The organism is Rhodococcus sp. NPDC058505 (genome assembly GCF_042720095.1).
Taxonomy (GTDB): Bacteria; Actinomycetota; Actinomycetes; order Mycobacteriales; family Mycobacteriaceae; genus Rhodococcus_G.
Window position 1 is genome coordinate 57,672 of sequence record NZ_JBHXNB010000008.1, and the last position, 56,553, is coordinate 114,224.

Annotated in this window: 52 protein-coding genes (2 of these 52 running past the window's edge); 18 read left to right on the top strand and 34 right to left on the bottom strand. The window is 69.8% G+C overall.

Going from position 1 to position 56,553, the window contains the following annotated elements:
• The 10 genes from dpdH to ACFWPA_RS08655 all read right to left on the bottom strand — a co-directional run.
• Positions 1-1,247, bottom strand: the start of a protein-coding gene (dpdH, locus tag ACFWPA_RS08610; protein ID WP_378506795.1) for a protein DpdH. The gene continues 1,759 nt to the left of window position 1, outside the view; only the first 1,247 of its 3,006 coding nucleotides appear in the window; it begins with the start codon at positions 1,245-1,247; its stop codon lies off the left edge, out of view.
• A complete protein-coding gene (locus ACFWPA_RS08615; protein WP_378506796.1) occupies positions 1,244-2,110 on the bottom strand; it encodes a hypothetical protein in 867 nt (288 codons plus the stop codon). The genes dpdH and ACFWPA_RS08615 overlap by 4 nt, the downstream gene beginning before the upstream one ends.
• The gene (dpdF, locus tag ACFWPA_RS08620; RefSeq protein ID WP_378506797.1) at positions 2,110-4,683 is read right to left on the bottom strand and encodes a protein DpdF; all 2,574 of its coding nucleotides are present in this window, start codon (positions 4,681-4,683) and stop codon (positions 2,110-2,112) included. Before dpdF ends, ACFWPA_RS08615 begins: the two co-directional genes overlap by 1 nt.
• Positions 4,673-7,912 (bottom strand): protein DpdE, encoded by a 3,240-nt coding sequence (dpdE, locus tag ACFWPA_RS08625; protein ID WP_378506798.1) that lies wholly within the window; start codon positions 7,910-7,912, stop codon positions 4,673-4,675. The genes dpdF and dpdE overlap by 11 nt, the downstream gene beginning before the upstream one ends.
• 443 nt (positions 7,913-8,355) lie before the next feature.
• The gene (locus ACFWPA_RS08630; RefSeq protein WP_378506799.1) at positions 8,356-9,126 is read right to left on the bottom strand and encodes a hypothetical protein; all 771 of its coding nucleotides are present in this window, start codon (positions 9,124-9,126) and stop codon (positions 8,356-8,358) included.
• Between the two features lie 51 nt (positions 9,127-9,177).
• Positions 9,178-9,864 (bottom strand): SIMPL domain-containing protein, encoded by a 687-nt coding sequence (locus ACFWPA_RS08635; RefSeq protein WP_378506800.1) that lies wholly within the window; start codon positions 9,862-9,864, stop codon positions 9,178-9,180.
• A gap of 20 nt (positions 9,865-9,884) precedes the next feature.
• On the bottom strand, positions 9,885-10,670 hold the full coding sequence (locus ACFWPA_RS08640) for an amino acid ABC transporter ATP-binding protein (protein WP_378506801.1): 786 nt from the start codon (positions 10,668-10,670) through the stop codon (positions 9,885-9,887).
• Positions 10,671-10,698: 28 nt separating this feature from the next.
• A complete protein-coding gene (gene ehuD, locus ACFWPA_RS08645; RefSeq protein WP_378506802.1) occupies positions 10,699-11,340 on the bottom strand; it encodes an ectoine/hydroxyectoine ABC transporter permease subunit EhuD in 642 nt (213 codons plus the stop codon).
• Entirely contained in the window at positions 11,337-12,107 is a 771-nt protein-coding gene (ehuC, locus tag ACFWPA_RS08650; RefSeq protein WP_378506803.1) for an ectoine/hydroxyectoine ABC transporter permease subunit EhuC, read from the bottom strand. Before ehuC ends, ehuD begins: the two co-directional genes overlap by 4 nt.
• A 4-nt stretch (positions 12,108-12,111) precedes the next feature.
• Positions 12,112-13,047, bottom strand: coding sequence for a transporter substrate-binding domain-containing protein (locus tag ACFWPA_RS08655; protein ID WP_378506804.1), 936 nt, complete (start codon positions 13,045-13,047; stop codon positions 12,112-12,114).
• A gap of 239 nt (positions 13,048-13,286) precedes the next feature.
• On the opposite strand from ACFWPA_RS08655, the gene ACFWPA_RS08660 reads away from it, so the two are divergent.
• Positions 13,287-14,048 carry a GntR family transcriptional regulator gene (locus tag ACFWPA_RS08660; protein ID WP_378506805.1) on the top strand — a complete coding sequence of 254 codons (762 nt, stop codon included), beginning with the start codon at positions 13,287-13,289 and terminating at the stop codon, positions 14,046-14,048.
• Between the two features lie 18 nt (positions 14,049-14,066).
• On the opposite strand, the gene ACFWPA_RS08665 is transcribed toward ACFWPA_RS08660, so the two are convergent.
• From ACFWPA_RS08665 to ACFWPA_RS08685, 5 genes are all read right to left on the bottom strand, one after another.
• Complete coding sequence (locus tag ACFWPA_RS08665) at positions 14,067-14,348, bottom strand: GNAT family N-acetyltransferase (RefSeq protein WP_378506806.1); 282 nt, start codon at positions 14,346-14,348, stop codon at positions 14,067-14,069.
• A gap of 160 nt (positions 14,349-14,508) precedes the next feature.
• Complete coding sequence (locus ACFWPA_RS08670; protein ID WP_378506807.1) at positions 14,509-14,640, bottom strand: hypothetical protein; 132 nt, start codon at positions 14,638-14,640, stop codon at positions 14,509-14,511.
• A 323-nt stretch (positions 14,641-14,963) separates the two neighbouring features.
• The gene (locus tag ACFWPA_RS08675; protein ID WP_378506808.1) at positions 14,964-18,194 is read right to left on the bottom strand and encodes an SNF2-related protein; all 3,231 of its coding nucleotides are present in this window, start codon (positions 18,192-18,194) and stop codon (positions 14,964-14,966) included.
• Positions 18,195-18,249: 55 nt separating this feature from the next.
• A complete protein-coding gene (locus ACFWPA_RS08680) occupies positions 18,250-19,188 on the bottom strand; it encodes a GTP pyrophosphokinase family protein (protein WP_378506809.1) in 939 nt (312 codons plus the stop codon).
• Positions 19,189-19,220: 32 nt separating this feature from the next.
• Positions 19,221-20,306: a hypothetical protein gene (locus tag ACFWPA_RS08685; protein WP_378506810.1), complete on the bottom strand. Its 1,086-nt coding sequence runs from the start codon at positions 20,304-20,306 to the stop codon at positions 19,221-19,223.
• Between the two features lie 177 nt (positions 20,307-20,483).
• On the opposite strand from ACFWPA_RS08685, the gene ACFWPA_RS08690 reads away from it, so the two are divergent.
• From ACFWPA_RS08690 to ACFWPA_RS08705, 4 genes are all read left to right on the top strand, one after another.
• The gene (locus tag ACFWPA_RS08690) at positions 20,484-21,020 is read left to right on the top strand and encodes a DUF3558 domain-containing protein (RefSeq protein ID WP_378506811.1); all 537 of its coding nucleotides are present in this window, start codon (positions 20,484-20,486) and stop codon (positions 21,018-21,020) included.
• 21 nt (positions 21,021-21,041) lie between these two features.
• Positions 21,042-21,416: a hypothetical protein gene (locus tag ACFWPA_RS08695; RefSeq protein ID WP_378506812.1), complete on the top strand. Its 375-nt coding sequence runs from the start codon at positions 21,042-21,044 to the stop codon at positions 21,414-21,416.
• A 27-nt stretch (positions 21,417-21,443) separates the two neighbouring features.
• On the top strand, positions 21,444-22,967 hold the full coding sequence (locus tag ACFWPA_RS08700) for a hypothetical protein (RefSeq protein ID WP_378570001.1): 1,524 nt from the start codon (positions 21,444-21,446) through the stop codon (positions 22,965-22,967).
• Between the two features lie 71 nt (positions 22,968-23,038).
• Positions 23,039-23,407, top strand: coding sequence for a hypothetical protein (locus ACFWPA_RS08705; RefSeq protein WP_378570002.1), 369 nt, complete (start codon positions 23,039-23,041; stop codon positions 23,405-23,407).
• Between the two features lie 13 nt (positions 23,408-23,420).
• Here the strand turns inward: ACFWPA_RS08705 and ACFWPA_RS08710 are convergent, their stop codons facing one another.
• On the bottom strand, positions 23,421-24,788 hold the full coding sequence (locus ACFWPA_RS08710) for an FAD-binding oxidoreductase (protein ID WP_378570003.1): 1,368 nt from the start codon (positions 24,786-24,788) through the stop codon (positions 23,421-23,423).
• A 328-nt stretch (positions 24,789-25,116) separates the two neighbouring features.
• On the opposite strand from ACFWPA_RS08710, the gene ACFWPA_RS08715 reads away from it, so the two are divergent.
• Together ACFWPA_RS08715 and ACFWPA_RS08720 are read left to right on the top strand one after the other, a co-directional pair.
• Positions 25,117-26,772 carry a hypothetical protein gene (locus tag ACFWPA_RS08715; RefSeq protein WP_378570004.1) on the top strand — a complete coding sequence of 552 codons (1,656 nt, stop codon included), beginning with the start codon at positions 25,117-25,119 and terminating at the stop codon, positions 26,770-26,772.
• 99 nt (positions 26,773-26,871) lie between these two features.
• Positions 26,872-27,522 (top strand): class F sortase, encoded by a 651-nt coding sequence (locus ACFWPA_RS08720; protein ID WP_378506817.1) that lies wholly within the window; start codon positions 26,872-26,874, stop codon positions 27,520-27,522.
• A 19-nt stretch (positions 27,523-27,541) separates the two neighbouring features.
• Here the strand turns inward: ACFWPA_RS08720 and ACFWPA_RS08725 are convergent, their stop codons facing one another.
• Genes ACFWPA_RS08725 through ACFWPA_RS08740 form a run of 4 tightly spaced genes read right to left on the bottom strand, consistent with a single transcriptional unit; the run spans position 27,542 to position 33,391 of the window.
• The gene (locus ACFWPA_RS08725; protein ID WP_378506818.1) at positions 27,542-28,159 is read right to left on the bottom strand and encodes a DUF4232 domain-containing protein; all 618 of its coding nucleotides are present in this window, start codon (positions 28,157-28,159) and stop codon (positions 27,542-27,544) included.
• Positions 28,156-29,589 (bottom strand): HAD-IB family hydrolase, encoded by a 1,434-nt coding sequence (locus ACFWPA_RS08730; protein ID WP_378570005.1) that lies wholly within the window; start codon positions 29,587-29,589, stop codon positions 28,156-28,158. The genes ACFWPA_RS08725 and ACFWPA_RS08730 overlap by 4 nt, the downstream gene beginning before the upstream one ends.
• Complete coding sequence (locus tag ACFWPA_RS08735; RefSeq protein WP_378506820.1) at positions 29,586-31,910, bottom strand: glycerol-3-phosphate 1-O-acyltransferase; 2,325 nt, start codon at positions 31,908-31,910, stop codon at positions 29,586-29,588. The genes ACFWPA_RS08730 and ACFWPA_RS08735 overlap by 4 nt, the downstream gene beginning before the upstream one ends.
• Positions 31,907-33,391, bottom strand: coding sequence for a wax ester/triacylglycerol synthase domain-containing protein (locus ACFWPA_RS08740; RefSeq protein ID WP_378570006.1), 1,485 nt, complete (start codon positions 33,389-33,391; stop codon positions 31,907-31,909). Before ACFWPA_RS08740 ends, ACFWPA_RS08735 begins: the two co-directional genes overlap by 4 nt.
• Positions 33,392-33,822: 431 nt before the next feature.
• On the opposite strand from ACFWPA_RS08740, the gene ACFWPA_RS08745 reads away from it, so the two are divergent.
• Both ACFWPA_RS08745 and ACFWPA_RS08750 read left to right on the top strand, forming a co-directional pair.
• Complete coding sequence (locus ACFWPA_RS08745; protein WP_378570007.1) at positions 33,823-34,137, top strand: hypothetical protein; 315 nt, start codon at positions 33,823-33,825, stop codon at positions 34,135-34,137.
• A 179-nt stretch (positions 34,138-34,316) separates the two neighbouring features.
• On the top strand, positions 34,317-34,637 hold the full coding sequence (locus tag ACFWPA_RS08750; RefSeq protein WP_378506823.1) for a hypothetical protein: 321 nt from the start codon (positions 34,317-34,319) through the stop codon (positions 34,635-34,637).
• Between the two features lie 23 nt (positions 34,638-34,660).
• Here the strand turns inward: ACFWPA_RS08750 and ACFWPA_RS08755 are convergent, their stop codons facing one another.
• A complete protein-coding gene (locus tag ACFWPA_RS08755) occupies positions 34,661-35,068 on the bottom strand; it encodes a RidA family protein (protein ID WP_378570008.1) in 408 nt (135 codons plus the stop codon).
• A 70-nt stretch (positions 35,069-35,138) separates the two neighbouring features.
• Between ACFWPA_RS08755 and ACFWPA_RS08760 the strand changes: the two genes are divergently transcribed.
• Complete coding sequence (locus ACFWPA_RS08760) at positions 35,139-35,768, top strand: TetR/AcrR family transcriptional regulator (protein WP_378570009.1); 630 nt, start codon at positions 35,139-35,141, stop codon at positions 35,766-35,768.
• Between the two features lie 6 nt (positions 35,769-35,774).
• Here ACFWPA_RS08760 and ACFWPA_RS08765 read toward each other — a convergent pair whose 3' ends face one another.
• The 4 genes from ACFWPA_RS08765 to ACFWPA_RS08780 are packed head-to-tail and all read right to left on the bottom strand — an operon-like array spanning position 35,775 to position 37,827.
• Entirely contained in the window at positions 35,775-36,407 is a 633-nt protein-coding gene (locus ACFWPA_RS08765; protein WP_378570010.1) for a Type 1 glutamine amidotransferase-like domain-containing protein, read from the bottom strand.
• A complete protein-coding gene (locus ACFWPA_RS08770) occupies positions 36,407-37,261 on the bottom strand; it encodes a maleylpyruvate isomerase family mycothiol-dependent enzyme (RefSeq protein WP_378570011.1) in 855 nt (284 codons plus the stop codon). Before ACFWPA_RS08770 ends, ACFWPA_RS08765 begins: the two co-directional genes overlap by 1 nt.
• Positions 37,262-37,289: 28 nt before the next feature.
• Positions 37,290-37,442 carry a hypothetical protein gene (locus tag ACFWPA_RS08775; protein WP_378506828.1) on the bottom strand — a complete coding sequence of 51 codons (153 nt, stop codon included), beginning with the start codon at positions 37,440-37,442 and terminating at the stop codon, positions 37,290-37,292.
• A 7-nt stretch (positions 37,443-37,449) separates the two neighbouring features.
• A complete protein-coding gene (locus ACFWPA_RS08780; RefSeq protein ID WP_378506829.1) occupies positions 37,450-37,827 on the bottom strand; it encodes a DUF488 domain-containing protein in 378 nt (125 codons plus the stop codon).
• Between the two features lie 275 nt (positions 37,828-38,102).
• Between ACFWPA_RS08780 and ACFWPA_RS08785 the strand changes: the two genes are divergently transcribed.
• The 3 genes from ACFWPA_RS08785 to ACFWPA_RS08795 are packed head-to-tail and all read left to right on the top strand — an operon-like array spanning position 38,103 to position 40,968.
• Complete coding sequence (locus tag ACFWPA_RS08785) at positions 38,103-39,218, top strand: Re/Si-specific NAD(P)(+) transhydrogenase subunit alpha (RefSeq protein ID WP_378570012.1); 1,116 nt, start codon at positions 38,103-38,105, stop codon at positions 39,216-39,218.
• Positions 39,218-39,544: an NAD(P) transhydrogenase subunit alpha gene (locus ACFWPA_RS08790; RefSeq protein ID WP_378506831.1), complete on the top strand. Its 327-nt coding sequence runs from the start codon at positions 39,218-39,220 to the stop codon at positions 39,542-39,544. Before ACFWPA_RS08785 ends, ACFWPA_RS08790 begins: the two co-directional genes overlap by 1 nt.
• On the top strand, positions 39,544-40,968 hold the full coding sequence (locus ACFWPA_RS08795) for an NAD(P)(+) transhydrogenase (Re/Si-specific) subunit beta (protein WP_378570013.1): 1,425 nt from the start codon (positions 39,544-39,546) through the stop codon (positions 40,966-40,968). The genes ACFWPA_RS08790 and ACFWPA_RS08795 overlap by 1 nt, the downstream gene beginning before the upstream one ends.
• A gap of 74 nt (positions 40,969-41,042) precedes the next feature.
• On the opposite strand, the gene ACFWPA_RS08800 is transcribed toward ACFWPA_RS08795, so the two are convergent.
• Together ACFWPA_RS08800 and ACFWPA_RS08805 are read right to left on the bottom strand one after the other, a co-directional pair.
• Positions 41,043-41,180, bottom strand: coding sequence for a hypothetical protein (locus ACFWPA_RS08800; protein WP_378570014.1), 138 nt, complete (start codon positions 41,178-41,180; stop codon positions 41,043-41,045).
• A gap of 31 nt (positions 41,181-41,211) precedes the next feature.
• Positions 41,212-42,405 carry an MFS transporter gene (locus ACFWPA_RS08805; protein ID WP_378570015.1) on the bottom strand — a complete coding sequence of 398 codons (1,194 nt, stop codon included), beginning with the start codon at positions 42,403-42,405 and terminating at the stop codon, positions 41,212-41,214.
• Between the two features lie 143 nt (positions 42,406-42,548).
• Here ACFWPA_RS08805 and ACFWPA_RS08810 point away from each other — a divergent pair, with 143 nt between their 5' ends.
• Together ACFWPA_RS08810 and ACFWPA_RS08815 are read left to right on the top strand one after the other, a co-directional pair.
• Positions 42,549-43,955, top strand: coding sequence for a PLP-dependent aminotransferase family protein (locus ACFWPA_RS08810; RefSeq protein ID WP_378570016.1), 1,407 nt, complete (start codon positions 42,549-42,551; stop codon positions 43,953-43,955).
• A 49-nt stretch (positions 43,956-44,004) separates the two neighbouring features.
• Entirely contained in the window at positions 44,005-44,979 is a 975-nt protein-coding gene (locus ACFWPA_RS08815) for a DMT family transporter (RefSeq protein ID WP_378570017.1), read from the top strand.
• 169 nt (positions 44,980-45,148) lie between these two features.
• Here ACFWPA_RS08815 and ACFWPA_RS08820 read toward each other — a convergent pair whose 3' ends face one another.
• The 4 genes from ACFWPA_RS08820 to ACFWPA_RS08835 all read right to left on the bottom strand — a co-directional run bounded on the left by ACFWPA_RS08820 (position 45,149) and on the right by ACFWPA_RS08835 (position 49,839).
• Positions 45,149-46,276 (bottom strand): dihydrolipoamide acetyltransferase family protein, encoded by a 1,128-nt coding sequence (locus tag ACFWPA_RS08820; RefSeq protein ID WP_378506837.1) that lies wholly within the window; start codon positions 46,274-46,276, stop codon positions 45,149-45,151.
• Positions 46,277-46,285: 9 nt separating this feature from the next.
• Positions 46,286-47,266 carry an alpha-ketoacid dehydrogenase subunit beta gene (locus ACFWPA_RS08825; protein WP_378506838.1) on the bottom strand — a complete coding sequence of 327 codons (981 nt, stop codon included), beginning with the start codon at positions 47,264-47,266 and terminating at the stop codon, positions 46,286-46,288.
• A complete protein-coding gene (locus tag ACFWPA_RS08830) occupies positions 47,263-48,348 on the bottom strand; it encodes a thiamine pyrophosphate-dependent enzyme (RefSeq protein ID WP_378570018.1) in 1,086 nt (361 codons plus the stop codon). The genes ACFWPA_RS08825 and ACFWPA_RS08830 overlap by 4 nt, the downstream gene beginning before the upstream one ends.
• Positions 48,349-48,453: 105 nt before the next feature.
• Positions 48,454-49,839, bottom strand: coding sequence for a cytochrome P450 (locus tag ACFWPA_RS08835; RefSeq protein ID WP_378570019.1), 1,386 nt, complete (start codon positions 49,837-49,839; stop codon positions 48,454-48,456).
• Positions 49,840-50,075: 236 nt separating this feature from the next.
• On the opposite strand from ACFWPA_RS08835, the gene ACFWPA_RS08840 reads away from it, so the two are divergent.
• Positions 50,076-51,107, top strand: a complete 1,032-nt coding sequence (locus ACFWPA_RS08840) for a phosphotransferase family protein (RefSeq protein ID WP_378506841.1) — start codon at positions 50,076-50,078, stop codon at positions 51,105-51,107.
• Between the two features lie 187 nt (positions 51,108-51,294).
• On the opposite strand, the gene ACFWPA_RS08845 is transcribed toward ACFWPA_RS08840, so the two are convergent.
• From ACFWPA_RS08845 to ACFWPA_RS08855, 3 genes are all read right to left on the bottom strand, one after another.
• Positions 51,295-51,921 (bottom strand): PIN domain-containing protein, encoded by a 627-nt coding sequence (locus tag ACFWPA_RS08845; RefSeq protein WP_378506842.1) that lies wholly within the window; start codon positions 51,919-51,921, stop codon positions 51,295-51,297.
• Positions 51,922-51,979: 58 nt separating this feature from the next.
• Positions 51,980-52,390 (bottom strand): helix-turn-helix domain-containing protein, encoded by a 411-nt coding sequence (locus ACFWPA_RS08850; RefSeq protein ID WP_378506843.1) that lies wholly within the window; start codon positions 52,388-52,390, stop codon positions 51,980-51,982.
• A 492-nt stretch (positions 52,391-52,882) separates the two neighbouring features.
• Complete coding sequence (locus ACFWPA_RS08855; RefSeq protein ID WP_378570020.1) at positions 52,883-53,716, bottom strand: shikimate 5-dehydrogenase; 834 nt, start codon at positions 53,714-53,716, stop codon at positions 52,883-52,885.
• 358 nt (positions 53,717-54,074) lie between these two features.
• On the opposite strand from ACFWPA_RS08855, the gene ACFWPA_RS08860 reads away from it, so the two are divergent.
• Positions 54,075-55,298 (top strand): NADP-dependent isocitrate dehydrogenase, encoded by a 1,224-nt coding sequence (locus ACFWPA_RS08860; protein ID WP_378506845.1) that lies wholly within the window; start codon positions 54,075-54,077, stop codon positions 55,296-55,298.
• Positions 55,299-55,405: 107 nt separating this feature from the next.
• A protein-coding gene (locus ACFWPA_RS08865; protein WP_378506846.1) for a molybdopterin-dependent oxidoreductase crosses the window boundary here: on the top strand, positions 55,406-56,553 show its 5' portion. The gene runs 616 nt beyond the window's last position; 1,148 of the gene's 1,764 nt are visible here — the first part of the coding sequence; it begins with the start codon at positions 55,406-55,408; its stop codon lies off the right edge, out of view.

Consider the following 56,553-nt stretch of genomic DNA (forward strand, 5'->3'; position numbering starts at 1 on the left):
CTGCACGCGTTGGGCACGCTGGGTGCTGACTTCTCGAGTTCCGTCCTGCCTACTCGGGCTGCATTCAGGTACCGACCGAAGAAGTCGACAAAGTCCTGCTCTTCTACTCCATTGGCGTCGAGGTCGACCTCGACGCGATACGTAGGGGACGATCCCTCGGCGCGGGTTCGGAATGTGTCCGGCAGTTTTTGATAGTAGCCCGGCGTGACCGCCATCATCGTGCGGACGGTCGCGTACTTCTCGACGCCCTGGACAACGCCCACTTCGACGATGGCATCCAGGAGATCTCGGCGGACGCCTTGGATGAGTGCGACATCCTCGATCAGTAGTACGATCTCGTGGCCGACGAACTTCTCGCGGATGCGCTTGAACGCCTGGCTGACATCGCCGACGTTGAGGCTGGCTGCCTTCGTCACTGCAGTGTCAAGGACCTTGTTGAGGAGGCGGACGGCCTCCGTCTGCAAGGTTGGATTTGAGAGTCGGCCGAAGATCTTCCGAGTGGCCGCCGCGGCATCTCCGATGTTGGCGTAGTCGCCGATATCGGTCGGCAACTCGGCTGTCGTGAATTCGAGTGGCACGTCGGGTTCGGATTCGTCGCGGCCATACAGCGAATACCGCGCCCGCCGCTTGATGAACGAATCGGGACGAAGCAAGTGATCGCGAAAGAGCGGGTCGAGAAAGAACAATCGCAACCCGTTGTCGCCCACGAGTGTCCTCGCTAGCGGCGTATCGGCTTCCAGCGTACGCAACACTTCTGCGAGCTCCAGAAGGATCCGTTGCTCCATTTCCTCCTGTGTCATGCCAGCTCCGAGGCTGGAGAGTTTGCCGCGGATTTCGTCGAATTCAGGGTCCGTTTGGTTGAGAAGGAGCTTCTCGATAACGTCCTTCAGGCTTGTCTCGGTCTTCTGTAGGTAGATCACATGGCGGTGGGGCGTTTCCGTGATGTTGGCGTCCATCCAGCGAACCAGGTGCGATTTGCCGGCCCCGGATTCTCCTAGCACAGTTGCAATGAGCACGCCGTTGGTTGGTGAGGAATTGAGAAACTCGTCGAGGATCTGCTCCTCGGTCACGTACTCGGACGTCCTATGGCCGCTGATATCACCACGTTGCCGGGTGACACGCAGCGGTGAGTGAGTCGCGAGCAGCACAGCTTCGGACTGAGTCGCGGCCTCGGTGGGAATCGTCGCGGTGACGGTGTCAGCAGACCAGCATACGTAGTTGATTTGCTCACTCATCGTGGTCGTCATCCTCCGATTGTCACAGCCGAGACGTAGCGGTCGCGCCCGTGGTCGCGCGCGTCAGGTAGAGCCACCACCCCGGATGGGTCGGACTGATAGGTCATCGACAGGACGCCGCGCTCTTCCGCGCACGACAACGCCAGTCCGAGTGCGCGCATGCCGGTGTCGACGTCCTCCTCGAGTCCGTCATAGGTGGCGTGTGGATGCCCTGGTAGAACTGGTAGTTCACTGCGTAGAAAATCGAGAAACTGCTGGACGGGGATCTGTTCACCGATCGGTAGTGGCGGACCTACGGGATGGGAGATCACGTCGACGACCGCGTCGGTCGGGTCAGCCACGATCCTTCCCGTTGCATTCTGCTTGGCTGGAACCATGATTTTCAGTGCGGGCCGACTGAAGCCGAGTGCCTGGCTCCACCAACTGAACCCGTTCCACCGCGTGTCGTTTGTGAACAAACCTGCTGGCATCGAGGTTTGGGTGTCTCTCCAGTGCAGTGGTTGGGTGGGAATCTGTCGCATGAGCCACACGAGGCCGCGACGGAGGTCTGGTGCCCCTTCTGCTTCCTGGCCAATCGTCTCGGGTGGAACCACGAGGCGGTGCCGGAGGCGGCGCATGAAGTCGGCTACATCCCTCACTGTTTCGGCGCTGTGAAGGTCGTCGGAGTCCCGGTGTACGAGGCCGAACTCCCGCAGTCCATGCAGTGCGCGGTCGGCATGCGCACCGCTCTGTGGTATCGCACTTCGCATCGAGGTCGGAGTCACCAGGTTGAGTACTTGGTCCTTGCTCAGGTCGGGGTTGTCCATGATCGTTCGATGGATGATCCACATTGCCTGAGGAAGGCACAGGGCTGGGCTGGGGTTCAGAACGTCCATTACATACTTTCCAGTAGTGCGTCGGCGGAGACGCTGGTGGTCACCCCGGTGACGTCCCGAAGCAGGTTTCCCGGTCGATCAGGATCGGGTGTCGAGTCGGGTCCCAGGATGTAGCTGACCAGTCCAAGGTCGAGTCGCTCACGTACCGCGGGGTCGAGATTGCCATTTGGTAGGACAAAGACCATCGGCCCCGGGTAGTGCTCCGACAGGCGCAGGTGCGAATCCGCCTCATCGAGAATGATCGGTGTATGTGGCACCGCGGACTGCAGTCTGTCGGCATCGGCAGGCGTCAGGCCAGAGAACACGTTGATTTTTTTCTGGGCCAGGCGGACGAGCAACGGTTCGGTATCTTGCCCTTCGCTGAATCGGATGAAAAGTCCGGGGCAGTTTCCACGCCACGTGCTCAAGGGATCGGCGAGAGCGTGTGAGGCCGGCAAGAAGGGGTTGGGTTCCTGAGGGTCGGTGCCTGGTGATGATGCGGGATCACGTCGGCAGGCGGGGCATCCCCTGCACGCCGGCGATGTCAGAAGGGTGCCGCCGTCGTGGTGCACTCGATAGTGGCGCGCGATCACGCGTCCGACGCATTCCTCGCCGGTCATGAGAGTGGCCGAAGCATCCAGTGCTGCTGCTTGTGCTGTATTTACCCTCTCGCGCACCTCTTTCAGGGCCCGAATCCATCCGGTCTCGCCCTGTAAGTCTCCGCGGAGCAGCTCAAACTCGATGAAGTCATCGATGTTGGCGTAGAACGCCTCACGCGCTTGCGTGTCGGCATCAGCAGTCGCTCCTTCTGTTGGAACCCATTGCGGCGGTCGGAGGCGGACGATCCCTGCTTGTGCCATCAACGTCAGTGTGCGCACGTTCCAACTGGCGCTGCGGCCGTACCCCTCGGTCATGTACTCCGGCAGGGTGCTCTTCTGCACTCGGTATCGCAGCGTACGGACCTCGGTGCCTGAGCTGAGGAGTCTTCGCCAGCGGTCCCATCCCTTGTCGTCGCCGATCATGGTTACCCTGCTCAGTCGCTCCGCGATCTGCTTGCCGCCGGGGCCGCTGCAGAGGTACGCAACCGCCGGTCGCCCGTCTCGTCCCGCACGACCGACCTCCTGGTAGAAGCGGTCGACTGTTTCGGGCAGGCAGGCATGCACCACGGTGCGTACGTTCGGCATGTCGAGTCCCAGGCCGAATGCAGATGTTCCGACAATGACATCGAGGCTCGTCGCTCCACTCTGCCCCGAGGGGGCGAGTCCGCGCCAGCGGGCCATGACTGAATTACGTTCAGCCTCGGTAGATTTGCCGGTCACGCAGCCGACGCGGGCGAGGCCCCTCTCGTGAAGTCGGGTGGTCCAACTCTCTGCGTCGTCGACTTTGGACGTGTAGAGGATCAGCGGACGGGGAAGTGTGGTCACGGCTTTCAGAATTGCTTGGTTGCGTTCTTCTTCGTCGCCGAGGGCGTCGAAGAAGAACGCCGGTTCTGTGCGAAGTTCTGATCCCCAGACCAGGTCCGCCTTCTCGTCGTCGACTGCGAACAGGCTGGTGAGCAGGTCGAGCGGCTTCTGCGACAACGTCGCACTGAGGAGCAGCACCGAAGGCTTCTTTCCCACTGGTGCTCTCTCGTGCGCTTCACGGATCAGTCCGGGCATCGTCTGGAATTCCGGCCTGAAGTCGGCGCCCCACTGGTCGACCAGGTGTGCCTCGTCGATGACGACCTGCTGCAAGAATCCGGCATCGGCACAGTCGAGCACGGCGGCAGCGAGGCCTGTTACGAACGCCTCCGGTGAGGTGTACAGCAGGCGCTGTGTACCGGATCGAATCTGTTCGCGGAGGTCCTTCTTTGTCTGGCCATCGAGTGAGCCAACGTAGGCGTACCGATTCAGTGGGCTGAGTGGTTGTCCTCGGTGCTGCGCAGCCTCTCGTGTCCGTCGTTCCATGTCGAGAGCGAGGACGATGGTTGGGACGACGACAATCGTGACTCCGTGAACGGAGAGTAGCGTCTTCGACCAGGCGACGGCAGTCTTACCGCGTCCTGTCGGAAGCGCGATGACCAGTGCCCCGTTCTCGTTCAGTACTGCAGCCCGAGCAGCCTGACGTTGGGTCTCCCCGCGGTAGGAGTTGTACTGATGCGCCTGCCTCCAAAACGGGTCGGCAGGTAGCTGTGTTGCGTTCTCTGAATCCACATCTCGGTACACGGCACGGACTTGGTCGCGTGCGAGTTCCTCGGCTGCGGGAGTGCTATTCCGGCTTGGGGGATGCCAATCGAGCGCCCGAATTGCCAGGCGCCCGTCGGTCAGCGGGTTTGAGGAGCACTCCGCTTCTCGCCACTGCTCCGCCGTTGGCCATGATGGATCCGATGGAACCGCCAACACGGGAACTCCGCCATACGTGGTGTGGGACGTCAGCAAGACTTGCCGAATCAAGCCGGCGGCATCACGCCAGTGCGCCGCGCCACTGCCCAGGCCATCCATCGCGTCGAGAAGTCGGAGGCACGCGTCACTGCAATCCCAATCCGGGTCCACCACTATGGGGTGGGGCCAGGCTGCCAGTGCGGATTGAGTTACTGAAAGGTCGTTACGCGACATAGTCCGACCAAGGCTGCGTAGACAGGACTACACAACTGACCGTTGTCAGCCTGATTGTTGGGTTCGTGACGGCCTTTTCGATTGCATGACCGATTGCCACCTCGGCGTCCAATGCGCGTGGGTCGCTGACCAGGCCGGCCGCTTGAGTTCGAGCGCGACTCTGGGCGAGGACTCGTCCCGTTTCGGTTCGTACGTTGTCTGCGGCCTTGCCACACACGTCGAGGAGGTCTGCTGCTGCCTGCAGGTGATCGAGTGCGATCTGGTAGCAGGATTTCGCGACAACCTCGAAGTTCTTCTCGCCTCCGATGACGGTGTGGAGAGCGGAAATTCGCTCGGGGTTGAGGTTGGTGTCGCGGCCGCCGTCCTTCATGGGCAGGGACAGGTAGGCGGCCAGTTGGGAATTGTCCAGGACGTCACTCGAGGTCGCCGGCACCCAGATTCGGTGTTGTTGGGGTCGCAACACGTTGTCTGCTCGGCGTCGCGCAATTGGTTCGATCGTACGATCGTCGCCAATTGTGCCGACAATTGGTCCCGTATCGGCCTCGATAATGAAATCGAAGCCGAAGAACGCATGCGGTTCTTCGTATCCTGGGCACCGTCGCCACATCGCGGCAGCCTGTCCACGATCGTCGAATGCCAGTAGCTTCTCGACCCCATCGATGAAGGGGTTGCCGCGCCGGAACAGGCGCCGTGTTGGCTTCAGTTTCCAACGGTCGAAGAAGCCACTGCGGACTGCCTCGACCGTCATGAGTTTGGTGAGTAGTCGGACGCTGACGAGAGGATCTGCCTTTGGATGGCGTTCGAAGGTGATACTGCCATCGCTGTTCTCTCGACCGTGGAGTCGAATGCCTTCGGCTCCTTCGATGAGTTGGCGGTAGGGGCGTTCGATTTGGTCGGGCTTCTCCTCGTACAGGGCGATGGCCAGCGCCATCGCCGCGCCGTCGGCGTGGGTGCCGTAACTCGACTCGAGCGCATCGATCTCGTTGATCCGCCGCTTCTCCCGAAGGAGTTCACTCTGGATTGAGTCGGAACTCGCGAGAAAGCCCTCAATGCCGTCCGTGAGCATCGTGCTCCAGACATCGCGGGCCAGATCGTCGACCACTTCTTGCATCGCCGAGATTGATTCGGTGAATATTCCGAAGCCGTTGGCGAGTACCTTCATCCAGGCGGTTGGAACGCCCTCGGCGTCGGCATCTGCAATCACGAATTGCGCCGCCGGCGGTTTGTTGCTGTAGCGGTCCACACGTCCGATACGTTGCTCGAGTGAGTTGGCGTTCCAGGGCATCCTGACGTGAACAACCAGTGTTGCATCCTGGAAGTTGTGGCCCACGTCGCCGCTGTCGTCGGTGATCAGGATTCCACCGGTCGAGCGCCAGCGGTCGACTTCCTCCTTCCCAGTTTGTTCAGGCTTCCCGTTCAACAGCTCATGAACCCGCACTGCAGGGGCGTCGCTTCGCAGGCGGGCGGCAAGTTCGGCGGCGAGCGTGCCACGGCCGCAGAAAACGATGGCCTGTCCGGGCACTTTGCACGCCGCGTTGACCCGTGCGGCGAGAGCGACGACACCGCCCATTCCTATCGAGTCGCGCAGAACCTCGGTGAGGCTGGACTCGAATGGCAGCGCCGGTGCGGCGTCCAATATTGCCTTCTCCGTGACCTGGAGAACGTCGGTGTCGACTCCGTGGACCCGATAGTCGAGTGCTGCGAGCAAATCGCTTGCAGGGCCGCCGGTTCGTGATACAAGCACTCCCAGGGCGAGGCCGTATGGCGCGGGATCGAGTTCGTCATCGAGTACAGCGGCCGCGACACCGGTGGTCCACTGGGCAACGAGACTCGCTGCGGCATCGGTCTCGGGTGCATCCAGGCGCAACACCGCAGGGCGCTTGCGCCCAGCGAGTTCGAACGGTGCGAGCAGGCCGTCGTCGTCGAGTCGCTCCATCTCGATGTTGTGTCTGCGGTTGCGAATGACGCGATGGTGGAGGCGGTAGGTCTCTGAGACGTGTGTTCGCACGGTTGCGACACTTCGCCTGAGGGCGTCGATGTCGACGGTTTCGGGATCGGTTCCAGGCGGTCCGAACAATTGCATCGCGTCGTCGACGGCGGCACTGAGCGTGACGTCGTGGGGGACCAGGTTCAAGATCTCGTCGAATTGCAACTGGAGCAACTCGGGGTTGTCGGCATCGGGTTCTTCGTCGAGGCCGAAGATCGCCACCGCCAACTCTCGGCGTGCCTCGAGCAGATGCTCGAACTCTTCCCGGGCTTCCCAGCGGAACAACTGAGGGTCGAGCAAATTCAGCAGCGCCAGGTGGGTCGAACTGCTGCGGGAGAACGGTGTTGCAGACAACAACAACAGGCGTGGCGCCCGATGAGCGAGCATCGCCAGTTCCCGGTACGGGGAGTCCATCGGGCCCGTCGTCCGGGCGAGCAGATGGGCCTCGTCGATGACGAGCATGTCGACGCCCAAGAGATCGACCCATCGGTCGGGTTCGCTGTGCGGGACGATCTGGAACGGCAGCCTGCCATTCGAGAGGGGGAAGTCGTCGAGATAGAACTTGTCGAGCAGTTCGGAACGCCATTGTCCCACGAGCGCATCCGGCACGATGATGCCGATCCGCCTTCCGGGGGCGTCGAGCAGGAGTTGACGCATGACGAATCCAGCCTGGATTGTCTTGCCCATCCCCACTTCATCGGCAAGGAGGTAGCGCTGCACAGGATCGCGGATGATCCGCAGTGCTGCGCTTATCTGGTGTGCATGGAGACGTACGCCAGCCGACATGATGCCAGTTGCCGACGCTGTTGCCCTTCTCTCTGCCAGCAGCAGGCGCCGCACAGGTTCACGAGCGTCACGATAGCGCGGTGTCTCGTTGGCCTGCGACAGGAGGACTTGCAGGGGGTCGTGGGTCGGGCGTTCCCAACGCACCCGAAGCAAGTTTTCTGGCACCTGCAGATCCACTTCCACGTTTGGAAGTCGAACGTAGTAGATGTCTGGTCCGCCACCGATGACACGCCCCGCCCGCCACCGGTGCTGTGCATCTTGGAAGAACACGCGGGACTGCGTTCCTAGGCGGACTCGTTGGACGTCAGCGAGTGGCACCCAGCGAGCCTCAACTACGGGTTGGGCGGGGGATTCAAACTGCTCGAGTCGGACTTGCCCGTCTGTGATCTCGCCAATCCGTGCGATATCGGACGTGCCGCGCTGAACGACGAGTTTGCCCACGTCTGAGTTCGTCATCGCACCTCGCCGATCATTACGAGGCGTCCCGAAACAGATTTGACGGCCGCGGTGTGGTGCGCAATTAACAGTTGAGCAGCATGCCGAACCGTTGGCTTCTGAGTGAACCAGCAAGTTGCGCCGCCCAAGGTTGCTCTCCTGTCTGGGGATCTCATGACAATCTGTTTGGTTGCGGATCACTGTTTCGCGCGAACCATACCCGTGTGCGCCAGAAGGGCAGCCTTCGAGGTTGCCGCGGTTCGTCGCTCGCTACTGCGCAACCAATACCGCAGCGTTGGGTGCGCCGTGTGTCGACCTTGGATTCACGAGGCTGGCGCGCCGCCTCCGTCCTCACTGTCGAGTCGAATACGGGAACGGTCACAGCGGAAGCCCGAGAATGCTGAGGGGTGGTTCACGAATTGCACTCTATGGCGGCTGCAGATCACCGGATGTCGTGCGTTCGTTCAGAACAGCGTCGGTTCCGCCCGCTGCCCGGTCCGCGCCTCATGCACCCGTGCCGTCCACCGCTCGACGAGCCAGCGCTCGACGAGTTCCGGGCAGGTCTCCGCCTGCTCGGCCCAGGCGTTCAGCACGCCGAGGTACCGGTTGTACCGGCGCACGGTGAAGCCGGTGACGGCGGGGTTCTCGATCCAGCCCTGGTGGAGCAGGGTGGAGATGCCGTGCTGATCGATGAGTTGGGCGGGGCCGGCGGCGGTGCGGGCGCCGACGGCCCACAGGTACGTCGACAGCAGCACCACGCCGACGCCGGGGGTGTCGGGCCAGCCGGACCAGGAGCTGTCCGGCGCGTCGGGTATTCGTTTCTGCTTCGCGCAGAAGTCGAGGACCGCCTCGATGGTGGCGAGCGGGTCGACGTCCTTGGGGAGGCGTCCGTTTCGCACATCCGGGAACCGGCGTCGCGCCTGCCGGCTGTGGTGGGAGCCCTGCCACGCCGCGCACAGGAACAGCAGTCCGAGGTTCGGGTGGCCGCCGATGGCGAGCTCGCTGCCCGGCCGCAGGTCGTTGCGCAGGATGGTGGTCTTGCCGCCGTCGACGACCCGGCCGTCCAGGTCCCGTCCGCGCAGCCGGATCTCGTGCCCGCCGGCCTTGAGGTGCGTGTTCCACCAGTCCAGGTCGACGAGGGCGCCGTCGTCGAGGACGTGCAGATCGTGGGTGCGGTTCCGGCACCACAGCACGCAGTCCTCGGGCGGCTCGAAACCCTCGTCGAACGGATGCATCGGCCCATCATGGCAGCGGACGCCGCCGAAACTGGGGAGGCGCGGCGCCGGTTACGACGCCTCGAACCGGGCCTCCACGTCGGCGCTGATCGTCACCTGCCCGGGTTCGAGGACCAGGGCGGGTCCGCCCGCGTCGGTGGCCATCGCGGCCATCGGCGCGGCGGCTCGCATCGCCCCGCGGGCGAGCGGGCCGGGCGGGGTCGGAACGCCCAGCATGCCGGTGTCGGCGATCGCGGCGGCGTGGAAGGCGCCGAGCCCGAGGCTCTCCGTGTAGATCTGCGCCTTCTCGATCGCGTCGGCGACGGCGAGGCGGCGCACCGCCGCCACCCGCTTCGCCTCCTTCCCGCGGCTCATCCACCACCGCAGGTGCTCGACGCTCGCCGCGTCGACCTCCGCGGCACGGGTGACGAACGGCCCGACGGCGCGGAAGTCGGTGAACGTCACCGTGATCGGCGCCGACGACTGGTACAGCCACGGCTGCTGCGTGCCCTCCGGGTGGTAGGGCCGGGTCCGGGTGTGCTGCACCTGGTCGAGGCTCCACCGCCGGACCGGGCCGCCGTCGTCGCGGAGCGCGGTGATCAGGTCGGTGACCGCGGCGATCGCGGCCGCGGCCTGCCCGGCCGCCGCCTCGCGGGTGGCGCCGTCGGCGTGCACCCGCAGCGTCACCGTGCACCGGTTCGGGGTGAACCGTCGCTCGGCGTGGCCGGTGACGGTGATGGACACGGTGGGGGAACTCATGTCCGCCAGTGTGCCAGCGTTCAGTGGTCGAGGACGGCCTTGAGGAACTCGCGGGTGCGGGTGTGCGCGGGCCGGGTGAACATCGTCTCCGGGTCCGCCTCCTCGACGATCCGGCCGCGGTCGAACATCAGCACCCGGTTCGACACCTCCCTCGCGAACCGCATCTCGTGGGTGACCAGCAGCATCGTGATGTCGGTGTGCTCGGCGATGTCCCGCAGCACCGCGAGCACGTCGGCGACGGTCTCCGGGTCCAGCGCGGAGGTCACCTCGTCGAGCAGCAGGATCTCCGGGTCCATCGCCAGCGCCCGCGCGATCGCGACCCGCTGCTGCTGGCCGCCGGAGAGTTGGGTGGTGCGGAAGTCCCGCTTCTCCAGCATCCCCACCTGGGTGAGCAGTTCCTCGGCGCGGGTGACGGCCTCGGCGCGGCCACGGCCGAGCACGTGCATCGGCCCCTCGATGATGTTCTCCAGCACCGTCATGTTCGGGAACAGGTTGAATTGCTGGAACACCATCCCCACCCGGCGCCGCACCTGGCGGCGCCGCTTCTCCGGGATCGCGACCCACCGGTCGCCGCGGTACTCGTGCGTGTAGGGGTCGCCGTCGATGAGCAGCAGCCCGCCGTCGGCCTCCTCCAGCGTCATCAGCAGCCGCAGGATGGTGGTCTTGCCGGAGCCGGACGGCCCGATCAGGGTGACCCGGTCGCCGGGCGCGACCGTGAAGTTCAACCCGTCGAGCACGACGTTGTCGCCGAAACGCTTGACGACGTTGCGGAATTCGATGGCGGGGGTGGCGGCGTCGGCGGTCATGTGGTGGCTCCCAACGGGGGTGTTCAGGTCAGGCAAGGCGGCGCTCCATCCGCCGCACCAGCAGCGACGTCGGGTAGCTGAGGATCAGGAACATCAGGCCAGCCAGGGTCAGCGGCTCGGTGTACGAGAAGGTGTTGCCGCCGTAGGTTTGTGCGGCGGTGAACATTTCGACGACGGAGATGACGAACAGGTACGGCGTCTCCTTGAACATCGAGATCGCGTAGTTGCCGAGGCCGGGCAGCGTGTTGCGGATCGCCTGCGGCAGCACCACCGCCCGCCAGGTGCGGGCCCGCGACAGGTTCAGCGCGGTCGCCGCCTCCCACTGCCCGGCCGGGACGGCGTCGATCCCGGCCCGGTACACCTCGGACATGTACGTCGCGTAGTGCACCCCGAGCACCCCGCAGCCGACGACCAGCGCGGGCACGCTCGGCAGCAGCAGATACACGAACAGCAGCTGCGTCAGCAGCGGCGTGGACCGGATGAACTCGACAACGATCCGCAGCGGCAGCGTCACCCAGCGCCGCGGCGAGCGCCGGACCAGCGCGATCGCCAGGCCGAGGATCGACGCGATCACCATCCCGATCACGGTCGCGAGGACGGTGATCTTCAGGCCGTCGAGCATCTGCGGGAGCACATCCCACGCCGTCTCCCAGCTCCACACGTCGTTCACGCGGCCCCCTCCTTCACGCCGTCGGGCGCGGCGGCCGCGGCGGTGGGCGTCGGCCCGGTCCGGGGCGCGAGCCGCAGCACCTCCCGCAGCGTCGGCCGCGGCGGGCCCTGCCCGAGGCGGCGTTTCGCGCGCGCCTCAAGCACATTCATCAGCAGCGTCAGCAGGTAGGCGATCGCGAAGTACACCAGCAGCCCCACCCCGAAGCTGAAGAACGTGTCCTGCGTCGCCTGCCGCAGCTGCCCCGTCCAGAACTGGACGTCGTGCAGGAAGATCGTCGACGCCAACGCCGACCCCTTGAGCAGCTGGATCAGCAGGTTGGCCAGCATCGGGACCATCTGCGCCCACGCCTGCGGAAAGATCACCCGCCGAATCCGGTGCAGCCGACCCAGATTCAGCGCGGTTGCCGCCTCCCACTGGCCGCGGGGGACGGCGTCCACCGAGCAGCGCACCACCTCGGCGCCGTAGGCACCGAAGTTCAGCCCGAGCGCGACGATCCCCACCGCGATCGAGTCGAGCTTGATCCCGAATTCGGGGAGCACGAAGAACAGCCAGAAGAACTGGACGACGAGGGAGGTGCCGCGGAAGAACTCGACCACCACCCGGGACGGTCCCCGCACCCACAGGGTGCCCGCGCGGGACCCGAAGCCGAGCAGCACGGCGACGAGCAGGGCCAGCAGGGCGCCGCCGACGGTCAGCTCGAGGGTGACGAGGACCGCCTCCCCGAGGGCGGGGAGCCGGGCGATCAGCGTCGAGACGTCATCGGACATGCGGTCAGGAACCCAGGCCGAGCTCCGGGCCGAGCTCGGTGGCGATCTTCTCGAGGTCGCCCTCGCAGAGCATGGCGGCGGTCAGGCCGGGGACGGGCCGCTCCGCCTCGGTGAACCCGAACGGCCCGAGGATTTCCTGGTACTTCTGCGGGTCGGAGACGATGGCGGCGAGCTTGTCGTTGTAGGCGTCGAGCAGCGCGGTGTCGCCGCTGCGGAAGACGGTGCCGCCCGCGCCGACCTGCGGGACGCCGTCGATCACCGCGACGAACGAGTCGGTCGCCTCGACCGCGGCGTCGGACCGGTCGGCGAGGGCGCGCACCGAGATGCCGGTCAGCGCGAACGCGTCGGCTCGGCCGGCGACGACGGCGTCGAGCCCGTCCTGCGGGCTGCCGACCTGGATCGTCTCGACACCGGTCCGGTCCGCGTAGCCGGCCTCGATGGCGCCGTTCATCACCGCGAGCTTGACGCCGGCGTCGACGGCCGACTGCCAGTCGCCGAGCCGGTCCGGGTTGCCGGTCGGGACGAGAAACGCCGTCGTGTACATGATCTCGGGTTCGCTGAAGGCGGCGTTCGCGCAGCGGTTCGGGAGGATCGACATGCCGGCGCTGATCGAGTCGAACCGGTCGGCGGTCAGCCCGGGGATCAGGTTGTTCCACTCGGTGAGGACGCCGTCGACCCGGTCGATGCCGAGCTGCCCGTAAATCTCCCGGTTCAGGGCGACGGCGGCGCCGGTGAGCTGGCCGCCGTCGTCGGTGAAGCTGTACGGCTCCTCCCCGGCGAAGCCGACGCTGATCGCCCCCGCGCCCTGCAGTTCGGCGAGCAGGTCGCCGGGGTTGCCGCCGGAGCCGGTGCTCGAGCACGCGGTGAGCGCGGTCAGGGCGAGGGCGGAGCCTGCGGCGATGGCGGCGCGGCGGCCGCTGCTGGTCCTGGTGGACGACACGGATGTCTCCCTTCCGTGGCTCGGCGCGGGCGGTTCCGACGCGTGAGCCGGGGGTGCGTGAACGATCGGCAACGAACGAAGATGATGACGATGCGACAATCTACGTGTCGGTGTGTCGGATTGTCTACAATCTGCGTGCCGGGGTCGGCGGGTGTCGGCGCCGGCCGTCAACGCCGCGGGTCAGGCGGGGTGCGTCAAGCGATTAGGATTGCCGAGTCAGGCTGGATGAAGGAGAGCGGATGACCTCGTCGCCCCGCGGGATCGCACCGTCGCTGTCGCCGGTGACCCGCCCGTCGACCGTGGACCTCATCACCACCGAACTGCGCAACGCCGTCTACTCCGGCGCGCTCCCGGTGGGGTCGCCGATCCGCGAGGTCGAGATGTCCGGTCAGCTGGGCGTCAGCCGCGGCCCGTTCCGGGAGGCGGCCCAACGCCTGGTGCAGGAGGGCCTGCTGCGCGCGACCCCCGGCCGCGGGCTGAGCGTCGCCCGGATCGGCAGGGACCGGGTCCGCGCCCTGTACGAGGCGCGGCTGGCGGTGGAGACCAGCGCTGCCCCGCTCGCCGTCGCGCGCGCCACCGCCGCGCAGGTCGCGGCCGTGCGGGCCGCGCACGACGAGCTGATCGCCGCCGAACGTTCCGAGGACGCGCTGCGGGTCGGGGACGCCGACCTCAACGTGCACTGGACGCTGGTCGCCGCCAGCGGGAACCCGTGGCTGGTGCGGTGGATGACGACGCTGATCGTCGAGGTCCGGATCGCGAGCTTCAGCCTCAGCGAGGAGTACGCGGTCCGCAAGGACACCGCCGACTCGCACCTCGGGATCGTCGAACGGTTCGAGGCCCGTGACGCCGACGGGCTGGTCGCGGCGATCCGCGCCTGCCTGGACGGTGCGGTGACCCGGCTGCTCGCCCCGGGCAGCGTCGAGGTCGAGACGTTCGACGAGCCGCGCCCGTCGTCGGCGCCGCGGCTCGATCCGATCACCCCGATTCTCCCCGAGGCCTGAGCGGCCGGGGCGGGGGCGTCAGGCGAGCAGGTCCTGGTATTCCGGGTGCCGCGCGACGTACGCCTGCACGTACGAGCAGGAGGTGGCGATCGTGATGCCGTCGGCGCGGGTCGCGTCGAGGGCGGCGGCGACGAGTTTGCCTGCCAGGCCCTGACCCTGGAACTCGGGATCGGTGACGGTGTGGTCGAAGTCGCGGACGCCGCCGTCGATGACGGTGTAGTCGGCGTGCCCGGCGACGGTCCCGTCGACGAGGATCTCGAAACGGTTCTGCTCCGGCTTGTGCTCGATGGTGTGCGCCACGGCCCTGGTCCCTTCGTCGTCGGTGAACGCCCCGCACGCTACCCGGCGGCGGCGCCGTCTCCCTCAACGCGACGACCGGCGGCCGCATTCCATTTCCGAACTGTGCGTGAGTTTTACCCCAGTCGGGGTAAAACTCACGCACGGGCGCGTCAGCGCACGATCAGCTCAGGCCGCTCTCGCCGACGAGCTTGACCACACCGTTGATGGTGTTGGTGATCGAGTCGACGATGCCGGCACCGACGATGTCGACGCTGCCGAGCGGGATCAGGGCGATGGTCTCGAGGGAACCCATGTGTACCTCCGGGGGTGGGGCGGGACCGCGACGGCGGGCCGCCGGACTGTGGTCACCCGGCGACGCGCGCCGGGCGGGATGTCAGGGGTCGGTTCAGCTCTCGGCGAGGCCGGACAGGACCGTGAACAGGTGCGTGACCGCGGCAACGGTCTGGCTCTCGGCGAGCAGATCCTCGATCGAACCCATGAACTTCTCCTTCGCATGACAAGCTACCGCCCAGCGCGGACTGCGCTGGGCGGCAAGACTTTCGGGGTGCCCTCGGGCGGGGTGCCCGGGAACTTAGGGGATGCTAACAGGTGCGGCGGGCGGGTGGGGACGCCAGGTCAGTTCAGCAACTCGCGGATGTCCTCGGCGGTCAGCGCCGCGGTGAACGCGCCGCCGTCGTCGACAACCGACGAGAACAGTTCCGACTTGCGGGCCTTGAGCGCCATCACCTTCTCCTCGATGGTGCCGCGCGCGATCAGCCGGTACACCATCACGTGCCGGGTCTGCCCGATCCGGTGCGTGCGGTCCACCGCCTGCGCCTCCGTCGCCGGATTCCACCACGGGTCGAGCAGGAAGCAGTAGTCCGCCTCGGTCAGGTTCAGGCCGAATCCGCCCGCCTTCAGGCTGATCAGGAACACCGGCGCGTCCCCGTTCTTGAACCCGTCGAGGACCTTCGCCCGGCCCCGCGTCTTGCCGTCCAGGTAGGCGTGCGCGATGCCCTCCGCGTCCAGCCGCTGCCGCACCCGGTCCAGGAACCCGGTGAACTGGCTGAACACCAACGCCCGGTGCCCGCCCGCGACGACGTCCCCGAGCTGCTCGAGCAGCGCGTCGACCTTCGCCGACCCGACCGCGCCGTGCCCGTCGTCGACCAGCGCCGGGTCGAGGCTGAGCTGGCGCAGCACCGTCAGCGACCGCAGGATCGTGAACCGGTTCGAGTCGAGGTCGTCGACGAGGCCGAGGATCTTCTGCCGCTCCCGCTGCAGCCGGGTGTCGTACAGCTTCCGGTGCCGCGGCGACAACTCCACCTCGAGCACCTGCTCCTGCTTCTCCGGCAGGTCCGCCGCGACCTGTTCCTTGGTGCGCCGCAACATGAGTGGACGGATCCGGCGCCGCAGCTGCGCGAGCAGTTCGGTGTCGCCGCCCTTCTCGATCGGGGTGCGGTAGTACTCCTGGAATCGGGTCGGGTTGGGAAACAGGCCGGGCGCGGTGATCGACAGCAGCGACCACAGCTCCATCAGGGTGTTCTCCATCGGGGTGCCGGAGATCGCGATCTTCGTCGGCGCCTCGATCCGCCGCATCGCCTGATACGCCTTGGAGCGGTGGTTCTTCACGAACTGCGCCTCGTCGAGCAGCAGCATCGACCAGCGATGCGCCTGGTACTCGTCGGCATCCAGCCGGGCGAGCGTGTACGAGGTGACCACGATGTCCGCGCCGTCGATCGACTCGGTCAGCGCCGCACCCCGTTTCGCGGCCGTCTCCGACACCGCCACCACCCGCAGGTGCGGCGCGAACCGGGCCGCCTCCGACGCCCAGTTCGGCACCACCGACGTCGGCGCCACGATCAGCACCGGCGGATCGCTCGGCTGCCGCTGCCGGGCATGGCAGATCAGCGCGAGGGACTGCACGGTCTTGCCGAGGCCCATGTCGTCGGCGAGGATGCCGCCGAGCCGATTCGACCACAGGAACGCCAGCCAGCGGAACCCGTCCAGCTGGTAGGGGCGCAGGGTCGCGTCGAGGCTCGCCGGCGGGTCGAGGTCCGCCGTCTCGGCCAGGTCGAGCAGCCCCTGCACCTGCTCGCGCCACTGCGCTGCCTGCCGTTCCACCACCCCGAGCGCCGCCAGCTCCTCCCACAGCCCGGCCTGGAAGCGGCTCAGCCGCAACCGGTTCGGGTCCTGGTCGTGCAGGTCCCGCGCCTCCGCGATCAGGCCCCGCAGGCGCTGCAGTTCCGGCTTATCCAGCGACAGGTACGCCCCGTCCGGCAGCAGCAGGTGGGTGTCGCCCGCGCTGAGCGCGGTGAACAGGTCCTTGAACGGCACCGGCGCGTCCTCGACCCGGACGGTGATCGACAGGTCGAACCAGTCGCCGTCGTCGGTGGCGTCGGTGCCGACCCCGATCCGCAGCGACTCGCCCGCGTCCCGATAGTCGGCGGGGGTGCCGGACACCCGGACCTCGACGTCGTCGCGGCCGCGCAGCAGCGGCAGCAGCTCCCCGGTCAGCCGGGCGGTGTCGAGGCCGTGCAGCGTCACCCGCGGATGCGGGCGGCCGTCCGGCCCGGACCGCAACCCGTACTCCTCGAGCGGCGCGTCGAGCCCGGCGACCAGCGCGTCCTCCCGGTCGGGGTCGCGGATCGCGGACCGGGACGGCTCACCCAGCGGGATGAGCCGCTCGGCGCCGTCGACGCGGTAGCGCAGCGACCACGCCACGTCGGCGCGGTGGCCGGCCGCGTAGGCAACGTCGAGGATCAGCTCGGGGCCCTCGACGGTCGGCGGGGTGAAGTCGTCCCCGGTGGAGCGGACCGTCGCCGCGCGCTGCAGGCGCGGGTAGTACTCGGCGGCGAACCGGTCGGTGTCCTCGGCGGGGACGGTCAGCGACGCGTTCCCGATCACCAGGTCCTGCATCGCGCGGGGCGCCCGCCCGGTCAGCCGCGCCATCCGGAACGGCCACCGGTCCGGGTCCGGCCCGGTCGGGTCTCCGGGACGCAGGTACAGCACGCCGTGCGGGTCCGGCCCGAGGAATCCGAGCACGATCACCGGGAGGTCGGTGTCGGCGGCGTGCACGGTCGGCGTCAGCTCGAGGCCCCGCGGGGTGCGGTCGAGGTCGACCACCAGCTCCGCCCGCGACGGCCGCGGCACCGTCCCGAGCGCCTTGCGGGCGTACACGAATTCGATTCCCGCGTCCCGCATCTCGTCGAGCAGCGGCCACAGCCGGGACGGGACGATCGTGCTGAGGTCGATGTCCTTGTCGTTGCCGTACCCGTAGAAGCTGCGCCTGCCGACGTGATAGGTCGAGAGCAGCTCCGACGCCAGCGCCACGTGCCGCGGGTCGGCGTCCGGGAGGTGCCCGAGGTTCGACCAGCTCAGGTTGCCGTTGACCCAGCCGGTCTTGCCGGGACGCACCAGCCGGGCGCTGACCGCCCACCGATCCGACCGCGACCCGCGCAGCAGCGACAGCTGCACCCCCAGCGGCGTCGACTCGGCCGCGTCGGTGTCGTCGCGCAGGGCCGCATCGAGGACCGACTCCCAGTTCGGCGGGGCCGTCGCCGCGTCCCCGGCCGCGGACTCGATCAGCACCACCGTCAACGCCACCACGTGCTTGCAGTTCATCCGCACCGGGCAGGTGCACTGCCCGAACCGGAACTCGAGTTCCCCGCCGACCTCCTCGAAGTGCGCGATCGACTGGTAGGACTCGGTGCCGTCGACGGTCCCGACCGCGGTGAGGTCGTCCTCATACCAGTCGATGCCCGCGACCGCCCCGGACCGGGCGTACCGGGAGCCGCGCCCGTACGCGGCCTGCCCGACCACCCGGGCCAGCGAGGCGAGGGTGTGCGCGGAATGGGCGTCGGAGGTCATGCGTCGACGGTACCGGGACCGCGGACGGTCACCGATCGCCGCCGGTCGCGGCGGCTCACCCGAGATTCACCGGATGGAAGTACAGCGCGCTGTCGGTCTCCTCGATCCGCACGTCGACGGTGTCCCCGACCCGCAGGTGGTCGTCGACGTTGATGCGGCTGCTCGACTCGAGCGCCGCCCGCACCGACCGCGCCGGGATCAGGCCCTGCCGCCCGTCCGGGGCGATCGCCAGCGCGTACCGCCTGCCCGTCCGGGTGACCCGCGCGAACACCGTCGACTCGTCCGGGATCGGGCCGCGGTCGTCGTCGGGCGCGGTCTGCCGGTCGAGTTCCGCGGCGAGCAGATCCGCCATCGTGTCGACGTTGTCGAGCAGCTCGGCCATCCGCCGCGCCACGTCCCGGTGGAACTCGTTCGGCTTGAGCGCCTTACCCGGCTTGTACATGTCCTCGTGGGTCAGCTCGCTCCACGCGTCCTGCAGCCGCGTCTTGACCTGCACCTCCACCTTCACCGGCAGATCACCCTCGTGGGTGGGGACGGTGACCAGCAGCACCGCGTGGAACGCGCGGTACCCGCTGTCCTTCGGGTCGGCGACATAGTCCGTCGGCGGATGCGCGAGCCGCACCGAGCAGGCCGCGGACGTGCACGCCTCCTGCAGCTTCTCGGTGAACGCCGTCAGGTCCCGCGGCGTCTTGCACAGCACCTTCACCCCGAGCAGGTCGTGGAGGGTGTCGGCGACCTCCTCCGGGGTGGTCGGCCTGGCGAACTGCCCGGACGCCACCTTCCGCAGGATCTTGTCGACCGCCCGCGCCCGATCCTTGATCCGCGCCGACTCGGCGTTCAACCGGTCCCGATCCTGGCCCTCAAGCACCGCGTCGGCGAGGGTCTCCAGGAACGTCTGCGTCGTCACCAACGCCGCAGCCCACGCCCGCTCCCGCTGGTCATACAGCCGATCCACCAGGGACTCGACCGCATCCGCCCGCTTCGATCGCCGCATGACTGCTCGACTACGCCCGGTCGACGCGCCGGTCAGCTCGGGTCGTCGAACAGGGGCTGCTCGCCCGGGTCGGTGAACAGCTCCAACGGCAGCCGCGGCTGGGTCGGCGGGGTCGGCGGCATCAGCTCACCGCGCTCGACCTCGACGGCCTCCGGATCGTCGTCGGCCAGCCCGTCGAGGTGGCCACCGAACCGGGTCGCGAACCGCGGATCGACCGTCTTCGTGAACGCGAACAGCTGCTGCAGCGTGTCGATCAGGTGCTGCGGAACGTACGGGTTCGCCAGCACCGCCGCCCACACGTCCACCCGGTCCGCGGCGAGCACGAACTTCAGGTGCGGCCACCGACGGTTCAGGTCGCCGAGCAGTTCACTGGCCCGGGTCCGGTCGCTGATGTCCCGCAGCAGCGGCATCCGGACCTGCACCTCACCGCCGTCCAGGTGCGGCCCGACGAACCCGACGAGCGGACCGATCGCCAGCATGAAGTCGTCGTCGTCCGGGTCCCCGTCGTCGTCGCGGTCGTCGCCGCCGGGCGGCTCGTCGAACAGTTCCGACAGCGTCGACGCCACCAGGTCGTGCAGGTGCGCCTCGTCGCGCGGCGTCACCGCGCGCTGCAGGTCCAGCCCGTCCGGGTCCTCGGGGTCGGGCTCGTCGGAGGTGAGGGTGCGGTGGGTGTCGGCCTCGGTCGCGTCGATCCGCAGGAACGTCGGATGCGGCACCGACCAGACCTCCCGGAACACGGTCACCGCCATCGACGCCAGCTGATCCGCCCAGTTCGACGGCTTGTCGACGAAGAACGCGGGCGACCCCGAATCCGGCTCGTCGTCGGGGCGCCGGGTGGGACGGTGCCAGCCGAGGTCGACGAGCCGGGACTCGTCGTCCGCGGTCAGCCGGTACCGCGGGTCGAGGTAGTCGTTCGACGGCACCTCGCATCGGATCTGACCGTCACCCCAGGCCAGGAACTGCACGCACGGCACGAAGCCGTCGACCCGGGACTCCTCGCCGAGCTCCAGGGCAAGCAGATCGTCCTCGCGCATCGCGGCGATGACGTCCGCCAACCGCTGCTGGTGCTCGGACCAGGCGCGATCCACGCCGGAGTCGAAGTCCTCGAACTCGGACATGATCCCCCAATCCGTCGCAGCATTGTCGAGTCCACGCTAGCGCGCGCAAGCCCGTTCGGCTGGGAGCCGGGCGGGGTGTTCGGGTCACGTTTTCGGCGGCGGTTTCGGTGACGACGGAACCGGACGAGGGCAGGATGCGTCCAAGCCAGGGTGAGCCGGTCGACGGTAGGGGGAGGCATGCGCGCAGCGGTCGCCGCGGCAGTCGCGAGCGGGACGGTGATTGCCGCGGCGTTGCTCGCCGGGTGCGGACCCGGCCCGGTGTCGGGGGACGCCGAGGCAGCCGGTGTTGCTGCCGGGGAGCCGGTGTTCAGCCCGTGCGACGACATACCGGACGAGGTGCTGCGGGGGATCGGGGTGGATCCGGCGACGGAGTCGCGCGACATTCTCGGGGTGAAGCAGCCGGGGTGGAACATCTGCAAGTGGATGGGGGGCGGCCCCGCATTGAGCGTGTTCGCCACCACCTACACCCTTGACGACATCAGGGCCAAGGACGGCAACGGCGAGTTCGCCGATATTGAGATCGGTGGCCGACCGGCGTTCACCTACCGGGTTGATTCCGATCTGGACAGGCGGGACTGTGACGTCGCAGTTGAATCCGCGGAGGGGGCTGTACTGGTGTCGGTTGCGAATGTTGGGGTTGATCCGGTGGCCGAGGATCCATGCGCCACCGCAGTCCGGCGGGCAACGGGCCTGATGGCGTACATCCCGGAGTAGGTATCTGTAGTGGGGGCACAGATGATCGATCAGGGCACGTCGTGGTCGCAGATTGCGCAGCTTGTCGAGGAGGGCGGTGTCCGCCTCGATCCCGGTGTTGCGCAACGGTGCGCGCAGCATTGTTCGGACTTCGTGGCTCTCCTGGAGGCGCTCCAGGCGGAGGTTCGCGGATTGACACGAGTAGAGGGGATGGGGACGTTCCCGTCCGGGATCGCCCTGGCGCGAAAGTTCTCGTTGAAGGCCTCGGGCGGCTCCTATTCGATGGATCAGGCGCTCGCCGATCACATCGCCGAGGTGCAGCGGATGCGGCAGGTGTTTGAGCGGATCGAGGCGATGTACGCCGCCACGGATGATGCTGCGGCGCGGGGGATCACGGGCGTCGGCTCGGGGTCGTGACGGGCGGGAACCGGCAGGGGGGATGAGATGGGGATCAGCATGAACGAGATCGCCGACGCGTTGGGTCGGTTCGCGGACGGGGTGGGGGAACTCGTCGTGGACGGCGGGAACGCGGCGATCGACCTGGCCACCGGCTACAACCTCGCCGAACGCGGTCGGGTCCGGGATGCGCAGGCGGCGGGCAATGAGGAACGCGACGGGATCTACGGAACGCAGGCCGAGCTGCGCGGCAGGTTCACCGGCGACTGGGACGCCCGGCAGTTCGTGGAGGAGAGCTTCGACTCGATGTCGCATCGGCAGATCATGGACTCGGTGAACCGGATGGATCCGGCGGCCGTCACCGCGAGCGCGCACGGCTGGACCGCGATCGGAACGGCGCTCGCCGACGGTCTGCACGGCTTCACGACGGCGATCCTCGGCGAGATCAAGGACGGCTGGGAGGGCGCCGCCGCGGACCGTGCGCTCGACGCGACCGCACGCTATGTCCGGGTCTCCGACGAACTCGCCACGGCGGGAAGCCTCGTCGGCACCAAGGTGGCCGAGGCGGCGACCGGGATCACGCAGGTGAAGGCGACGGTTCCGCCGCCCGCGCAGACGTCGGTCGCCGAGGTGCTGGTCCACCAGTTCAGTCCGGGAACCGCCCTGATCAAAAGCCTGCTGCACGACCGCAACGAGGCCCACGAGCAGGCCATCCAGATCATGAAGACGGTCTACAGCCCGGTCATGCGGCAGGCGGATTCCCAGGTGCCGGTGCTGCCCGCGCCGCCGACTGTCGCGCAACCGGAGGTCGCGGGCCCGACCGGAGCGGGCGGCGGCTCCGCGAACCCGACCGCGGCGGACTCCGCCGTTTCCGCCGGATTCGGCCCGCCAGGTCGGGACGCCCCGTCCGGGCCGGGTGCGGTGCCGGGGGCCGATGCGGGGGACACCGGCCCGTCCGGGGGGCCCGGCCCCGCGGGCGCCGAACGGGGGTCGGGACGGGACGGTTCCGCGGAGTCCGTTCCCGCACAGTCCGATCCGTCGTCGCCGTGGACCCGACCGGCCGGGGTGGACGCCGCGGGCGGGGCGGGCGTCCCCGGCAACCCGGCCGCGTCGGGTGCGGGCGCGATGTCCGGCGCAGGCGGACCGTCGGGGTCCGGGCCGGGCGGGCTCGGATCCGGTGGGCTCGGATCCGGTGGGCTCGGAACCGGTGGGCTCGGATCCGGTGGGCTCGGAACCGGTGCCGTCGCTGCCGGCGGCAACGGAGTGTCCGGTGGCGCAGCCGGATCGGGGTCCGGCGGGTACGGCGGCGGGGCAGGCCTGGTGGGAATTCCTGGTGGTGCCGTGGGCACCACAGCGGGCGCCGCTGGGGGAGGCGGCGGTGCGGCGGGTGCCGGTGCGGGCGCCCCCGGCAGGCCGGGCATGCCCGGCGCCGGGATGATCCCCGCCGCGGCCCGCGGCAGGGGCGAGGACGACACCGAACACGCCACCCCCGGCTATCTCGTCACCGTCGACAACGGCAACGACCTCGTCGGTTCCCTCCCGCTGGTTGCGCCGCCGGTGCTTGGCGGGTAGCGCAGGCGGTCCGGGGCCGTCTCGCGGTCCTCCCCGATGTGCGGGACGCCGAATCGTGGTGAGCTGTGGTCATGATGGTCCTTGCGGCGGAGGCCGCCGCCGACCCGCCCCGCGCCATCGGGATCGCCGTGTTCGTCGTGCTCGTTGCGCTCGGTGTGCTGCTGATCGGCTCCGTGTTCAGTCGGACCCTGCGGTCCCGGGTCCTCGCACCGGCGGGTTACGCCGTCGTCGGCATCGTCTGCGGGTACCTCGTTGCCCGCGGCATCGTGGAGGTCGTCACGATCGACGTCGCCGACCCGGCGAGCTACCGCGACGACTGGGGAGGCCCGAGCCTGCTCGGGGTGCTCGCCGTGCACTGCGGCCCCGGGGTGGCCGTGCTGATCGCCGCGGGACTCCTGATCCGCCGACGCCGAGCCAACCGCGTGCCCGTGGCCGACTGAGCAGGCGCGCGCGTCAGTCGAGGACGGCGCCCGGATTGAGGATTCCGTCCGGGTCGAGCGCGGTCTTGATCCGGCGGGTCAGGTCCATCACGTCGGGGCCGAGTTGGTTCGGCAGCCAGTCCCGCTTCAGTCGGCCGACGCCGTGTTCGCCGGTGATGGTGCCGCCCAATGCGATCGCGAGATCCATCACCTCTCCGAACGCGCGGTGGGCTCGCTCCGTTTCGTCGGGGTCGTCCCGGTCGAACACGATCAGCGGATGGGTGTTGCCGTCCCCGGCGTGGGCGACGACGCAGATCCGGACGCCGCAGTCCGCGGCGATCGCCGCGACGCCCGACACCAGCGTCGGCAGGGCCTGCATCGGCACCCCGACATCCTCGAGCAGCAGCGACCCCAGTGCCTGCACCGCGGGGAACACCGCCCGCCGCGCCGCCGTGAACGCCTCGCCCTCGGCCGGGTCGTCGGTGGCGAATACCTCGGTGGCGCCGCACGATTCGCATGCCGCGACCATCGCGGCGATCTCCAGGCCCGCGGCAGCGCCGGGCGCATCGGACTGCGCGAGCAGCAGCGCGTTGGCGTCGCGGTCCAGCCCCATCCGCAGCGAGTCCTCGACCGCGCAGATCGACGCCTGATCCATGAACTCGAGCATCGCCGGTCGCAGCGTCGCGGTGATCGCCAGCACCGCGTCCGCCGCCGCCTCCACCGTGCCGAACGAGGCGACCATCGTCGACGTGGGAGGCTGCGCCGGAATGAGTTTCAGGGTGATCTCGGTGATCACGCCGAGGATTCCCTCGCTGCCGACGAACAGCTTCGTCAGCGACAACCCGGCGACGTCCTTCAGTCGCGGTCCGCCGAGTCGCACCGCGGTGCCGTCCGCCAGCACCACCTGCAGCCCGAGGACGTAGTCGGTGGTGACGCCGTACTTGACGCAGCACAGCCCGCCCGCGTTGGTGGCGGCGTTGCCGCCGATCGAGCAGATCTCGAACGACGACGGGTCCGGCGGGTACCAGAGTCCGTGCTCGGCGACGGCCCGTTTGACCTCGGCGTTCAGCAGTCCGGGTTGCACGACCGCGGTCCGGGTCACCGGGTCGACGACGATCGACCGCATCCGCTCGGTGGACAGCACGATCCCGCCGTCGACCGCGGACGATCCACCGGACAGCCCGGATCCGGCGCCGCGGGGGACCACCGGAACGCGGTGCGCGCTCGCCCAGCGCAGCACCGCCTGCACGTCCTCGGTGCCGGTGGCGCGGACCACCGCGAGCGGGGTGCCCGCGTTCGGGTCGGCCGCCCAGTCCTGGCGGTAGCCGACGAGCAGGTCGGGGTCGGTGAGCAGGGCGCCCTCGGGGAGGTCGGCGGCGAGTGCGGCGAGGTCGGCGGGCATGAGACCATCCTTCGCCGATCCGGCGGGGCGGGCCATGTCGACGCGCCGAGGGTGAGCTGGGTTACGAGACGTAATCGTGATCGGAACGTTACTGGCAACTGTGTAGTTCTCGAGGACCCCTGCTCAGGGGCCCGAGGAGGTGTCGAATTGGACACGGTGGCCTCGGGATTTGGCCGTCGGGGCCCGGTGGGGAGGTTCGTTCTCAATGCTTGCGAACGCTACAGTTACCGCGCCGCAACCCAAGGCGGTAGCAATCCGGGGCTCCGACCGTGTCTACGTCGGCGGGCTCCGCCGGGGTCGACCGACCCAGTGACTTCAGGACGGAAAAGTGAATCTTCACTCGAAACGACCGTGGCTCCCGCGCGTCCGCGCCACGGTCGCCGTGGCAGGCGCGATGGCCCTGATTGGTGCGGGCGGGGCGGGCATTGCCGCGGCCGATCCCGCAGACCCGAGCTTCACCGCGCCGACATGCGAGGCGACGGAATGGACCCCGCTCGACGGGCAGCTGACCCTCACTGGGGCGCGCCTGGACAGCCTCAACGCCGGCAACGTGGTGCCGCTGTACGGCAACCTGCCCGAGGACGACATCACCATCCAGTACCCGCCGATCTGTGGTGTCCGACTGGTGAACGGCGCCCCGGTCGCGGAGTGGATGTACTGCACCGACGCCGACAACGGCACCTGTGCAGGCGTCGCCCCGGAGGGCTGGGTGGATCCCTTCACCAAGGAGCCCATCCCGGAGGGGACGCAGCTCAACGACTACGGCGAGGCCGTCGGCCCGACGCTGCCGCAGACCGGCAACCCGAGGCTCACCGCCGACCAGGAGAAGGTCATCAGCTACCTCCTGCTGAACGGCGTCGAATGGCAGACCACCAATCCCGAGCATGGCGGCACCTCCACCTGGACCGACAACACGTCGGAGGCCAACCGGAACGCGCTGCAGGACGCGATCTGGTGCGTCTCGGACTACGGCGCCGGCGACACCGCGCTGTGCGACCGGTTCATCGGCAAGGAGAAGCAGGCCGAGATCCTCGCCTCGATTCCGGATCACGAGGAGTCGGTGCTCGACCTCGAGCGGGTCGACCCGACCCCGGGCGACGAGCTGCCGGTCGGTGACACCGCCCGGTTCACCCTGACCACCAACCTGTACAACCAGGACCTGGACCTGGTCCTGCCGCCCAACGCGACCGTGACCGTCTGCGAGGGCGACGCCACCATCACCGACGGCAAGCTCGTCGTGACCGGCACCGCCGCGGCGGGCACCACGATCACCCTGTGCGTCACCTCGGACACCGAGGGTCGGGTGGACCTCGCCGTGCGGGGCACCGAATCGCCGGAGAAGCACATCAAGTGGAACCAGGCGAGCTCCACCGACGCCGACCCGGCCGAGCACGCCGGCTGGCCGCGGCACGAGTGCCAGGTCTTCGCCACCTTCGACACCACCGCAGAGAAGCTGCGCGACGCCGACCACGCGGTGTTCGTCGACGACGAGGGCAACGGTTCGCTCGGTAGCGCGGGCAGCGTCGGAAGCCTCGGCAGCCTGGGCGGCAGCACCGGCAGCCTCGGCAGCGCGGGCAGTGCCGGTGCCGGTAGCGCCGGACTCGGCAGCGCGGGCCTGGGCAGTGCCGCCCTCGGCAGCGCGGCACTGGGCAGCGCCGCGCTCGGCAGCAGCGACCTGGGCAGCAACGGCGGCTCGCTCGGCACCACAACGCCGCAGCCCGCGCCGACCACGACGCAGCCCGCGCCGACCACCACCCCGGCGCCGACGACCACCGCCCCGACGACGGCTGCGCCGACGACCACGGTGGCTCCGACCACCGCGGCTCCGGCCACGACCGCGCCGCAGGGCGAGCGCCCGCACGCCATCGACGGTGGCGCGGCGGAGGAGGGCTTCACCGCGACGACCGGTCTCGGTCTTGCCCTTGCCCTGCTCGCCGTGGGCGGCGTCGGTGTGGCCATCGCGGTCCGCAGGCTGCGTGGCTAGCCTGAGCTGACGGACGGCGCCCGCCCCGGTCGAACGCGACCGGGCCGGGCGCCTCGTCGTCGCCGGACACCCGGCCGACGGACACGACGAGGACGGACCATGACACGAACTGGACGGCATCGGCGGCGGCCGAGCGTGATCGGGACGCTCGCGGTGCTGGTGGTGGCGCTGCTCGCGGTCGTCGTCGGCGTCGGCATGCTCACCGCCGACGGCGAGGAACCCGCCGTCGCCGACCCGAATCCGCCCGGTGTCGCCGCGCCGGTTCCCGCCCCGACATCGCCGCAGCCCGACATCGGAACATTGCCGCCGCGCACCCTTGCCCTGCCCCGGGTGGGGGTGGCCGCGCCGATCGGCGTCGCCACCGTGCCCGGCGGGGTGCTCACCCCGCCGAACGACGTGTCGACGGTGGGGATCTGGCAGGACGGGGCGCCGCTCGCCGCGGACGCGGGCACCACCCTGCTCGCCGGGCACGTCAACATGGTCGGCCAGGGCAACGGTGCCCTGTTCTCCCTCGCGTTGATGCAGCCGGGGGACGTCATCCACACCTCCGACGATGCGGGCCGGTCCACGGCGTGGCGGGTCACCCGGGTGGTGGAGCGCCCGAAGGCGGACGGCGTCGAGGAGAGCGTGCTCGACGGTCCGACCGGTCCCCGCCGCCTCGCGGTCGTCACCTGCGGCGGCGACCTCACCTACACCGACGGCGTCGGCGACTACACCGACAACGTGTACCTGTACGCGGACGCCGTCTGACGCGCGTCACCCCTCCCGCTCACCGGGCCGCGACCGCGGTCACCTGCAGTTGGTTCACGTCGTAGGTGGCGCATCCGGTGCCCGCGTGGCCGACGAACAGGGTTGCGGTGTCGTTCGGGGGATAGACCCGCAGACCCGCGACGGGGGTCGGGACGCACTCCTGCGCGGGGTAGTCGAGCACCTGCACCGCGCGCACCATCGCGGTGGCCCGCGCGCCCGGCGCCAGCACCACCGGTGCGCCGCCCTCGCCGGACCGGGTCGCCGCCCGGCCGACCTCCCTCCCGTCCTCGCCGTCGACGTAGGAGACCCCGGGGAACCCGTCCAGTGTGCAGGTGCGTCCGCCGGTGTTCGTGAACACCAGCGGAATCGTCACCGAGCCCGCGGATCCCTGCGACTTGCCGTCGTTCACCGACAGTTCCCGCGTCGTGCAGCGGTCCGTGTCCGCCACCGGTGCGGCGGCAGCGGTCTCCGCCGCGGCGACCTCCGGTGGGGTGGCCGCGGTGGTGCCCGGGTCCGCCACGGCGGCCGCCGGGCGCGGTGTCGCCCCGGACGGGTCGGACGCGCACCCGGCGACGATCCCGGCGCCGATCAGCAGTGCTCCCGCGGCCGCGCCTGCCCGGGTGGCTGCGGCGGTCATCGCGGCCCCCGCCGCAGGCATTCGTCGAACATCTCCCGCACCTCCCGCACGTGTTCGTCGAGCGTCTCCACGGTCCAGTCGTCGGTCGGCACCGGCGCGAGCACGTCGACGTGCACCGTCCCCGGATGCGCGACAAGGGAATTGCGCCACATCAGTTCGCCGGCGTCGTGAATGACGATCGGCACGATCGGGACCCGCCCCTGCATCGCGACGTGGAATCCGCCCTTCTTGAACCGCCCCAGCCGCGGTGTCGGGGACCGGGTGCCCTCCGGCGCGATCGCCAGCGACGTCCCCGACCGGAGCTTCGCGACCGCGGGGGCCAACGCAGCCTTCGCCGCGGTGGTATCCGACCGGTCGAGGTAGGCCACGTCGAGCAGCGCCCCGACGGGGAGGAAGCGGGGATCGCGGGCGGCCTCCTGCTTCGCGACACCGGTCACGTCGCAGCGGATCACGGTGCCCAACACCAGCACGTCGAGGGAACTCTGGTGGTTGAACATGAACACCGCGGGCCTGCTGCTCCACGCGTTCTCCCGGCCCCGCACCGTCACGGTGATGCCGCAGATCGTCAACGCCAGGTCCGGGCCGACCGCGCCGACCAGGTTCGCCGCGGTCTGCCGGTTCCGGGTGAGCAGGCCGACCCCGACCGCGGCAGCGGTCGTCGTCATCAGCGCGCCGATCGCGGTCGCGGTGCGGACGGTGGACAGTGGTGTCGCGCCGCGCTGCGGCCTCGGCAGCCGCACGATCGGCCATCCGCCGTGCCGCGCCCGCCGGGACAGTTCCCGATCCGGGTTCAGCGCGACCGGGTGGCCCACCGACTCCAGCATCGGAACATCCTCGCCGCCATTGGAATACGCGAACGCGACCGCCAGGTCGATGCCCCGCTCGTCCGCGTACCCGGCGAGCGCCTTCGCCTTCGCGGGGCCCCACAACGGGGGCGACGCCAGCCGCCCGGTGAGCATGCCGTCGCGCACCTCCGGTTCGGTGCACAGCAGGTCGGGGAGGTCGAGGTCCTCCGCCACGTACCGGGCCTGGTACGGCGTCGCGGACGTCGCCAGCACCACGGTATGCCCGGCCCGGCGGTGCGCCGCGACGATGGTGCGGGCGTCGCGGTAGATCATGCCCGCGATCTGCTGCCGGAACAGTCGCAGGCCCCACTCGAGCAGGTCATCCTCCTGCCTGCCCGCGAGCGCGTGCACCGCGACGTCCATCAGGCCGCCGACGTCGGCGCCACGGAACTGGGTGTCGAGCACCGCGCCCGTCGTGCGGAGCAACTCGCCGACGCTGATGTCCCTGGTGCGCAGTCGATCCCGATACACCACCGTCGCGGAGTAGCCAGCGATCAGGGTGCCGTCGAGGTCGAACGCGGCGAGCGTCCCCGGCCCCGGCGGCGCCTCCTCAATGGCCCGCAGGACGGTGGCGAGGGCACTCACGACGCGGACCCGTCCGGCTCGGGTGCGCCCCCGTCGGTGTCCGGGCCGGGTACGGGCGCGGGGACCGGCTCGGACAGGCTGTCCAGGCGGGCGTGGGCCAACTCCCGGATCCGCTGCACCCGGCGAACCAGCACCCCGATCTCCGCGGCGAACTGGGCCCGCCGGTGCGCGGTGTCGGCCCCGGTCGCCTCCACCAGCCCCCGGTTGCGCGCCAACGCCAACGCGGTGCCGAACAGTTCACCCGAGATCGATTCGCTGCTCGCGATCTGCTGACGCAACCGCCGCTGCTTCGCGATCGCCAGACACTGCTCCACGAACGCCGGCTCGTCGAGGGCGGGGGACGCCGGCGCGAGCACCAACTGGTCGGCCACCACCGCGTACGCCTCGAGGAACGGCTGCAGCACCCGGTGCGCGAGATACGGCCGCACCGCGCCGAGAATGTTCTCCGCGTAGTGCGGGTTGGTCAGCTCGTCCTCCCAGGTGGGGCGGATCAGGTCCAACTCGTCGCGCAGCTGCCGCTCGAAGGTGTCCTTGTCGGGGAAGAAGAATTCGAACTTGAGCAGGTCCCGGATGCGTTTCGCCTCGGTCCAGCCGTCCCGGATCGGGTCGGTGAACCGTTCCTCGACCGCCGCCTGCAGGACCAGTTCCGCGATGGCCCGCACGACAAGGAAGTGAATCGAGTTGTTGCGGTAGAACGCCGCAACGAGATGCTGATCGGAGCCGAGGAAGTAGACGCGCTCGTCGCCCTTGTCGAAGCGGCGCAGCACGCCGGAGTCCAGATGGGTCTGCAGCGCCGTGCGGAACACCAGCGGGTTGGTCAGGTCGAAGTCGCCCGCGGTCGGGAGGCGGCGCGCCCGGATGTAGTCGATCAGCGGGTCGAGGATGAAGTCGAGTTCGGGCACCGTCAGCGCCCGGTCCTCGATGCCGAGGAACGCGAGCAGCAGCAGCGACGACGCGGTGACCGGGGTGACCTCGTTGATTCGATGGCACACCTCGAACGCGGTCTTCTGGATCGCGAGGCGCTGGTCGGGTTCCTGCGCGAGGGACCGCGCCAGCGACAGCGGACGCCCGATCGTCACGTGCGCGACACCGCGCCGGTTGCCTTGCGCGCGAACGTATCCGACCATCCAACGGAAGCCCTCCTTCTGCTTCACCTCACCGTGGGCCTCCGCGGCCATCGCCTTCACCTCGTACAGCTGGTCGTACGTCAGCGCCACCGGCACCAGGTACACGTCCGAGGCGACGGACGTCCGGAACGCCTGTGCGAGGTAGGTCAGCAGCCCGAATCGTGGCGGCCGCAGCTTCCCGGTGCGGGTGCGTCCGCCCTCGATGTACCACTCCAGGTTGAACCGCTTCGTCACCAGATACCGCATGTACTCGCGCAGGGTCCACTTGTAGACGTCGTCGTCGCCGAACTTGCGGCGGATGAACACGGTGCCGCTGCGCTTGCCGATCGGACCGATCGGCCAGAAGTTGATGTTGAGGCCGCCCATCACGTGATTGAGCGGAAGATCGTTGGCCAACAGCGCCGGCCGCAGCACCAGCGGATCCAGGTACGACCGGTGGCTGGGCAGGAACACCAGCGAATGCTGCCGGTTCAGCTCCCGCAGTTCGTCGAACCGCGCGGTGTCGACGTCGAGGCGGTAGGCGCGGGAGAAGTAGCGGCCCAGCCGATCCCACACCGCGATCGCCCGCCTGCTCTGGGTGGCGACCAGCTCGTCGAGCGCCTCCCTGGCCCGCCCGTCCACCTCGCCGAGCGGGACGCGAAGGTCGGCCGCCAGCTGCCGGGTGCCGTCCCGGTAGCGGCGGCTGTCGGTGATCTCGTCGACCACGAACCGGGACACCTTGTACTGGTCGCCGAGCAGGGTCCGCTCGGCGCGCTCGAGGGCGAGGGCGGCCTGGCGGCGGATGAACTCCGGCAGCGATCCGCCGCCGTCCTCGGTGAGGCGGCGTTCGAGGTCGCTCAGGGGTGCCGGTTCGCCCTCGATGACCCGGCAGCGGTCCGGGTCGGTGCGCAGCATCCGGCGTTGCGCGCCGCGCCCCGGGTGCAGCGGGTCCCGCGGGGACAGCGCCTCCCGAAGGCGCTGGGCGCCGGGCTCGTCCGGGTCGCGGGGCAGCCACACCACCCGGACCGGCGTCAGCAGCGGATCGTCGTCGCGGGCGGTCAGCTCGGCCAGCGCCCGATCACTGATCGTCACCGCGGTTGCCGGGGTCGCCGAACCGCTCACCTGCTCGCCGAGCCAGGTGTGCAGGACACCGGATTCGGTTTCGGTCATCGGTTCGGTCAGGTACACCCGGGGATGCTGCCCGTTCGTCCTCATCGCGGGGATCCTTCCGTCGCGCCGAGCGCGACCACCTCGTCGAAGCCCTCCTGCAGGCATTCCATGAACGCGGCCGGTGCGGTGACGGCCGCGGTGTCGAGATTGACGCCGACGCAGCAGATCCCGTTGTGGGAGACCAGCGTCGCCATCACCGCGCAGCCCGGCGCCGGGCCGAACGGGAACATCCGCTCGATCCGGGCTCCGGCGAGGTACACCGGAACCGGAACCCCGGCGACGTTGCTCGCCTGCAGGTCCAGCCCGGTGGACTGGGCGAGGTACCAGTTCGCCAGCAGCCATGTCGGCAACCGCGACAGCACCGGGGCCGCGAGGTCGAGCGCGTCCAGTGCCGGTTCCTCGCGCAGGCCGAGCACGATCGCGCGGACCGCCGCGATCCGGGCCGCGGGGTCGCGTTCGGCGGCCGGGCCTGCGAACCGCACCGCGGTGAAGCGGTTGCCGCCGGATGGATCCGACGCGGTGCGCAGGTTTACCGGCATGCCCATCGGGACCGCCCCGACCCGTCGACCGTGCCGGTCGTGGTAGCGCGCGACGCCGCCGAGCAGCGCAGCGACGTAGGCGTCGTTGACGGACCCGCCCGCCGCCTTCGCGCCCGCCTTCAGTTCGGGCAGGCCCACCTCGAGGGCACCGAACCAGCGCCCAAGACCCCGGTCGCGGAGCAGTGCCGACCCGGTCGCCGGTGGGGGAGTGACCACCCGGCGCAGCGAATTGGCGTACTCGAACGCCTCGGTGACCGCCCCGATCGGGTCCGCGACGGCGGCCGTTGCCGTGCGCACCGCCCCGCCGACCAGTCCGGCGATCCGGCCGGGGGCCCGCCGCGCCAGGGTCACCACCTCCTCGCCGAGCGCGGTGACCGTGTTCAGGTTCTCCGGCGGGGCGGGCAGCCGGTCGGGCTTGTCGGGGGTCGGTTCCCGGCGGCGGCTGTGCAGCAGGGTCATCAGCCCGATCCCGCCCATCCCGTCGGTCATGCTGTGGTGCGTCTTCACCACGTACACGGCGCGGCCGTCGTCGAGGCCCTCGATCAGCATCGCCGTCCACGGCGGGCGGGCCTTGTCGAACGGTTCCGTCGCCAGGTGCCTGCAGATCCGGAGGGCGTGGTCGAAGGTCGCCGGGTCGGGCATCCGGACCCGCCGCAGGTGGTAGTCGAGGTCGAACTCGGGGTCGACCGACCACACCGGATTGCCAAGGCCGAACACCGGTTCCACCGCCCGCATCCGGATCCGGGGGACGATGTGCGAGGCCCACTCGTGCGCCCGGACCAGCCGATCCCAGTCCGGCGGGCCGTCGAGGACATCGACCGCGACGATCGGGGAGCGGAGCTTCGGCTGGGCCTCCTCCATCCGCCACATGCCCGCCTCGAGGTCGGACATCGTCCGGTCCCAGCCCCGAGCGAGTCCGGACAGGTCGACGTCGACGGCGCTCGGCGGGACGAGGGGCGGGCCGCTGGCGTCGCCGACTGTTCCCATCTCGCACTCCTACGGTTGTCCACTGCCCGCGCGGTGCCGGTGCCGCAACGCGGCGCCGCCTCCAGTCTGTACCCGAGTCCCGGCCCGCGCGCGTTATCCGGGGGACGGTGCGGTCCGGGACCGCCGCGTCCCGCTCACCGGGACCGGGCGTCGCCCGGTGCGCGACACGCCCGGCCGCTGCGGGTACCCGGCGCAGGCGCTGGTAGTGACGCAGATTACATTTCTCGGCAGGTCACTGTGGGGCACCCCACATGCCGTGTTACCTGAAATTTCCGAGCTGGCTATACACAACTGCCCGGTAAGGGGCTAGATTCGCGTCCATCGCTCGACGTCACTTCGGTGTTACAGGTCGGGTGTGCATGTCCTTCGAGTGAGGGACACGGTTCTACCGCCGCGCGTGCGCGCGTGGCAGGCGTGATGGGAGTGACGAGATGGGCGATCGGACGGTCACGGACGGCATGGTCCGCGCGATTCTCGCGTACGAGTTCGAGGAACTCGACACCGACGGCGCCGCCGCCGTCACCGCGGTCCGCGCGGGCCTGCTCGGCGACTGGGTTCGGGCCGTCGCCGACTCCGGGATGATGTCCGTCGGCGCGGTGCGGGACCTGGAGGCGCAGTGGCGGGCCGACCCGGAGCTGCTGGTGGATGCGCTCCTCGACGGCGTGGATGAGATCACCCGCCGACGGCTGACCGGGTCCCGCGTTGCGGTGCTGCCGGTTGCCGCGGAGCGGGTCACCGCGGGCTGACCGCCGCACCCGCCGCCTCGTTTGCCCCAAGAATCACAATTGTCACTCTGTTACCGGATTGTGGTGATTGGTTCTCGCCAGGGCCCGCGAGACCGGCTAGGTTTGCACCAATCGCTCGAGCGCACCGAAGTGTTACGCCCATACGGACGGACATCGCAGCCGACGAAGGGACCGCACCCATGAACCCTCTGGCATCCCCGACGAAAGACCTGGTCACGGCCGTTCTGTTCAGTGAATGGGACGGCGGCGAGATCGACGTCCATGCCATCGACCTGGTGCGGGACGGCGAGATGTCGGAGTGGCGGGAGGCGCTCTCGGACAGCGGCCTGTTCACCGACGAGGCGCTCGTTGAGATCGTCGCGGCCTGGCGCCGCGACCCCGAACTGCTCGTCGACGCCCTGCTCGCCGGGGCGGACGAGGTGTCCCGGCGCAGGCTCAAGGTGCCGCGCAGGCTCTCGCTGCTGCCCGCGGTGCCCGACCGGGTTGCCGTTTTCGGCTGACCCGGTCGGCCGCCCGGTTGCCGTCAGGGGAGAACGGCGGTCGCCTCGACCTCGACCATCAGGTCCGGCTCACCCAGGGCCGCGACCCCGAGCAGCGTGATCGGCTTGACCGGATCGACACCCAGTTTCTCGGCCGCCCGGCTGACGCCCTCCCCGAGGAGGGGCATCTTGTCCGGGGTCCAGTCCACGATGTAGATGGTCAGCTTCGCCACGTCGTCGAAGGATCCGCCGATCGCGGCGAGCGCCGTTCCGACATTGAGGTAGGCCTGCTCGACCTGCGCGGCGAGGTCGCCCTCGCCGACCCGGTTGCCGTCGGCATCGCGGGCCACCTGACCGGCAAGAAACACCAGCCTCGATCCCGTTGCGACGGAGAGTTGTCGGTAGACGTCGGGTTTCGGTAGGCCTTCGGGGTTGAGCAGTGTCACGGGCATGGCGGTCTCGTCTCGGTTGGGTGGCGAGCGGTCACGGCAAAATGTAGCAGCTGTTATGTATTGTCGGGTGGTGGTGCGAACGAAGGACCCGGCGGTCCGTGGGCTGCTGGTCGAACGGGCGGCGCGGATGCTCCGCGCCAGGGAGCCGATCACCCTCCGGTCGCTCGTCGCCGGGACCGGCGTCTCGACGATGGCGGTCTACACCTACTTCGGTGGCGTGGACGGACTGTGGCGGGCGGTGCGGCAGGAAGGCTTCACGCGGCTTGCGGCCACGCTGCGGGAGGTCGCGGTGTCCGAGGATCCGGTGCGGGACTTCGTCGCCCTCGGGTCGGCCTACGTATCAAACGCCTTGGCCAACCCCGACCTGTACCGGGTGATGTTCGACGACACCATCGAACTCGACGATCCGCGGGCCGCGGACGACACCCTGAACTACCTCGTTCGCGCCGTGCAGCGAGCACAACGCGCCGGACGCTTCGCCGACACCGTCGTCGCCGCCGACCTCGCAACGCGGTGTTGGGTCATCGGCCATGGGCTGGTCTCGCTCGTTGCCACCGGACCGCTGGACAGGCGGGCACTCGACCACGGTGCGGCCATGCTGACCGCACTGCTGATCAGTGCCGGCGACGAGCCGGGGCGGTGCGAACGTTCGGTCGAGGCGGGCTGGCGGATGCATCCGCCCGCCGCCAGCACCGACTAGTTCGGGTCACGAACCCTCACCGACGACGATCACCTGGTCATCGGTGAGGGTTCGGTGTTTCACGCCGTCGCGGCGGTAGCCGTCGGCGATCCGCTCGATCCGCGCGGACTCCTCCGCCGGGTATCCGGGCGAGCGGTAGTGCGGGACGATCGCGTGGTCGACCAGCCCGAGCCCCTCCCAGACGACCGGCACCCCGCACGCGGCGGCGACCTCGGCTGGGTCGTCGACGAGGTCGAGGCCGCGCAGGCTCGGGGCCAGCACGCAGGCGCCCGCGCTGTACCCGGCGTACACCAGCGCGTCCGCCCGGAGCAGGTCGGTCAGCACGGTGTCGGCGCCGCTGCGCGCGAGTTGCGCCCGCAGCACGAAGGTGTTCCCGCCCCGCACCCACACCGCCCGATACCCGGACAACTCGTCGCGCAGCCGATCCGGCGCGTCGACGAACCGCCGCAGGTCCAGCTCCTGCGGCTCGAAGCCCAGCCCGCGCAGCGGCACCAGGTCCGAGACCACCGCCGAGTCCCGTGCCGAGCCCCACGCGTCGGCGGCGTTGGCGATCACCGCGACGCGGCCCGGCCCGCCGGTCAGCCGGAGCAGCCGGTCGGGGTCCGCGCCGAACCGGTAGGAGGCGAGAAACAGTCGCATCAGATTGTGAACGCGAGGTTCGCCGCGATCCGCCTGCCGAGGTCCCGGTCGCCGGAGATCGCAATCTCGTCGATCCGGTCGGCGGGGCGGAGCCGCCCGCCGCACAGCCGGGTGAACAGCCGGGAATCCAGGGTCAGGGTGACGGTGGCCGGCGCGGGCAGGGCGGCAACGACCGCGGCGCGCCCGTCGACCGCGACGTGAATCTCCCGCGGCCGATCGTCGGTGCGCGCCATCGGACCGGTCAGCGCGAACGTCACCGACGACCCGTGCGGCGCGCCCCCCTTCTTGCCGACCGCATACCCGAGACCGGTCAGCAGTTCGGCGAGCGCGTACTCGGCGCGGGCGCCGCCCTCGTCGCCGGGCAGGGCCAGCGCGTCGCGGAGGTCGTGTTCGTGGAACCAGCAGTCGAACAGGCGGGTGCGCATGAACCGTCCGTAGCTGTCCGGGCCGACCGGCGTCATCGCGGGGGCGTCGAAGTCGTCCTGGGTCATCGCGGCGAGCGCGCCGGCGCGGCGGGCGGTGATGTCGCGGTACGCGGCGAGCAGCTCGGCGGCGGTCCGGTCCCGCAGCCCGAGGATCCACCGCTCGTTGAACGCGCCGATTGGATTGTGCACGTGCGGGGAGTCCGGGACGGCGTCCGCGTCGACCGGCGGGTCGATGCCCTCAAGCATCGACTCGGTGCCGACGAGGTGCGCGACGACGTCCTGCACCGCCCAGCCGGGTAGCGGGGTCGGCGCCTCCCAGCGGTCGGGCGGGAGGTCGTCGAGCAGGGAATCGATGGCGTGCCACTGCGCGAGCAGGGCCGCGGTCAGCGGTTCCCGCTCGAGCAGCGTCGGGGTCCGTGCCTGGCTCATCCGGTCACTGTAGGCGGGTGTACCGCGGTCACGTCGCGATCTCGTCGCGGCCGGGTGTCGCGGCGCCTGCGCCGCACCGCGGGCAGCCGTGGTCGGGTCCGTCCGGCAGGAACGCCCCGCAGTCCGGGCACACCCGGTCCAGCCAGCACACCGGGTCGCCGCCGAGGTCGTCGTCGATCACGGCGCGCTCAGTGCTCGCCGCCGAGGACCTCGGCGAGCACGTCGGCGTGACTGTGCTCGAGGTCGCGGGTTGCGGTGAGCAGCACCAGCGGCCTGCCCGCCGTCAGGGTCAGCACCCGGGAGACGGCCTCGCGGCCCTCGTCGGATTCGAGTTCGGCGCGGTAGCGGGCGCGGAACTCCCGGAAGTGCGCGGCGTCGTGGCTGTACCAGCGGCGCAGTTCGGCGGACGGGGCGAGGTCCTTGGCCCAGTCGTCGTAGTGGAAGTCGTCCTTGCGCACCCCGCGCGGCCACAGCCGGTCGACGAAGACGCGGACCGCGCCGGGTTCCGGCTCGGGATGGTCGTAGACCCGCTCGACCGTGATGCTCGGTGTCGTCCGACTGGTCATGGTCACCTCCGCGGTTGTGCGCGTTCCAGTCTAGGTTTGGCCGCTCGAATCGCCCGGCGGCGGTGTGACAGAAGGCACAATTACCTCGCAATTTACGCCTCTTGCCCTTGATCGGATTCGATTCAGTGACCGTTTTTCCGATTTCGAGATGTATCCGTGACCCTTTGCCTGGCTAGCATTGGCAAATTCGTGCCGCCTCACCCACGGGCCGCTCGTCGCGTGAGGGCCACCGTCGGTCCCGGCCCGATAACCATCAATCGCAGGAAGTAGTCACATTGGACACATCGAAGAGCACGCCGCAGGCGCGCCCGACGGTCGGCGTCGTTCGGGAGACGAACGACGGTGAACGGCGGGTGGCGCTTGTCCCCAAGGTCGTGACGACCCTGATCGGCAAGGGCCTCGACGTGGTCGTCGAGACCGGTGCCGGACTGGGCGCGCTGATCCCGGACGAGCTGTACAAGGAGGCCGGTGCCACCATCGGCGACCCCTGGTCGGCGGATGTGGTGGTCAAGGTCGCGCCCCCGACGGACGCCGAGACGGCGAAGCTGAAGGCCGGTTCGGTGCTGATCGGCTTCCTGGCGCCGCGGACCAACCCGGACGGCATCGCCGCGCTCAAGGCCGCGGGTGTGCAGGCGTTCGCGGTCGAGTCGATCCCGCGCATCTCCCGCGCCCAGGTGATGGACGCGCTGTCCTCGCAGGCGAACGTGGCCGGCTACAAGGCGGTCGTGGTCGCGGCGTCGGAGTCCACCCGGTACTTCCCGATGCTGACCACCGCCGCAGGCACCGTGAAGCCCGCGACCGTGCTGGTCCTCGGTGTCGGTGTCGCCGGCCTGCAGGCCCTCGCGACCGCGAAGCGCCTCGGCGGCCGCACCACCGGCTACGACGTGCGCCCGGAGGTCGCCGACCAGGTGCGCTCCGTCGGTGCGCAGTGGCTCGACCTCGGCATCGACGCCGCCGGTGAGGGCGGCTACGCCCGCCAGCTCACCGAGGCCGAGCAGGCGCAGCAGCAGCAGGCGCTCGAGGACGCGATCAAGGGCTTCGACGTGGTGATCACCACCGCGCTGGTGCCGGGTCGTCCCGCGCCGCGCCTGGTCACCGCCGCCGCGGTGCAGGGCATGAAGCCCGGCTCGGTGATCGTCGACCTCGCGGGCGAGACCGGCGGCAACTGCGAGCTGACCGAGCCCGGCCAGGTCGCCGTCAAGCACGGCGTGACGATCTGCTCGCCGCTGAACCTGCCCGCGACGATGCCCGAGCACGCCTCGGAGCTGTACTCGAAGAACCTGCAGGCCGTGATCGAGCTGATGCTCGACGAGAACGGTGCGCTGGCACCGGACTTCGACGACGAGATCCTCGCCGCCGCCTGCGTCACCCGTGAGGGGGCGAACGCCTGATGTACACCGAGCTGTTGGCGAACATCGCGATCCTGGTCCTTGCCGGGTTCGTCGGTTTCGCGGTCATCTCCAAGGTCCCGAACACGCTGCACACGCCGCTGATGTCGGGCACCAACGCCATCCACGGCATCGTCGTGCTCGGCGCCCTGGTCGTCCTCGGTCACCTGCCCGGTGACGCGCCGTGGTCGATCAAGATCATCCTGTTCGTCGCGCTGGTGTTCGGCACGCTGAACGTCGTCGGCGGTTTCGTGGTCACCGACCGCATGCTGGCGATGTTCAAGCCGAAGAAGGACGCGCCTGCCGTGAAGAAGGGGGCTGACGCCTGATGGGCTACCTCGTGACAATCCTGTACATCGTCGCGTTCTCGATGTTCATCTACGGTCTCTCGGGTCTGACCGGCCCGAAGACCGCGGTGCGCGGCAACTACATCGCCGCGGTCGGCATGCTCGTCGCCGTGATCGCGGTGCTGATCGACATCCGTGAGACCGACAACTGGGCCCTGATCGTCGGCGGCCTCGTCGTCGGCATCGTCCTCGGCGTTCCGCCGGCACTGCGCACCAAGATGACCGCGATGCCGCAGCTGGTCGCGCTGTTCAACGGTGTCGGTGGCGGCACGGTCGCGCTGATCGCGTGGGCGGAGTTCCTCAACTCGGACGGCTTCACCGCCGTCGAGTCGGTGCCGTCGGCGCCGTTCATCATCGGGTCGCTGTTCGCGGCGATCATCGGTTCAGTCTCGTTCTGGGGTTCGCTCGTCGCGTTCGCCAAGCTGCAGGAACTGCTGAACAAGAACCTCGAGAAGAAGGTCGTCGCCGCGGCGAAGCTGTTCCAGGTCGCGAACATGATCCTCGCGTTGGTCTCGATCGGCCTCGCGATCTACATCGGCCTCGGCGCCGACGGCGACCCGCAGTCGTCGTGGCTGATCGTCGGCCTGCTCGTTGCGGCAGGCGTGATGGGCCTGTTCGTGGTGCTGCCGATCGGCGGCGCCGACATGCCCGTCGTCATCTCGCTGCTCAACGCCCTCACCGGCCTGTCCGCCGCGGCCGCCGGCCTCGCGCTGAACAACCAGGCGATGATCGTCGCCGGCATGATCGTCGGCGCGTCCGGCACCATCCTGACCAACCTGATGGCGAAGGCGATGAACCGGTCCATCCCGGCGATCGTGTTCGGCTCGTTCGGTGGCGACGACGGCGGCGCGGCGGGCGGCGGCGGCGCTGGCGGCACCGTCAAGGCGACCTCCGCCTCCGATGCGGCGATCCAGATGGCGTACGCCAACCAGGTCATCGTCGTCCCCGGCTACGGTCTCGCCGTCGCGCAGGCCCAGCACGCGGTCAAGGAGATGGCGGCGCTGCTCGAGGAGAAGGGCGTCGAGGTCAAGTACGCGATCCACCCGGTCGCAGGCCGCATGCCCGGTCACATGAACGTGCTGCTCGCCGAGGCCGACGTCGCGTACGACGCGATGAAGGAGATGGACGACATCAACGGTGAGTTCTCGCGCACCGACGTCACCATCGTCATCGGCGCCAACGACGTCACCAACCCGGCCGCGCGTCAGGACTCGTCGTCCCCGATCTACGGGATGCCGATCCTCAACGTCGACCAGTCGAAGTCCGTCATCGTGCTCAAGCGGTCCATGTCGTCCGGCTACGCCGGCATCGACAACCCGCTGTTCACGGCCGACCAGACCTCGATGCTGTTCGGCGACGCGAAGAAGATGGTCGGCGAGGTCACCGAGGAGCTCAAGGCCCTGTAACTCTGGGACCACCGACAACGGCGCCCCTCCCGATCCGATCGGGAGGGGCGCCGTCGTGCCTGGGCAGCGTTCCGTCAGAACGGAACGATGATCGGCTTGTTGTCGATGATCAGGCCGATCAGGTCTTCGAGGCCGATGTACTCGAGGCTTCCCATGGGTGCTCCTTGGTCGTGTGCGGGCGCCGTCGGCGCCCGTCCCCGGCTCGGGGACAACTCCTACGCTAGGCGAAGCAGCAGTCCGGTCCTAGGTGATGTTCGTTTCGTTGTCGGGTCGGACCTGGTCCGCGAACCGGCACGCGACCAGGACGAACACCAGGGGGACGGTGAGGGTCAACGTCAGCGGGATCACCTCGGTGAGCCAGCCGAGCAGTGCCGGACCGGCCAGCAGGCCCAGGTAGCCCATGCCGACGACCCGCGACATGTTCACCCCCGGCGCCCCCGCGTGCAGATTGCCCGCCGCGGTGAAGATCTGCGGAATGCACCCCGACAGGCCGAGGCCGAACACCGCCCAGCCGGCCAGCGTCAGCCACACCCAGCCCGACCCGATCACCGCCGTCAGCCCGACCGCCGCGATCAGGGTGCCGTACCGGACCACGGCGACCGGGCCGAGGACGGCCGCGACCCGGTCCGCGGTGAGCCTGCCGACGGTCATCATCACCGCGAACGCGCCGAACGCGAGCGCCGCGGTCGCGTCCGAGGTGCCGAGATGCTCCTTCACCTGCAGGGTGCTCCAGTCGTTGGCCGCACCCTCGGCGAGGAACAGCGCGAAGGCGATGGTGCCGAGGGCGAGGACGCGCCGGGTCGCGGCCCGGGTCGGCGGCCGCCGCCGGGTGCCGGTCTCCGGAGCTTCGGGCGGGTGCGCTTGGTGGGGGAGCAGCGCGGGCAGGCAGCCGAGGATCGTCGCGGCGCCGAGCGCCCCGGCACCGGCCAGCGCGGTCGGCGGGGCCAGGCCCGCGGCAAGGGTCGCGGCGCCCAGCACCGACCCGACCACCCCGCCGAGCGAGAACAGCGCGTGGAACGCCGACATGATCGGCCTGCCGTAGGCCCGTTCGACGTGCACGGCCTGCGAGTTCATCGACACGTCCAGCGCGCCGTTCCCGAGCCCGAACACGGCCAACGCCACCGCAAGGCCCGTCGCGTCCGACGCCAGTCCCGGCCCGATCGCCCCGACGGACAGCAGCAGCCCGGCCGCGCCGATCATCCGGCGGCTGCCCCACCGGTCGGCGAGCGGTCCCGCGATCTGCATGCCGACCAGCGCGCCCCCGGCCAGCACCAGCAGCAGCCAGCCCAGCGTCGCGTGGCTGACGCCGGTGCGGTCGGAGATCGGCGGGATGTGCACGACCCAGGCGGCGAGCAGGAAGCCGTTGACGGCGAACACGCCGAACACGGCGGCGCGGGCGGAACGGAGCCGGGCGGGGTCGAGCGTCGCGAGGGTCATCGGCACCCATTGTGGCGGGCCGCGGCGATCACCGGATCGGAGAACGGTGCTCACGCGTCGGTGCCGTCCCGGTCCCGACCGGGTCGACCCGCAGCTGCGCGTTGCTGCCTGCCCCCTACCGCTATCGACGTAGAGTCGCGTTTGTGAGTAGCGCTGATCGGATCGTGACGGATCTCCGTGCCTGGATCGCGTCCGCCGCGCCCGGCGCGCAGCTGCCGTCCAGTAGGGAGCTGGCCAGCCGGTACGGCGCCAGCCCGGTGACGGTGCAGAAGGCGATGCGGGCCCTGATCGGGCTGGGGCTGGTCGAGAGCCGCCCCGGGGCGGGCAGCTTCGTCCTGGGGCACCGCACGCCGCGGGCCCTGGATTTCGGCTGGCAGACCAGCGCCCTGCGTTCGGCCGCGGCGAGCGTGCCCAGCCTCGCCGCGCCGCTGCGCGAGCCGGCGATCGACGCGATCGAGCTGCATTCGGGCTATCCGGCTCGCGAGCTCCTTCCAGAGCGGATCGTCCGATCGGCGCTCGCGCGCGCGTCCCGGGGGGAGACGGCGGTGACGCGGTCGCCCGCGCAGGGCCTGCCCGAACTGCAGGCCTGGTTCGCCAGCGAGCTGGCGTCCCGGACCCCGGCCGGGGTGACGGCGGTTGCGCCCCGCGACGTGCTCGTGGTTCCCGGCACCCAGAGCGGGCTGATCTCGGTGTTCCGGTCGGTCGCCGGGCCCGGACTGCCGGTGCTGATGGAGTCCCCGACCTACTGGGGGGCGATCCTCGCCGCGGCGCAGGCCGGGGTCCAGATCGTCCCGGTCGCTGGCGATGCCGACGGTCCGGACCCCGACGACGTCGCCCGCGCGTTCGCCGAGACCGGCGCTCGGCTGTTCTACGCGCAGCCGACCTTCGCCAATCCGACGGGCGCGCGGTGGTCGTCGACCAGACGCGAACGGGTGCTGGCGGTGGTGCGCGAGCACGGCGCGTTCCTGGTCGAGGACGACTGGGCGTGTGACTTCGCGATCGACGGGGAGGCCGTGCCGATGGCCGCCTACGACGACACCGGCCACATCGTCTACATCCGGTCCCTGACCAAGAGCGTCTCCCCGGCGGTGCGGGTCGGCGCGGTGATCGCGCGCGGGCCGGTCCGGGAGCGGATGGTGGCGGACCGGGGCGCCGAGTCGATGTACGTCAGCGGTGTCCTGCAGTCCGCGGCGCTGGAGGTCGTGCTGGCGCCCGCCTGGCGAACGCACCTGCGGAGCCTGCGTGGGCAGCTGCGCGAGCGGCGCGACCTTCTTGCCCGGTGCGTGGCCGAGCACCTGCCGCAGGCGACCCTGGACCGCCTGCCGCGCGGCGGGCTGAACCTGTGGGTGCGGCTGCCCGACGAGGTCGACGCGGAGCGCCTGGTGCGGGACTGCGAGCAGGACGGCGTGCTCATCGCGGCGGGCGCCGAGTGGTTCCCCGCGGATCCGTCGGGTCCGTTCGTCCGGCTGAACTTCGCCGGTCCGGATCCGTCGCGGTTCCCGGACGCCGCCCGGATCATCGGGCGCGCGGTGGGGACCCAGCTGCGCTGACCGGACACGGGGGCGGCGCCAGCAGGCAACCGCGGTGCTATCGTCAAACATGACTGACCTGAGTAGCGCTATCGATAGGGCGCGAGCACTGGTATCGAGTGGTTCCGGGCTTGGTTGGGGCCTGCTCGGGGTGACGGCGTTCTCCTTCACGGTGCCGCTGACCCGGGTCGCAGTCGACAGCGGTCACCTGTCGCCGATGTTCGTTGGCGCGGGCCGCGCGGTGATCGCCGCGACGCTGGCGGCCCTGGCGCTGTGGTTCACGCGGCAGCGGTGGCCCAGCGGGAGGCAGTGGCTGCAGGTGGGTGTCGTGGCGGGCGGCACGGTCGTCGGGTTTCCGCTGCTGACCTCCTATGCGCTCACCGAGGTACCGGCCAGCCACGGCGCGGTCGTGATCGCGCTGCTGCCCGCGGCGACGGCGGTGGTTGCCGTGGTGCGGACCCGTGAACGGCCCGGCCGCGGCTTCTGGCTCGCCGCCGCGGTCGGCGCGGTCGCGGCCGTCGGCTTCGCCGCGGCGCAGGGCGGCGGCCGCACCGGACTCCGCTGTCCGGACCTGCTGCTGTTCGCCGCGGTGATCGTCTGTGCGATCGGCTACGCGGAGGGCGGCGTGCTGGCCCGGACCCTCGGCGCGTGGCAGACGATCTCCTGGGCGCTGGTGCTCGCCTCGCCGCTGATGGTCGTCCTCGCGGGTGTCGCCGTCGCCGAGCAGCCGCAGGCTGGCACCCCGATCGAGTGGGCGGCGTTCGCCTACCTCGCGGTCGTCAGCGCGCTTCTCGGCTTCTTCGCCTGGTATCGAGGGCTCGCGATCGGGCCGATGGCCCAGGTCAGCCAGGTGCAGCTGGCCCAGCCGGTGATGAGCATCTGCTGGGCGGGGCTCCTGCTCGGCGAGCAGGTCACCGGGGGCACCCTCCTCGGCGGCCTCGCCGTCATCGCCTGCGCCCTCTTCGCGGTGCGTACCCGCGGCGCGCGCACCCCCGCCCACGTCCCGCGCGCCCGGGCGTCCGCACCCAAGGAGATGTCCCGATGATCGGGCTAGGGCATGTCTCCCAATCCCCATTTCGGCGCCCCTGGCGTCCAATCGCCGCCCGGCGGCGTTGTCGTCGGCGCCGATACAACAGCGGTATCGGCTTCTCCTCCGCCTACCCGGACGACGATTGTCCGGCCAGGTGCATCCGAGAGGGATTAGGAGACACGCCCTAGGCGCGGGCGAGGAGGGTCAGGGGATCGGTGAGGAGGGCGGCCACGTCGGCGAGGAACCGGGACCCCTGCGCCCCGTCGACGACGCGGTGGTCGATCGACAACCCGAGCGTCGTCACCCACCGGGGGACCACCTCGTCGTCGACCACCCACGGCCTGCGTGCGATCGCGCCGAGGCACAGGTTCGCCGCCTCTCCGGGCGTCAGGATCGGGGTGCCCGCGTCGACGCCGAACACGCCGACGTTGGTGATCGTGATCGTGCCGCCGGTCAGGTCGGCGGGTGTCGCGGTGCCCGCGCGGGCGACGGCAACCCGGTCGTCGATCGCGCGGGTCAACTCGACCAGACTCATCGCCTGCGCATCGCGGACCGTCGGAACCAGCAGACCTCGCTCGGTGTCCGTCGCGATCCCGAGGTGCACCCGGCTGTCGACGACGATCTCCTGCCGCTCCTCGTCCCAACTCGAGTTCAGGTCCGGGTGGGTGCGCAGCGACACCAGCATCGCCCTCGCCACCAGCGGGAGCGGGGTCGGGGTGAGGCCGGCGAACTGCGGCAGCACACGGAGCCGATCCAGCAGCTGCACCGTCGCGGTCACGTCGCACGTCGCGAACACCGTCACGTGCGGCGCGGTGAACGCGCTGCGCACCATCGCGGCGGCGGTCCGCTTCCGGATGCCGCGGATCGGCACCCGCGTCTGCGTCCCCGGTGCCTGGTTCCCTAATGTCACATCGGGGGTCGTGACGTGAGCCGATGTGACATTAGGGAACCTCGGGGTGGGCGCGCGGCGGGCCCGCCGCCTGCTCGGCGCGGGCGCGCTGGGGCCGTACCCGACGAGGACCGAATCACGCTGGGCCGCGGCGGCATCGGTGGTGGTCGCCGGGTCGTGGCCGATCGTCTCGATCCGGATCAGCGGGGCCCCCACCGGAACGGTGTCCCCTGGCGCCGCGAGCAGCGCGCGGACGGTGCCCGCAAACGGGGAGGGCAGCTCGACGGCCGCCTTCGAGGTCTCCACCTCGGCGAGCACCTGATTCAGTGCAACGGTGTCCCCGACGGACACCGACCAGGACAGCAGGTCCGCCTCGGTCAGGCCCTCCCCGAGGTCGGGCAGTCGGAACTCGTTCTCGGTCACGGCGGCACCTCACGCGGCGAGGACGCGGTCGACGGCGTCGAGAATGCGGTCGGGGTCGGGCAGGAAATGCGTCTCCAGGCGCGCGGGCGGGTACGGCGTCGCGAACCCGCCGACCCGCAGGACCGGCGACTCCAGCCGGTGGAAGCAGCGTTCGCTGATCCGCGCGGCGATCTCGGCGCCGAGACCGGCGAACACCGGGGCCTCGTGCACGACCACCAGTCGCCCGGTGCGCCGGACCGACGCCTCGACGGTGTCGAAGTCGATCGGCGACAGCGAGCGCAGGTCGACCACCTCCAGCGAATTCCCTTCCCGCTCGGCCACATCCGCGGCGGCGATGGCGGTCGCGACCATCGGCCCGTACGCGACGAGGGTGGCGTCGGTGCCCGATCGGGCGACCCGCGCCCGATACAGGTCGGTGGCCGCCGCCGCGTCGGGGTCCACCTCGCCGCGATCCCAGTACCGGCGTTTCGGTTCGAAGAACACCACCGGGTCGTCGTCGGCGACGGCCTGCTGGATCATCGTGTACGCATCGGCCGGGGTGGCGGGGCTGACGACGCGCAGGCCCGCGGTGTGTGCGAAGTACACCTCCGGTGACTCCGAATGATGTTCCACCGCACCGATACCGCCGCCGAACGGGATCCGGATCGTGAGCGGTGCCCGGACCAGGCCCTCGGTGCGGTAGTGGATCTTCGCGACCTGCGAGACGATCTGGTCGAAGGCGGGGTACACGAACCCGTCGAACTGGATCTCGCACACCGGCCGGTAGCCGCGCAGGGCGAGACCGAATGCGGTGCCGATGATGCCGGACTCGGCGAGCGGGGTGTCGATGACGCGGGTGTCACCGAAGTCCTTCTGCAGGGTGTCGGTGACGCGGAAGACGCCGCCGAGCGCGCCGATGTCCTCGCCGAGCAGCACCACCTTCGGGTCGTGTTCGAGGGCCCGCCGCAGACCGGCGTTGATCGCGCCTGCCAGGGTCATCGTGGCGGTCATGACGGCACCTCCTCCAGCGTCCGCAGGTAGTCGGCGTACCGGCCGCGTTCCTCCTCGAGCAGGGGATGGGGGCCGGTGTAGACGTGGTCGAACAGGGTCATCGGGTCGGGGTCGGCCAGCGCGAGTGCACCGGCCCGGAAGGCCGCGGCCACCTCGTCCGCCTTCGCCCGGACCCGGGTGTCGAGCGTGTCGTCCCAGGCGTCCTCGCGGTCGAGGAGTCGGCGGACGCGGTCGATCGGGTCGCGGGCCTGCCAGGGGGCGAGGTCGGCCGCGCCGCGGTAGCGGGTCGGGTCGTCGGAGGTGGTGTGCGGGCCGAGCCGGCACGTCAACGCCTCGACGAAGCTCGGGCCGCTGCCCTCCCTGGCCCGTGCCGCGGCGGTTCGGGTGACGGCCAGCACCGCGAGCACGTCGTTGCCGTCCACCCGGGCCGACGGAATGCCGTACCCGGTTGCCCGCTGCGCCAGCGGGACCGGGCTCTGCAGGGTCACCGGTTCGCTGATCGCCCACTGGTTGTTCTGGCAGAAGAACACCACCCCGGCGTGGTAGGACGACGCAAACCCGAGCGCCTCCGCCAGGTCGCCCTGGCTGGTGGCGCCGTCCCCGAAGTAGGCGACGGTCGCGATCTCGGCGCCGTCGAGGTGCGCCCCGATCGCGTAGCCGGTGGCGTGCAGCCCCTGCGCGCCGACGACGATCGCCGGGTTCGTCAGCGCCAACTCGTTCGGATCCCAACAGGACAGCGCGACCCCGCGCCACAGCCGCGGCCACTGCGCCGGGTCGACGCCGCGGCAGTAGGCCACCCCGTGCTCGCGGTAGCTGGTGAACACGTAGTCGTCGGCGGCGAGCGCGTGCGCGGACCCGACCTGCGCGGCCTCCTGTCCGAGGCACGGCGCCCAGATCCCCAGCTGCCCCTGACGCTGCAGCGCGGTGGCCTCGGTGTCGACGCGCCGCACCACCACCATGTCCTCGTACAGTGCGCGCAGCCGTTGCGCGTCGACGTCGGCGACGACCTCCGCGTACCGGGCGCCGTGCACCCGCCTGCCGTCCGGTTGGACGAGCTGGACCGGGTAATCCCTGTCGGTCACCGGGACCTCCTCGTGCCAGCGCCGAAGAGGTCCTCGTGAGACCACGTCCGGCGCGCTGAGCCCTCACCTCCCAGCATCCCCCTTTGCCCGCCGGACGCAACCAGGTCAGCGGGGGCGCAGCCCGAGGCGCAGGTTCGCGGGCTTGAGGGTGAACTCCTCGGCGACCTGGAGCCGGTATCCGGGGTCGGGTTCGAGGTCGAAGCGGTGCAGGATCATCGCCAGCGTGAGCACCGTCTCGTGCAGCGCCAGCTGCCGTCCGATGCACTGCCGCAGGCCGGTCCCGAACGGCTTGTAGACGCCGGGCGGGCGGGTGCGGGCCCGCTCGGGGAGGAAGCGGTCCGGGTCGAACGCGAGGGGGTCGCCGCCCCACAGCGGGTCGCGGTGCACCGCAAGGGTCAGGGCGACCATCGGCTGCCCGGCCCGGACCAGATAGCGGCCGCCGAGCAGGGTGTCGTGCAGCGGTTCGCGCAGGAACCCCGGCCCGATCGGCCACAGCCGCAGCGTCTCGTCGACGACGCGGCGCAGGTACCGGAGCTTGTGGACGTCGGCGAAGGCCGGGTCCGGGTCGGTGCCCGCGGGCCACAGCGCCTCGATCTCGGTGCGGGCCCGGTCGGCGAGGTCGGGGTGGGTGGCCAGCAGGTGCAGCGCGAACGACATCGTGCCGGAGGTGGTTTCGTGCCCGGCGGCGAGGAACGTGAAGACCTGGTTGCGAATGTTCTCGTCGTCGAGGTACTCGCCGGTCTCCGGGTCGGCGGTGGTCAGCATCAGGGCCAGCAGGTCGTCGTCGGGTGCGGCGTCCGGGTGCGCCCGCCGGTCCCGGATGACGTCGTCGACGACCTCCTGGGTGTACGCCACATCGGCATCGACCCGCGCGATCGCGCGGTGGTGGACGAGCTGGTCGAGCCAGCGCACCGGGATCCGGTACCCGGCCCGCCCCATGTAGGCGAACACCCGCAGCGTCGCGGCGGCGTACGGGTCCGGCTCGGCGGAGTCGAAGCAGTGGAAGTCGCGACCGAACCCGATCCGACCGATCGTCTGCAGCGTCAGCTTGCTGGTGTCGGTGTGCACGTCCACCGGCCCGGACCGGGACGCCCTGTCCCAGTGGGTGATCAGGCCGCGGCTGGTCTCGACCATGGTGTCGTGGTAGTTCTTCATCGCAGACAGCGAGAACGCGGGCTGCAGGATGTTGTGCGCGCGCGACCAGTTCGGCTCGGTGGTGTACGCGGAGAACAGGGCGTCGCCGGTGATCTCGCGGGCGAAGGCGGTGCTGAACGCGATCCGCTTGCCGAACCGCGCGTCGTCGCACAGGTCCGCGTACAGGTCGGGACCGGACACCACGGTGAGATGCTCGCGGAACACCTGGACGTCGAAGATCGGCCCCAGCGTCGCGGCCTGCTCGGTCATGTGCTGGACGGGGCGGTGCGGGTCGGCCGTCAGCATGTCGCCGAGCAGCGGCAGCCGTCGCGGCGGGTGCGGAAGGGTGGTGGTCATCGGGATGCTCTCGCTTCCATCCCCCGAGGGTGGACTGTGCCGCCGCCATTCTCCCGCATCCGGGCGGCACTGTCTGCTGCCGTTTCGTGATGTGCCGGTTCCACTTCGGCGAACCGGGGCGTCGTTGCCGAGGTCGCTCCCGAACGGCGCGACGGCACTAGCATCGTGTCGGATGGGCAGCACCCGTCGATCCGCCCCGACCGGGGCGGGCGGGCGATCAGTGAGGGGAGCGGTCGATGGGCGACGTCGTTGGCTTGGACGAGCGGGCGGTCTCCGCCTGGATCGCGGATCTCGGGGTCGGCGCGCTGGCGCCGCTGACGTTCACCCGGATCGGCAACGGGCAGTCCAACCTCACCTACCGGGTGACCGACTCGGGCGGCTCGAGTTGGGTGCTGCGCAGGCCCCCGCTCGGGCACCTGCTGGCGTCCGCGCACGACGTCGCCCGCGAGTATCGCATCCTCTCGGCGCTGCAGGGTACCGGCGTTCCGGTACCGAAAGCGCTTGCCCTGACCGAAGATCCGGCGGTCACCGACGCGCCGCTGATGCTGATGAGTCACGTCGACGGGATCGTCGTCGACAGCATCGGGGTGGCCAAGGAGCTCACCCCGGAGCGCCGCCGAGCCACCGGGCTGTCGATGCCGAGCGCGTTGGCGAGCATCCACCGGGTCGACCTGGAATTGGCCGGGCTCGACGATCTGGCGAGCCGGTCACCGTTCGCGGAGCGGCAGATTCGGCGGTGGTCCGGGCAGTGGGACAAGTCCCGGACCAGGGACGTGCCCGCCGTCGACGACCTGACCGCGCTGCTTTCCCGGACCGCGCCGGAGCAAACCGAAACCACCCTCGTGCACGGCGATTTCCACCTAAGCAACGTCATCACCGCCCGGGACGACGGCCGGGTCGTCGCGGTGCTGGACTGGGAACTGTGCACGCTCGGCGACCCGCTCGCGGACGTCGGGGCGCTGCTGGCGTACTGGTCGGAGGCGGGCGACCACGTGCAGGGTCCGTTCGTCGCGTCCTCCGCGGAGGGCTTCCCGACCCGCGACGAACTCGCGGACGCGTACTTCGCGGACACCGGCCGGGACCGGTCCGCGGTCGGCTACTGGCACGCGCTGGCGCTGTGGAAGCTGGCGATCATCGCGGAGGGGGTGCTGCGCCGCACCCTCGACGACCCGCGCAATGCCGCGGCGACCGGCGGGCCGTCGACCCGGATCATCGACGACATTGTCGCGCGGGCGCAGGAGGTTGCTGCGGCGGCCGGCCTTCGCTGAACTCAGGTCACGAAACCCGCCCAGGTTGATCCCGACACGCCGCGGCAGGGTCCGGGTGTCCCGGAACCGTTCGATTTCGAGACGCCGAATCTGGACCTGATCAGACCGAGTTCGAGCAGGTCGGGCAGTCGGCCGAGCGCGGCTCACGAACCCAATCTCCTGGCCTATGTGCCATCCGGATATCTCCTCATCTGGTTGTGTCGGAAACGTAGGAGAGAGCCTGGGCGACCGCCGGCGCCTGCATCATCTCGCGGACCGCGGCAGCGAACTTCGGTGCCTGAGCCGACTCGAGACGGGCGGCGAGGTTGAACGGCTCGCCGCGTCGGCGGAAGTAGGCGATCTGGTCGAGCAACGCCTCGCGGACCGTGGCGATCGCATCCCGGTGAACGAGCATCAGGAAGTCGTCCGGGGTGTACACCTCGTAGCCGAGGTGATCATCATTGGCCGCGGCGAAGTCGTGGAATCCGCGGTCATTGGTGATGACGTACTGGACGCCGCCGTGTTCGGCGGCGGCATGCAGGTGCGCGTCGTACTCGTCGGTGTACTCGAGGTCGGGGTCGATCTCGTATCCACGGATCGGGCCGTGCTCGGCGACGGAGATGATGCGGTCCCGCACTCCTCCGATCTGACGGTCGGAGAAGTGCGGGTGGTTCTTGCGCAGGTGATAGACCAGCTCCGCGAGTATGTCCTCGGACCAGCGCAGGTGGAACAGCGGTGGACCGGACCGGGTGGCCACCAGGCAGAACCAGTCCCGCAGCGTCCGCGAATACAGCACGTTCGCGTCCGGCAGCACGTTCGGAACTCGTGAACTCACCCGAGTGACAATAGGTGCCGGCGCCGACCGCCCGTGCCGCACCACCGGTCCCGGATGGTCAGTAGTCCAGACCCTCCGCTTCTTCGAAGTCACGCAGCTCCTGCAGCGCCGCCCGTTGCCGCTCACGCAGTCGATCCCGATAGCCGAGGACATCGGAGGTATTCAGTCGGGTGTGGGTGCCGACCTTGTGCGCGAGGATCTGGCCTTCCCGTACCAGTTTCATCAGCGTCGGCCGGGAGATCCCGAGCAGATCCGCCGCTGAGGTGGTGGTCAGCTCGGCCGGCGTCGACCCGATCGTCACCGTGCCCCCGGCCGCGACGATCCGCACCACCTCGGTGAGGATTCCGGCCAGCTCGGCTGGCACCACCGACCGCAGTGCCGTCGGGTCGAACGCCCCGGCCTGCGACACCTGATCGGACGTCACCGTCAGGGTTGTCTTTCCGACTCCGCTGTCGATCACCGTGTTCATCGCCTTGCGCCTCCTGCTGTCTACCGCCGACCGTACCCCTGTTTCACTTACAAGTGCAACGCCGTATGCGTGGTGGACAATCCAGACCCCCGGTACGCCAGTGTTCGGCGGCGACGTGCGCAGCGCTGTGCCGGCCCGCGCTGAACCCGCCGGTGCGGGCAATGGTTGTCCGATCGTGATCGCACATGTCTTGAAAAGTTCACTTTCGAAACCTGGGACAGCGGGCCGCCGGCCGTGCACACTGGGTCGCGGCCGGATCCGGCCGACACGACAACCGAAGGGGTACATCATGGAGAAGATCCTCGAACTGCTCACCGGCCTGCTCGGCAGCTTCTCGGCCGACGCCGAGACCCCGGAGACCACCCCGCCGGTCACCCCCGAGGCCTGATTCGCCTCTCTGCGAGGCCTGCGGGCCCGCCTCCATCTCGACTTCCGTCCGCCCCGCTCACCCGAGCCGGGCGGACGGCGTCGTTCCGGCCCCGCCCCGCTCGGTCACGTTCGTCGGGAGAACTCCGACGCCCGGCGGATCTGGTCGGGGGTCGGGGTCACGCCGGTGTACAGCACGAACTGCGCGGCGGCCTGCAGCGCGCTCACCTCGTCCCCGGTGATGACCGCCGTGCCCGCGGCCCTGGCCGCCCGGACCAGCGGCGTGTCCGCGGGCATCGCCACGACGTCGAACACGGTGTCGGCGGCCCGCACGGCGTCCAGGTCGAAGGGGCAGGCATCCGCGCCGGGACCGCCCGCCATGCCGAGCGGGGTGGCATTGACCAGCAGTCCCGCCCGCTGCCCGCCCGGTGCGGGGTGCCATTCGAACCCGTACTGCCGGGCGAGCGCCCGCCCGGTGGTCTCGTTCCTGGCCAGCACCGTCACCGCCCGGAACCCGCAGGCGCGCAGCGCCGCAACGACGGCCTTGGCCATGCCGCCGCTGCCCGCGACGACGGCCGGGGTCGCGGGGTCGACCCCACGGTCGGTGAGCAGGGTGACCACCGCCTGGTAGTCGGTGTTGTGGGCGTGCAGCACGCCGGACTCGTTGACGATCGTGTTCACCGACGCGATCGCCGCCGCGGACGGGTGCAGTACGTCGACGTGCTCGAGGCAGGCCTCCTTGAACGGCATCGACACCCCGCAGCCGCGGATCCCGAGCGCCCGGATCCCGGCGATCGCCGACGGCAGGTCGGCGGTGGTGAACGCCTTGTACAGGTAGTCGAGGCCGAGCTCCTCGTAGAGGTGATTGTGGAACCGGGTCCCGAGGTTCGACGGCCGTCCGGACAGCGACATGCACAGCGTCGTATCCCTGGTGATGGTGTCCCTGCTGATCCGGCGCACGCAACCACGGTATCCGGGGCGGCGACCGCAGGCACGGAGGTGACTCGCCTCACATCCGGACGTAGAGTCTGGGGGCGTCGTCGTCGACGCCGGTGCGGCGTCGGGCGCGGTGGGGTCGCGGGCCGCGCCGCTGGTGGGGGTCTGAACTGGGAGAAGTTACCGATTGGTAGGGGGTGGGCCCGTGGGGTCGGCCGTTGTGCGAAACGCCGCTAGCAGTACGCTTGTCTTGTTTGGCGCGGCAGCCCGGTGCTCGCGCGCCACGTATAGGTTTATCGATTGAGTCGTTCGCCGACCGCTCACGAAGCGGTCGACAGACCGTGTGACCAGGGGAAACTTCCTAGGAGGACGCGAAGTACACATGTCCAAGATCAAGGTTGAGGGCACCGTCGTCGAACTCGACGGCGACGAGATGACCCGCATTATCTGGCAGTTCATCAAAGACAAGCTGGTTCATCCGTACCTGGATGTGAACCTCGAGTACTACGACCTCGGCATCGAGTACCGCGACAAGACCGACGACCAGGTCACCATCGACGCCGCGAACGCCATCAAGAAGCACGGCGTCGGCGTCAAGTGCGCGACCATCACCCCGGACGAGGCCCGGGTCGAGGAGTTCGGCCTCAAGAAGATGTGGCGTTCGCCGAACGGCACCATCCGCAACATCCTCGGCGGCACCATCTTCCGCGCGCCGATCCTGATCTCCAACGTGCCGCGCCTGGTTCCGGGCTGGACCAAGCCGGTCATCGTTGGACGTCACGCGTTCGGCGACCAGTACCGCGCCACCGACTTCAAGGCGCCCGGCGCGGGCACCGTCACCATCACGTACACCCCGGACGACGGCTCCGAGCCGATCCAGCACGAGGTGTGCAAGCTGCCCGAGGACGGCGGCGTCGTGATGGGCATGTACAACTACAAGAAGTCCATCCAGGACTTCGCGCGGGCGTCGCTGGCCTACGGCCTGCAGCAGAACTACCCGGTCTACCTGTCGACCAAGAACACGATCCTCAAGGCCTACGACGGCATGTTCAAGGACGAGTTCCAGCGGATCTACGAGGAAGAGTTCAAGGCCGAGTTTGACGCCGCGGGCCTGACCTACGAGCACCGCCTGATCGACGACATGGTCGCCTCCTCGCTGAAGTGGGAGGGCGGCTACGTCTGGGCCTGCAAGAACTACGACGGCGACGTCCAGTCCGACACCGTCGCGCAGGGCTACGGCTCGCTGGGCCTGATGACCTCGGTGCTGATGACCCCGGACGGCAAGACCGTCGAGGCGGAGGCCGCGCACGGCACCGTCACCCGGCACTACCGCCAGCACCAGCAGGGCAAGCCGACGTCGACCAACCCGATCGCGTCGATCTTCGCCTGGACCCGAGGCCTCGAGCACCGCGGCAAGCTGGACGGCACCCCCGACGTCATCGGCTTCGCGCAGCAGCTTGAGGACGTCGTCATCAAGACCGTCGAGGGCGGCCAGATGACCAAGGACCTCGCGCTGCTCGTCGGCGGGGACCAGGGCTACCTGACCACCGAGGAGTTCCTCGGCGCGCTGGACGAGAACCTGCAGAAGGCGTACGCGGCCAAGTAGTTCGCGCGCGCGTTCGTCACGAAGGGCCACCCCCGCGATCGTCGATCGCTGGGGTGGCCCTTCGGCGTACCCTGCGGGGCCGACTGTGCGGTGTTACCTTGCGACGCATGACACTTCACGGTGCGGAAGGTCGGGACGGGGACAACGGAACCGGTCCGGACCTGCGCCGAGGAGTGCGGCGCAGCGGCGAGGACCGGGTCGACATCGCCACCTGGTCGGGATCCGTCCCACCCTCGCCCGCGCTGGCGCCCCGGGTGCGGATCGGACGGGACCGGTGGCTGAACCTGCTGTGGCTCATCCCGATCGGCTTCGTCCTGCTCATCGCCGCCGTCGCCGCCGCGCAGGGCCTGCGCGGCAACCCGTCCGTCCAGGCGTTCATGGAACGCAACCCCGGTGTGGTGGATCCCGGGGTCGGTCCGGGGATTCCCGCGTGGGTCGGCTGGCAGCACTTCTTCAACCTGTTCCTGATGACGTTCATCATCCGGTCGGGCATTCAGATCATCACCGACCATCCGCGGCTGTACTGGACCCGGCACTGCACGCCGGGCCGGGAGTGGTTCCGGATCCAGAAGCCCGTCCCGGACGATCCGCTGTGGACGGCGAAGCAGGACTCGGTGTCGCTGCCCGGCCAGGTCGGGCTGCCCGGGGTCCGGCATTCCATCGGCTTCGCCCGCTGGTGGCACCTCGGGATCGACGTCCTGTGGCTGGTCAACGGCCTGGTGTTCTACATTCTGCTGTTCGCCACCGGCCACTGGCGTCGTCTCGTCCCGACCAGCTGGGACGTCTTCCCCAACTCCGTGACCGTGCTCATCGAGTACCTGTCCCTCGACTGGCCGACGGAGAACGGCTGGGTCGCCTACAACAGCCTGCAACAGCTGACCTACTTCGTGACCGTCTTCGTGGTCGGGCCCGCGGCGCTGCTCACCGGCCTGGGCATGTCGCCCGCCCTGTCCACCCGGTTCCGTGCGCTCAGCCGGGTGCTGAGCATCCAGGTCGCGCGGTCGCTGCACTTCCTGGTGCTGGTGTGGTTCCTGCTGTTCATCGTCATCCACGTCGCCCTCGTATTCACCACCGGCCTGTTGCGGAACCTCAACCACATGTACGCCGGACGGGACGCGAACACCTGGGTCGGCTTCGCGGTGTTCGCGGCGTCGATGGTCGTGGTGATCGTCGGCTGGGTGGCCGCGACCCCGGTGACCTTCCGGTATCCGCGGCTGATCCAGCGGGTCGGTGCGGCGCTGCTCGGCCCCGCCGA

Bases quoted from the DNA above. Each gene is read 5' to 3' on its own strand.
- ACFWPA_RS08690 (WP_378506811.1), top strand. From the start codon at position 20,484: ATGCGCGCAGCGGTCGCCGCGGCAGTCGCGAGCGGGACGGTGATTGCC.
- ACFWPA_RS08700 (WP_378570001.1), top strand. From the start codon at position 21,444: ATGGGGATCAGCATGAACGAGATCGCCGACGCGTTGGGTCGGTTCGCG.
- ACFWPA_RS08860 (WP_378506845.1), top strand. From the start codon at position 54,075: ATGTCCAAGATCAAGGTTGAGGGCACCGTCGTCGAACTCGACGGCGAC.
- ehuC (WP_378506803.1), bottom strand. From the start codon at position 12,107: ATGTCCGATGACGTCTCGACGCTGATCGCCCGGCTCCCCGCCCTCGGG.
- ACFWPA_RS08680 (WP_378506809.1), bottom strand. From the start codon at position 19,188: ATGCGGCGATCGAAGCGGGCGGATGCGGTCGAGTCCCTGGTGGATCGG.
- ACFWPA_RS08795 (WP_378570013.1), top strand. From the start codon at position 39,544: ATGGGCTACCTCGTGACAATCCTGTACATCGTCGCGTTCTCGATGTTC.
- ACFWPA_RS08725 (WP_378506818.1), bottom strand. From the start codon at position 28,159: ATGACCGCCGCAGCCACCCGGGCAGGCGCGGCCGCGGGAGCACTGCTG.
- ACFWPA_RS08790 (WP_378506831.1), top strand. From the start codon at position 39,218: ATGTACACCGAGCTGTTGGCGAACATCGCGATCCTGGTCCTTGCCGGG.
- ACFWPA_RS08710 (WP_378570003.1), bottom strand. From the start codon at position 24,788: ATGCCCGCCGACCTCGCCGCACTCGCCGCCGACCTCCCCGAGGGCGCC.
- ACFWPA_RS08635 (WP_378506800.1), bottom strand. From the start codon at position 9,864: ATGAGTTCCCCCACCGTGTCCATCACCGTCACCGGCCACGCCGAGCGA.
- ACFWPA_RS08660 (WP_378506805.1), top strand. From the start codon at position 13,287: ATGACCTCGTCGCCCCGCGGGATCGCACCGTCGCTGTCGCCGGTGACC.
- ACFWPA_RS08825 (WP_378506838.1), bottom strand. From the start codon at position 47,266: ATGACCGCCACGATGACCCTGGCAGGCGCGATCAACGCCGGTCTGCGG.
- ACFWPA_RS08720 (WP_378506817.1), top strand. From the start codon at position 26,872: ATGACACGAACTGGACGGCATCGGCGGCGGCCGAGCGTGATCGGGACG.
- ACFWPA_RS08630 (WP_378506799.1), bottom strand. From the start codon at position 9,126: ATGCATCCGTTCGACGAGGGTTTCGAGCCGCCCGAGGACTGCGTGCTG.
- ACFWPA_RS08740 (WP_378570006.1), bottom strand. From the start codon at position 33,391: ATGGGAACAGTCGGCGACGCCAGCGGCCCGCCCCTCGTCCCGCCGAGC.
- ACFWPA_RS08695 (WP_378506812.1), top strand. From the start codon at position 21,042: ATGATCGATCAGGGCACGTCGTGGTCGCAGATTGCGCAGCTTGTCGAG.
- ACFWPA_RS08750 (WP_378506823.1), top strand. From the start codon at position 34,317: ATGAACCCTCTGGCATCCCCGACGAAAGACCTGGTCACGGCCGTTCTG.
- ACFWPA_RS08850 (WP_378506843.1), bottom strand. From the start codon at position 52,390: ATGAACACGGTGATCGACAGCGGAGTCGGAAAGACAACCCTGACGGTG.
- ACFWPA_RS08615 (WP_378506796.1), bottom strand. From the start codon at position 2,110: ATGGACGTTCTGAACCCCAGCCCAGCCCTGTGCCTTCCTCAGGCAATG.
- ACFWPA_RS08805 (WP_378570015.1), bottom strand. From the start codon at position 42,405: ATGACCCTCGCGACGCTCGACCCCGCCCGGCTCCGTTCCGCCCGCGCC.
- ACFWPA_RS08835 (WP_378570019.1), bottom strand. From the start codon at position 49,839: ATGACCACCACCCTTCCGCACCCGCCGCGACGGCTGCCGCTGCTCGGC.
- ACFWPA_RS08640 (WP_378506801.1), bottom strand. From the start codon at position 10,670: ATGACCGCCGACGCCGCCACCCCCGCCATCGAATTCCGCAACGTCGTC.
- ACFWPA_RS08770 (WP_378570011.1), bottom strand. From the start codon at position 37,261: ATGAGCCAGGCACGGACCCCGACGCTGCTCGAGCGGGAACCGCTGACC.
- ACFWPA_RS08755 (WP_378570008.1), bottom strand. From the start codon at position 35,068: ATGCCCGTGACACTGCTCAACCCCGAAGGCCTACCGAAACCCGACGTC.
- dpdE (WP_378506798.1), bottom strand. From the start codon at position 7,912: ATGACGAACTCAGACGTGGGCAAACTCGTCGTTCAGCGCGGCACGTCC.
- ACFWPA_RS08675 (WP_378506808.1), bottom strand. From the start codon at position 18,194: ATGACCTCCGACGCCCATTCCGCGCACACCCTCGCCTCGCTGGCCCGG.
- ACFWPA_RS08780 (WP_378506829.1), bottom strand. From the start codon at position 37,827: ATGACCAGTCGGACGACACCGAGCATCACGGTCGAGCGGGTCTACGAC.
- ACFWPA_RS08670 (WP_378506807.1), bottom strand. From the start codon at position 14,640: ATGGGTTCCCTCGAGACCATCGCCCTGATCCCGCTCGGCAGCGTCGAC.
- dpdF (WP_378506797.1), bottom strand. From the start codon at position 4,683: ATGTCGCGTAACGACCTTTCAGTAACTCAATCCGCACTGGCAGCCTGG.
- ACFWPA_RS08685 (WP_378506810.1), bottom strand. From the start codon at position 20,306: ATGTCCGAGTTCGAGGACTTCGACTCCGGCGTGGATCGCGCCTGGTCC.
- ACFWPA_RS08765 (WP_378570010.1), bottom strand. From the start codon at position 36,407: ATGCGACTGTTTCTCGCCTCCTACCGGTTCGGCGCGGACCCCGACCGG.
- ACFWPA_RS08705 (WP_378570002.1), top strand. From the start codon at position 23,039: ATGATGGTCCTTGCGGCGGAGGCCGCCGCCGACCCGCCCCGCGCCATC.
- ACFWPA_RS08840 (WP_378506841.1), top strand. From the start codon at position 50,076: ATGGGCGACGTCGTTGGCTTGGACGAGCGGGCGGTCTCCGCCTGGATC.
- ACFWPA_RS08735 (WP_378506820.1), bottom strand. From the start codon at position 31,910: ATGAGGACGAACGGGCAGCATCCCCGGGTGTACCTGACCGAACCGATG.
- ACFWPA_RS08815 (WP_378570017.1), top strand. From the start codon at position 44,005: ATGACTGACCTGAGTAGCGCTATCGATAGGGCGCGAGCACTGGTATCG.
- ACFWPA_RS08745 (WP_378570007.1), top strand. From the start codon at position 33,823: ATGGGCGATCGGACGGTCACGGACGGCATGGTCCGCGCGATTCTCGCG.